The following is a 55093-nucleotide window of genomic DNA, read 5'->3' as shown; positions in this document are numbered from 1 at the left end:
GTTGTAGGTGCCGTCGACGGGATCGATGACCCACGTGCGGCCGGTCGTCCCCGCCCGGTCGGCACCCTCCTCCCCCAGCACGCCGTCGGTCGGGCGCTCGGTCGCCAGGGTGTCGACCACGAGCCGCTCCGCTGCGTGGTCCGCAGCCGTGACGACGTCGGAGATCGACGTCTTGCGCTCGGCGGCCAGCCCGCCCGCGCGCATCCGGTGGGCGAGCGCACCCGCCTCGCGCACCAGTCGTACGGCGAGGGCCGCGTCGTCGTGCAGCGTCACTGCCACGCCTCCGCGAGGAGCGCGCGGGTGTCGCCGAGCAGCTGCGGCAGGGTCTTGGTGCCGCCCAGGACGGTGATGAAGTTCGAGTCCCCCGACCAGCGCGGCACGACGTGCTGGTGCAGGTGCTGCGAGAGCGAGCCGCCCGCGATCCCGCCGAGGTTGAGACCGACGTTGAAGGCGTGCGGACCGCTGACCTCGCGCAGGGCCCGGACGGCCTCCTGCGTGGTCGTCATCAGCTCGGTGACCTCCTCGGTCGTCAGGTCCTCGAGCTGGGCCACGTGCCGGTGTGGGAGCACCATCATGTGCCCGGGGTTGTAGGGGTGCAGGTTGAGCACCGCGAAGCAGGTCTCGCCGCGGTGCACGACCAGGCTCTCCTCGAGCGGCTGCTCCCCCATCGCGCAGAAGGGACAGCCGCCGTCGGTCGGCCGGCCCGGCGCGACGTACGCCATCCGGTGCGGGGTCCAGAGCCGGTCGAAGCCCTCGAAGCCGTCACGCTGGTGCCCCGCCGGATCGCTCATGGCACCAACCCTAGGGTGAGTCCATGATCCGTCCCGCCCGACCCGACGACATGGCGGTCGTCGCCGACATCTGGCACCGCGCGTGGCACGTCGGGCACGCCGGACACGTGCCCGAGGGCCTCACCGCGGCCCGCACGCTGGAGGCCTTCCACGCACGCACGCCGGCCCGCGTCGCGGACACGACGGTGGCCGAGGTCGACGGCAAGATCGTCGGATTCACGATGGTCGCGGGCGACGAGGTGGAGCAGGTCTTCGTCGACCCGCGCAGCCACGGCACCGGCGTCGCCGCTCCGCTGCTGGCCGCGGCCGAGGACCGGCTCGCGGCCGCGGGGCACGACGTCGTCTGGCTGGCGGTCGTGGTCGGCAACGCCCGGGCGCGGGCGTTCTACGAGAAGCACGGGTGGCGCGACGCCGGTGACCTGCCCTACGAGGTCAGCGCCGGCGGGACGACGTACGTCTCGCCGTGCCGTCGCTACGAGAAGGCCGTCAGTATTGGCGGAACCAGCGCCCCAGGTCGGTGATCCCCGGGCAGGTGACGTCGAGGTCGCGCCGGCCCGCGACCCACTGCCCGAGCACGGCCGGCCCGCCCTGGATCTGCCAGTCGTCACCGCACCGGGAGAGCGCCTCCACCCGCGAGCTCTGCCCCGCCGCGCGCCACTCCGGCAGCTGCAGCGCGAGGTCGCCGACGACCGCCCGCCAGAGGTACGGCGTGGAGTAGACGCCGACCTCGTAGCCGGCATCGACGTAGCCGCGGGCCGCGCCCTGCACCACCGCGCCGTTGGACTCGAGGTCGCTGCTCCACTCGAAGTCGGGCACGTGCTCGACGTCCATCCAGACGATCGGGCTGCCGAGGCCGGCGCCGCGCATCGTGGCGACGTTGGCGAGCGCCTGCTGGTAGCCCGTGTTGGCGAGGGCGCCGAGGTCCGTCGTGCCGTCGAACGGTCCGCGGTCGCCGTGCTCCCGCAGGTCCTCCGCGTCCGGCTGGCTCACGACGGCGTACGCCGAGGCGAGCAGGTGGCGCTCCCGGATCCAGTCGACCTGCGAGGCGAGGCACGGGTTGGCCGTGAAGCCCGGCCCGTTGGTCAGTCCCACCACGACGTACGCCGCGTCCGGCAGCGGCATCGGCAGCCCCAGTGTCCGACGCTGCGGGATGCCCATCCCCTTCGGGCACTGCGGCCAGCTGATGTCGCCGCCGAGCACGGGCTGGTCGGCGCTGACGGTCGGCGCCGCCGATGCGCTGGGCAGCGCCGCTGCCTGGTCCTCGGCCAGCTGCGCCAGCGCCTGGAGCCGCGCGGTGTCGGCGTCCGCCGTCGGCGTCACGACCGCGGTCGGCCGGGGGCTCGCGGGTGACGAGGGTGACGAGGCCGGCGTCGACGGCACGACGGCCGATTCCGAGGACCCGCTACCTGAGGCGCAGCCCGTGAGCAGCGCGGCCGCGACCACCAGGGCCGCGCCGCGCCGCCTCACGATGCCGGGCTCAGACCTGCTCGCGCGACGCGACCGCGTCGACGACCCGCTGGATCGCCTCGGCGATCGGCACGCCGTTGTCCTGACGGCCGTCGCGGTAGCGGAAGGAGACCGCACCCGCGGCCACGTCGTCGGCGCCGGCGATCATCATGAACGGCACCTTCTGCAGCTGCGCGTTGCGGATCTTCTTCTGCATCCGGTCGTCGGAGTCGTCGACCTCGACCCGCAGGCCCTGCGCCTTCATCTGCTTCGCGACGTCGTACAGGTAGTCGGAGAAGGTGTCGGCGACCGGGATCGCCTGCACCTGCACCGGCGCCAGCCACGGGGGGAAGGCGCCGGCGTAGTGCTCGACGAGCACTCCGATGAACCGCTCGATCGAGCCGAACTTGGCCGAGTGGATCATCACCGGCTGCTGACGGGTGCCGTCGGAGGCGACGTACTCGAGGTTGAAGCGGTCGGCCGAGGGCTGGTTGAAGTCGTACTGGATCGTCGACATCTGCCAGGTGCGGCCGATGGCGTCGCGGGCCTGCACCGAGACCTTGGGCCCGTAGTACGCCGCCCCGCCCGGGTCGGGGACGAGCTCGAGTCCCGACTCGATGCAGACGTCCTCCAGCACCTTGGTCGCGATCTCCCAGTCCTCGTCGGACCCGATGAACTTGTCCGGCTTGGAGTCGTCACGGGTGGACAGCTCGAGGTAGAAGTCGTCGAGGCCGAAGTCGCGGAAGAGCCCGAGGCAGAACTCGAGGAGGTGCTTGATCTCCCCGGGTGCCTGCTCCTTGGTGACGTAGGAGTGCGAGTCGTCCTGCGCGAAGCCACGCACCCGGGTCAGGCCGTGGATGACGCCGGACTTCTCGTGCCGGTAGACCGACCCGAACTCGAAGAGCCGCAGCGGCAGCTCGCGGTAGGAGCGCTGGCGAGACCGGAAGATGAGGTTGTGCATCGGGCAGTTCATCGCCTTGAGGCGGTAGTCCATGCCGTCGACGTCCAGCGCCGGGAACATCCCCTCGCCGTAGTAGGGCAGGTGGCCGGAGGTGTAGAACAGCCCCTCCTTGGCGATGTGCGGGGTGCCGACGTACTCGAAGCCCTCCTCGATGTGCCGCCGGCGGACGTAGTCCTCCATCTCCCGCTTGATCACGCCACCCTTGGGATGGAAGACCGGCAGGCCCGAGCCGATCTCGTCGGGGAAGCTGAAGAGATCGAGGTCCCGCCCGAGCTTGCGGTGGTCGCGACGCTCGGCCTCCTCGATCCGGTGCAGGTGCTCCTCGAGCGCCTCCTTGGACTCCCACGCGGTGCCGTAGATGCGCTGGAGCTGCTTGTTCTTCTCGTCGCCACGCCAGTACGCCGCCGCGCTCCGCATCAGCTTGAAGGCCGGGATCCGCTTGGTGGTGGGCAGGTGCGGGCCGCGGCACAGGTCGCTCCACGCGGTCTCGCCCTTGCGGTTGACGTTGTCGTAGATGGTCAGCTCGCCGGCGCCGACCTCGACGCTCGCGCCCTCGGCCGCGTCGTCGGACTTCCCCGACCCCTTGAGGCCGATCAGCTCGATCTTGTACGGCTCGTCCTGGAGCTCGTGGATCGCGTCGTGGTCGCTGACGACCCGGCGCTCGAAGCGCTGACCCTCCTTGATGATCTTGCGCATCGCGGTCTCGATCTTCACGAGGTCGTCGGGCACGAAGGGGGTCTCGACGTCGAAGTCGTAGTAGAAGCCGTCCTGGATCGGCGGGCCGATGCCGAGCTTGGCGTCCGGGAAGAGCTGCTGCACGGCCTGGGCCATCACGTGCGCGGTCGAGTGCCGCAGGATGTTGTGGCCGTCGACGCTGTCGATCGCCACGCCCTCGACGACGTCGCCGTCCCGGAGCTCGTAGGCCAGGTCCTTGAGGTCGCCGTTGACACGCCCCGCGATCACGGAGGTGTCGTCGGCGAAGAGCTCCCAGGCCTTGTTGCCCGTCGTGACCGTCCGGTCCTCACGCGCGTCGGCGTGGGCGAGGACGATCTTGAGGTCGGACACGGGTGCTCCTAGGTGAGGTCGAGTGCCGGCGTGCGCCGGAAGGGTCGATCGTATCGAGGAGCCGGTGCTGTCCGCGCGGCAGTTCTGCCTCCGCGGGTCCGGAGGTCAGCTCTTCTGGAGCCGGACCTTGCCGATGCTGCCGATCGGCGACGCGCAGGCGTCCTCCCACGACGCCACCACGGAGCCGTTGCAGGCGCGGTAGCCGACCTCGTAGCCCTTGGGCGCACCGTTGATCCGCAGGTAGCAGTCGTCCTCGCACTCGATGCCGCGGATCACGAAGATCCCGGCCCGGTTGGTGTAGTCGGTCCCCTCGAGCTGCCAGCCGTCGTTCTTGCTTCGGGCGGCCACCTTGATGCCGCTGACCGGCTTCTTGGTCTTGGCGTTGACCACGACCCCGCGGATGTACGCCGGGTTGGCGCGGATCGTGCCGAGGGCGGCGTGCGGGGCGTACGTCACGGCGTACGCCGTCCCGGGCTGGACGTACTTCGGCGAGCCGCCGACGTACCCGCCCTGGAACCGCCCGGCGACCACCTGCACGTAGTACTCGTCGTCGGGCGACGCACCCGCGTCGAGGGAGAACGTGCCCTCCGAGCTGGTCAGGTCGGAGTCCACGATCGTGCCGGGGCCGTCGGAGGTGACCGTGCGGAGCCGCACCTTCACGCCGGTGGCCGGTCCGGACCCACCGGTCGCGAAGATCAGGCGTCCGGTGAGCGGGGTCGCGGCCTGCGCCGGGACCGGCACGAGGCCGACGGTGGTCATGATCACGGCCAGGAGCATGGTGAGGCAGGTGGTCCGACGCATGCCTCAGGCTAGGCCTAGGGTCGCGTCCGTGGACGTGCTTTTCGATGATCCCCGACGCGACGACGTCGTGGCGCTGCTGGCCGATCACCTCGCCGACATGCACGCGACCTCCCCACCGGAGAGCGTGCACGCGCTCGACGTCGACGCGCTCGCCGACCCGTCGGTCACCTTCCTCACCGCGCGCGACACCGGCGTCCTCCTCGGCTGCGGCGCCCTCAAGCGGCTCTCGGCCGACCACGGCGAGCTCAAGGCGATGCGGACGAGCGACGCCGCTCGCGGCCGCGGGGTCGCCAGCGCGATCCTCGTCCGGCTGCTCGCCGAGGCCAGGTCCCGCGGCGTACGACGGGTCAGCCTCGAGACCGGGACCCAGGACTTCTTCGCCGCCGCCCACCGGCTCTACCTGCGGCACGGCTTCGTCGACTGCGAGCCCTTCGGCGACTACGCGCTCGACCCGAACAGCCGCTACATGACGCTCGCCCTGGACTGACCGCGGGCAAGCAAAAGGGGCCGCACCCTGTGAGTGCGGCCCCTTTTCGGTGGGCGATACTGGGTTCGAACCAGTGACCTCTTCGGTGTCAACGGCAGAGCCGCGCTACCTCCGCGACAGCAAGCAAAAGGGGCCGCACCCTGTGGGTGCGGCCCCGTTTCGGTGGGCGATACTGGGTTCGAACCAGTGACCTCTTCGGTGTGAACGAAGCGCGCTACCACTGCGCCAATCGCCCGTCTGTTGCGGTCGCAGACTCTAGCCTACCGACGCGGACCGCTCACATTCGGGAGGGTCGGCGTCACGACCCGATGGCTCGCCCGTCTCCCCTACGTGCCCCACCAGCCCATGTCATCGACCCTCACGCAGCCCGTCGCGCTCCAGTGCCTCGACTCCCACGGCCGCAGCGTCGACCTGGCCGCGGTCCTCGGCTACGACCCCGCAGACCCGTGGGCGGTCGAGGTCTCCTTCGGCCAGGCCTCCGGGACGGTGCGCTGGCTGATCGGCCGCGACCTGCTGCTGCACGGCATGACCGACCCCGTCGGCGAGGGGGACGTGCAGCTCTCGCCGAGCATCGACGAGTACGGCCGGGCCGCGGTCGTCCTCGAGCTCCGCTCACCGAACGGGCGCCTGGTCACCCAGCTCCCGACGCGCGAGCTGGGTGCGTTCCTCGGTCGCACCCTCGCCGTCGTGCCGGAGGGCACCGAGTCGATCGACCTCGACCTGATGATCGAGGCACTCAGCCGCTCAGAGCGCTAGCAGCTCCGGCTCCCGCTTGTCCCACAGCGCCGCCACCTCGGTCGTGACCGGGCCCGGCGCCGGCAGCTCGCGCTCGTCCCAGCGGGCCACGGCCTGCACGTCGCGGGTCGTCGACGCCAAAAAGATCTCGCTGGCCCGCTGCACGACCTCGATCGGCTCGTCGACCTCGCGGCCGCCGTACCACTCCAGGATCAGCGCTCGGGTGACCCCGGCCAGGCAGCCGCTGGCGAGCGTGGGCGTGCGGAGCTCGCCGTCGACGACGTAGAAGACGTTGGAGCCGGTGCCCTCGCACAGGTGGCCCGCGAGGTTGGCGAAGATCGCCTCGCTCGCTCCGCGCCGGTGCGCCTCCGCCAGGGCGACGACGTTCTCGGCGTACGACGTGGTCTTGAGGCCGGCCAGGGCGCCGCGCTCGTTGCGCGGCCACGGCACCGTGGCGACCGCCGTGGACTGGGGCCACGGCTTCATCGCGTCGGCGACGACCACGACGGTGGGCGGCGCGTCGCCACGACCCGAGCCCATCGGCGCCGGTCCCCCGGTCACGGTGATCCGGATCCGTCCCAGCGGCAGGTCCGCACCGTCGAGCACGGCGGCGATCCCGCGGCGTACGACGGCCTCGTCGACACCCTCGAGGCCGAGCCCCGCGGCGGACCGCTGCAGCCGGGCGAGATGGAGGTCGAGAGCGAACGGCAGCCCCTCGACGACCTTGATCGCCTCGAAGACCCCGTCACCCACGGTGAGCCCGTGATCGGCGACGGAGACCGCCGGGGCGCTCGCGTCGGGCAGGAGGTCACCGTTGATCCACGCACGCATGGGGCCACCCTAGGCGTCGCGGCACACCCGTCCCGGGCACCCCACACGTCTCGCAACGCGCCCGGGGGGACCGGATTTTGCGTGCCCTGGGGCATCGGCTACTGTTCTCACGCACGCCAACCGGGAGACCGGAGCTGGTGCGCAGGCGGACATAGCTCAGTTGGTAGAGCGCAACCTTGCCAAGGTTGAGGTCGCGAGTTCGAGTCTCGTTGTCCGCTCGGAGAGGTTCCTCTCTGGTTTTGCCTCATGGTGGGTTGGCCGAGAGGCGAGGCAACGGACTGCAAATCCGTGTACACGGGTTCAAATCCCGTACCCACCTCCATGCAGTCCCACAATTCAAGACCTGGGCGATTGGCGCAGCGGTAGCGCGCTTCCCTGACACGGAAGAGGTCACTGGTTCAAACCCAGTATCGCCCACCAGCATTAATGCAGGTCAGAGGCCGGTTTCCAGCAATGGGACCGGCCTCGTGCCATGTATGTGCCACGTTGCCGGTTCCGGAACATGAAGCGGCCCCGCCAGGTGTAGGAGCACCCGACGAGGCCTAGGAACCAGTGCTGACAAGGAGCACCAGAACCATGGCCACATCATCGACCACCCAGCCAGCAAATGCATGCCCCGAGTGGTGCACGCTCCCCCGCGACCACGACCCACTCGAGGTGGCCACGGGATCACCTCGAGTGCACTTCTCGCCTGTAGGCGGCCAGGAGCTGCACTTGAGCCTCATCGACCGCGGCGGCTGGTACGCCGAGGTCAACCACACCGAGCCGTACGTCGGCAGTCGCGAGGAAGTAGCGGCCGAGCTCCGCTCACTGGCCAACGCGCTCGTCCAGGCCGCCGAGTGGCTGGAAGCGCAGCCGGCATAAACCAGCCTGTGTGGACCACGTGTGGGTGAAAGACAGAAATTTCGCTCACGATCTGAGCGCAAAGTAGGGGTTATCCACAGGGCCTGTGGATAACAGGCTATTGGTTTGTCGGCTCAGTGTGTTCCCCTCATTGGAGGGAACGACCACACAAGTCGGCCCCCGTCCGGAGGTGAGAGTCCGGCGGGGGCCTCGCCGGAGAAGGAACGACCGACTTATGCCCAATCTAGACACCCCCATCGGGCCACCACCAGCCGGGCCGACCTGCCCGCTGTGCGGCGGTCTGCCAGCCGACACCACCGTGCGCCTCAACGGTCCGCAGGCAACCGGCGAGTACCTCTGCGGCAACGACCACATCTGGTCGACCCGATGGCTCATCGACCCGCCACCGCTGTCACGGGCCGTCGCGAGCTGACCGGCGCGCCCTACAAGGACAACATGATCGACGCGGTACCGAACATCGCCGAGGTCTTCTACGGCGAGGTCGAATCGGCGTAACAGACCTCGGCAAGGTCCGTGCCTGCCGGGTGGCCCGGCAGGCCGTCGGCGCGTCTACCACTATCGGCCTGCCCGGTCCGTACGGTCGGCATGTATGAACTTCACACCGAACCCTCAGGGCATCAACAACCTCTTCGCTGGCATCGCGAGCAAGATCGAGGCCATCGACAAGGAGCTCCGAGCCAGATACACCGGCCAGCCCGCCGACACCATCGTCGAGCCGGCGCGGACCGCCTTCGCGAGGATCGGGGTCAACATGACCGGCGACCTCGACGACTACACGCGCTCCATCGAGGAGAACAAGCCATTCCAGATCGAGCTGCGCTGAGCAATGGCTGATCATGAACCAGACGACGCCCTGTTGACGGATGCCGAGCTCGCGCAGATCGAGTTCCTCGAGAGCATCCGCAAGCCGGGCCTGGACACCAAGATCGAAGCGATGGCGGTCGCGCTCGGGATGCAGTCCCAGCTGATCGTGCGGCTCGCTCGTGAGATTGACGCCCTGCGGGACGGCTGACGACTGACGTCGGCCGCGCTCAGTAGTAGAGCGGGGTGGTGGAGTCGAGGACGCCCCAGACGGGGTCGTCGAGGATGAACGCCTGGAAGAGGTCGGCCGGCGCGGTGTTGACCGTGACCGACCAGCCCCCGTCGATGTCGACCTTCTCGACCGTGCCCTCGACGAGCAGGTCGGCGGGGACGAAGGCCGAGGGCCGCTGGCTGGGGAGGTTCGCGATCGTCAGCCGGTCGCCGAGCTCGGAAGCGAAGACGGCGTACACCGTCGCCAGTGGCAGCGAGGTGAGGTCGATGGTGGCCGACGCGATCCGCGGCTTCACCTCGCTGTACTTGTAGACCTGCCACTGGATCCGGCTGAGCACCTCGGCGTCGGTGTTCACATGGAGGTTTGTGAGTTCCTCCGGGTACTGCTCGTGCCGGTCGATCGACGCCTGGTCGGACACGATCTGTGTGGCGCCCTGGTCCCGTGAGCCGGTGATGTAGTTCTGCAGGTACGTCTTGTCACCGCTGATGGTGAAGTCCCCAGGGTCGACGTCGCCCGAGTCGAGGGCGATCTGCGCCGTGCTGGTCGCGGTGATGACCCGGTGGTTACGGTTCTGCATCGTCAGCTTGCCGTCACCCGCGAAGAACAGCGTCCCACCCTCCGCGGTGATGACGTCGTCCATGGCTCCGCCGACAGTCGACCCGGAGATCGGGACCACCGGCATCGACTCGAGGACACCCGCCTCGAGGTTCAGGTCCGCGACGGTGAGCCCGGCGTACGACGCCAGGCGGGCGACCCTCGAGTCCGAAGACTCATCCTCGAAACCGGTCGACCCGGCCGCGTAGTGCTCGGCGACCCGCGCACCACTCAGCGCCTGGACGCAGTAGAAGGCATGGGCGATGACGCCGGTGACCGTGATCGCCCCGCTGAGCTCCGAGCCCCCGACAGTGATGTGGGAGGTCGTCGTCAACCCACCGCCCGACACAGAGGCGGCCAGGACCCCGTCCTGGTAGACCTTCAGCGACGTCGGGGTGCACGTCAGCACGGCGAAGTGCAGCTGGCCATCCGTCAGGTCGGTGCCGCCGGCGCCGTACGCCGTGCCGCGGCCGAAACCGTAGAGGTTGCCGGCCGAGTCCAGGCCCAGCTCCCAACCAGCGACACGGAGCAACGTGACGCTCGAAGTCGTCGACCGGAACCAGCACCCCAGGGTCACAGACTCCCCTGCCGTGAACGTCACCGAGCCACCCGCCAGGTACTTCCTGCCAGCGAAGCCGGGAGCCGGGAGCGGCTCGATACCGGGACCAGTGCCCGCACCGAACGCGACCGCGGTGCCCGTGCCGGCCTGGGTGAGCAGTGCGCCACCGCGCCCCGACGTCTCCCCAGCCGCAGTCGCCCCTGTGGGCTCACCGAGCGTGTAGTACGCGACCGGGGCGTCGAGAAGGATCTCCTGCTCGAGCGTCGACCGGAGCTTCCGTCGGTCGAACCGGGCACGCCGGTCGCGTGCCGTGACCTGACACATGGCCATCTGCCCCGTCGCGTCGGACCACTCGAGCGGCCAGTCGTCAACGTACCCGGTGAACCGGGCCCGGGTCAGCGGGGTCAGGATGTTGAAGTCGCCGGCGACGCTGCCCTCGTTGAGCATCACGGCGTCGACGTAAACCGTCTGCCCGGCGGTCGGCGCGGTCGCCGGCCAGACCTGCAGCGAGTGCGAGGTTGCGGTAGCGACGAAGGTGCGCGTCAGCCGGACCGTCGTGTCCTTGACGTTGGTAACCGAGCTGAACCCACCAACGGCGGACAGCAGGATCCCAGGGCTACCGGTCGGCACCCACACGTACGCGCTGTACGTGTAGGTCTTCCCGATCGTCAGGCCGGTCGCGACCGTCGAGACCAACGGCAGGGTGCCGGCGGTGCCCCATGTGACGAGCATCGACTGCACGCCGTCGACCGGGTGCAGCAGGGACACGGCACGCGTGGGTAGCACGGAGCCGCCCGACGACCAGCTGCCGACACCGGACTCGAACGAGGCCGCGGCCGCGCTGAGCAGGTTGGTGTTCGCGACCGTCGGGAACCGCTCGAGGACCCGGATCGCCTGGTCGGTGCGGCAGCCGTACGTCGGGTCGCCGAGGGTGAAGCGACCGTCCTTGTTCTCGAGCAGCAGCCGCAGCTGTGAGGGCTGGATCCCGTCGAACTCGTTGGGGCGGCCGCGGGTGACCTCGTAGTTGCGGGCGTACGCCGTGACGTCGTACGGGAAGGTGCCCGTCCCGTCGTCGAGGAGCACCTGGACGGTCGGCAGACCCGTCATGTCGTGGGTCCCTTCGTGAGGGTCGAGGGCCCGCCCGGCGCTGGATGACGACAGCGCCGGGCGGGTGGAGTGCCGGCCTAGGGATCGTCCGCTCCCCAGGCCGGCCGTTCATCAGGGCCGGACGCCCGTGGTGACGTCGAACGCCTTCGGGCGGGCGACCGCCATGTCACCGCGCCACCAGGCCACCAGTGCGTAGGCGCCCTCGGAGTCCATGAACCGCTCCTCCAGGAGGGTGATCTGGAGGCCAGTCCTCAAGCCGATCAAGAGCTGGTCGAAAGACCCCGTGAAGACGTCCGAGGTGTCGTTGCTGGTGCCGACGGTGAGGTTGACCGGGACCTGGTTGGTCGTCAGGCGGTCGATGCCATCGAGGTAGGTCGGCGGCGTGATGTACGCACCCGTACCGCTCTCCTTGGCCTTCGACAGCGACCGCAGCGTTCGGTCGGCCATGATCTGCGCGTTCGGCTCCTCGTTCTGGTCACGGAGCCGACCGACGGCATCGACGAGGTTGTCCCACGTCGGCGTCGCACCGTTCGTAGCCAGGCTCGTCTTGGTGACGTTGGCGTCGGTCTTGATGCCCTTCGGCTCGACGCTGGTGCCAGCACCGTACAGAGCGGCCAGGTCGATGCTGAGAGCGAGAGACGCGGCGAACGCCGACTCGAGCTGGGCCTCGATCTCGGTGTCCTCGACGAGCTCGCGGGACACCTTGGTGTATGCCGCCAGCGTCTTTGCGACGAGACTGATGACGTCCATCGTCGGGTCCGACGAGGCAATTGCCGCGTTCTCGGCACGCCACGACATCGTCGGGTCGGTCAACCACCGCGGTACGTCGAGCTTGCGGTTGGTCATGACGACCGTGGTCGCACCGGCCCGCATCACCCGGGTCTGCTTCCGGGCGAGCTCGACGATACGAGCGGCGAGGATGGTCGGGAGCATGACGCCACCGGCGCCGGCCGACGCACCCGAGAGGGTGTTCATCGGTGCGTCGATCGGTGCGCCCGTGGTTCGGGGCGCTCCGAGGCTCGCAAGACGCTCCGGCTCCGCACCGTCCCACTCGTTCTGGAAGACGCCACGCACGAATCGGGCCAGCGACAGCTCGCCACGGCCGGCGTCGTCGAGCGCATCACGGATCTCGGGCGGCTCGGTGTAGCCCATCGCACGGATGTAGCCGTCGAACGTCTGGCCCTTTGCGAGCGGCTTACCTTCGGCGTACGGCGCCTGGTCGCGGGAATCCGGCCCGGTCGCCCAGCCTTCCGACTTCGGCCGGATTGTGACGTTTGCGTCGTGGATGCCGGTGAGCTCGTCGTAGAGCTTCTCGGCCTTGTTGTAGGTCCGCAGCTCGGAGGCCATCAGGGTGCCGTTGGCACCGTGGGCGTTCTCGAGCGTGTGGTTCATGAAGTCCATGACTTGGGTCTTCAGCCGCGCCGCTTCGTCGGCGCGGACGGCACGCGGCTCGAGCTCGTTGCGGACACGCTCGAGGTCGGCAGCGGTGGGCAGGGATGCGGGTACAGATCGCGAGGTCGTCACGTCAGAGAGCCTTTCGGGGCAGGAACGGGGAGGGGTCTCGCCTCGCTGCGATTTAGACGGTGCGGAGCACTCACGTCCCACTGCGGGCTGATCGCCTTCCCTGTCCGACGTGCGGCGCACTGCCCGGAAGGGGCCATCACGGCCGGCGTGCGGTGCACTGCCCGGCGTTGATCTCGTGTGGCAATCAGCATGTTAGCAACCCCCACCATCGGCGAAGGGGTCGTCGTACGGCGGCCGCCGCAGCTCCTCGAGCGCATCCGCCACCGGGTCCGTGCCCTCCTCGACCAGGCCGCCGACGTTCTCAGCGTTGAGAACATCGCTGTCGAGCTCGACGAGCATCCGCTGACGCTCACGGAGGGCACCGACCAGCCCCGACGCCACCGCGCCTTGGAATCGCGCGTACCCCGGGTGAGTAGCCGGGTCGTCCGCGATGAGCTGCAGGAGAACCACCCAGTGCCGAACCTGGTTGTCCGACAGGCCGGCGATGTCCAGCTGATCAACCTGCACCGCCCACACCCCCAGACATCGGCGAATCCGGGCCAACACCCATGCCAGGCCCCCCCGATCGTGAAGCGGGTAACGCCATAGATTCCCGCAGGTCAGCCCCCGTTTCCGCCACTTCGGCTGAATCGGGTCGTCCCGTGACAGGAACCGCCTCAGAAGCCAGCGGGGGGCGAAAACGACCCCGGGGTCGTGTACGCCGGGGTGTGAAGTTCTGACCCTCCCTCCCCTGGGTTTCGAGGTCGGCGTGCTGGGCGAGGCGGAGGACGTCGAGGTAGAGGCTTTGGAGGGCTGGGCTGGTCGCGACGGCTGGTGCGATGGCTCGGAGCCAGGCGTGGGAGCCGGTGGTGAGGTCGGTGGTGTGTTGCTCGTCGGCGTGGGCTCGGTAGACCTTGGCGAGGACGTGGAGGGCGCCGGCTGTGTAGGCCTCGGGGTCTCGGTTGTAGAGCGGGTTGGTCGTCATGTGTGGGGGTCTCCTTGTCCGGTCAGGCCGGGCAGCGGGTGTTGCGCTGTTACGGCTGTAACGCTGGCCTGGAAGGTGGGGGCTGGTGTGCTCTCACTGGGTTGTGGGGGTGGGGGGGATTCCCAAGAGGCTCGTGTCTGGTCCGCTACATAGCGGGCCCACGGGTCGGCCAGGTCGGCTGCGTCGTAGCCCCGGAGCACCTGGTCGCCGATGCGTTGTACGCGTGGCTGGACGCCGTACTTGCCTAGGTGGCGTGAGAGCCAGCGGGCGTCGATGGGCTTGCCGCGTAGGTCGCGCCATGGTGACTCCGGTAGCTGCCACAGCCTGGCCAGCAGTACCTCTGTGGCGACGCGCTCCTCGTCCCCGAAGGCGGCACGGAGGTCGGTGAGCAGGAGCACGCCGATGCTGCCCCTCTCGTCCCGGGACTGCGTTACAAGCGTTACAGCGCAACGCCGGGCACGCTCGGGCCAGTCCCCCCCGGCGAGGTCGGCGACTGCGATGAGTGCTTCCCAGACGTCGGCGTTGCGGTCTTCGATGCCCTCAGGCATCTCGGGCCAGTCGATCTGGTGGCGGACCTGGGCGGACCAGAGCTCGAGCTGCAGTCGTAGCGGCTCGGCTTCGGCGTGTCCTCGCCGCTGCCGCCATGGCTCGATCCGCTCCCCTGGTCCGCGCCGGCGCATGCGTATGACGACGGATCTGGTCATGATCGTGTCGGGCAGATCGTCGAGGCCGGCGAGTGCGACGGCGCAGTAGGCGGGGAGCTCTTCGGTGACGACGGTTCGTCCCCGCATCGCGGCTCGGCCTGCCATGGCGCCTTTGCGGTGGCCTGCGTTGAGCATGCCGCGGACGTCCTCGTTGTCCTTGGCCTTGGGCCCGAAGACGGTGTCGATCTCGTCGTAGAGGATCGTCGGGGCGCCCGCTTCGTCGGACACCTTGCGGAACAGGTACGCCGGTGTGGCGTTGACGGCATGAATGGGGCGCGGCACCAGCGGCTCAGTGACCTCGAGTGCCCGCGACTTCCCCGAGCCCGGCTCCGGGGAAAGGAACGCGATCCGAGGCGTCGACTCCCACTCCTCCATGAACCAGGCGTGGACGATCCACAGGACGTGCGCGACGTGGGCGGCTTCGGAGGGGTAGGCGACGAACCGGCCGGTGAAGGCCTCGAGCTCGTCGAAGAGCCTGGCGCCGTCTACGGGCGGGCCCGTCACCACCGGGGCCGATCCTGCGTCGATCTGCTCGACCTTGGCGGTTGGGACGATTCGCACTCCGGCGTCGTGGTCCAGGTCGACGCTGCACGAGGTTCCGAATACGGACTTCACGACGCCTGGCCCGTACTCGCTGAGGACCCGTTCGCCGGCGACGATCTCAGCCACAGTCACGACGGCGGCGCCTCGATGTAGTACGTCCCGGACTTGTCCAGGTCGACGCAGTGCGAGATCCGCATCCCGGGGTCGGTGCGTTCCGCAGGCCAACCGTGCCGGTGCAGCTGCTGGCAGAAGACGCAGCGCACGATGACGAGGCGGTAGCGGCGCAGCGGGTTGCGGTGCTCGAGCCAGTCGACAACATCGACCGGCTGTATCCTCGGAGGTGTCTTGTCGGTGAGCGTCGAGACTCTGGCCGCCCGGCCTTCGCCAGCTGGGCGGCTTTTCTCGTCAGCTGGCATCGGCGCGCTCCCCGGTGGGGATGGGGCGCATCAGGGCGTCGAGCTCGTGGCGGTCGATGCGGATCAGTCGTGCGCCACGGATCTTGTACCCACGGAGCTCGCCGCGGCTGATGAGGCGGCGGACGGTGATCTCGGCGACGTCGAGGTAGATGGCGGCGTCGGCGATCGGAAGCCAACGACTTTCGGGCGATTTCGGCATGAGGAACTCCAAGACAATGGGGGAAACTGTCTTGGTCGTTGCCTAGGGCCCCTGTCGTTTTCCCGGGCCCGATGCCTTCTTTCCGACCACCAAATCAGGTCCAACGCGATGGACCCCGTTAACGCGTGAGCCGACGGCTCTTTCGATGTTTGGAATTGTATATCTCAGGTGGTCTCTTGCGTGCCTGTGAGTGCTGAGAGTCGGCGTGCGAGCTCCATGTCGCGGTCGGCCGCGGCGTGCTGGTAGATCAATGCCGCGCCGGGTGTGGAGTGCCCCAGCCGGCCCATGAGCTCGGCCAGCGTTGCGCCTGTCTGTGCGGCCAGGACGGCACCGGTGTGCCGCAGGTCGTGGAAACGAAGATCGGGACGTTCTGCAGCGGCACGAGCCCGGTAGAAGACCCGGTAGAGGCTCGACGGGGCCAGGTGGCCGCCCTGCTTGGCCGGGAATAGCAGCCCGTCCTTGCCGGGCTCCGTGTGCTCGAGGAGGTGCCCGCGGACCAGTGGGAGCAGGTGAGGCGGAATCGCGACGTTGCGGATCCCGGCGTCGCTCTTCGGCTTCTTCACGATCCGCTCGCCATTGGCCCGGACGACGCCGCGGCGGATCCTGAGGACGCCGGCCTTGGTGTCGACGTCCCCGCGGCGCAGCTCGGCGAGCTCACCGAACCGCAGCTGACACCAGGCCGCGAGCAGGACCATGAGCCGGTACCGCTCGGGCATCGTGGTCACGATCTTCTCGAGCTCGGGCAGCGTGGCCGGCTTGATCTTGTGCACCCGCTTCGAGTTCCCGGCGCCGCGGATGTGGCAGGGGTTCGACCGGATCGTCTCGTCGCGCTCGGCCTGGGCGAGGATCGTGCGCAGGAGCCCGTACGCGTGGCTGCGGAGCGTCGGGGTGTCGATCGCCGTGGTGGCGTACCAGTCGCGCACCAGGTCCGGGGTGATGTGGCGCAGCGGGACGCCCTTGAAGGTGGGGAGGATCTGCCGGTCGAGCAGGCTCCGGTAGTGCGCCCGGGTCCTCGCCTCGAGCCGGCGGCCCGACAGCCACCGCTCGGCGTACGTGCCGAAGGTCAGCGCTTGCCGAGTGCTGGTCACGCTGGCGGGCGACCAGGCCTCGCGCACGATGTCCGCGCGCACCGTGGCCAGCCAGGCCTCAGCGTCACCCTTTGTGTCGAACGTGGTGTGAGCGTTGTGGCTGAGCCCGTCGGGGCCGACGTAGCGGGCTTGGAAGCGACCCGATGGCAGCTTGCGGATGTTGCCGAACCTCGCGCGAGCGCCCTTGCGATTTGCCACTAATCTGCCCTCTCGTGCCATGAACGTGCCAGATTGCGAGCGTACTCAGGATCACTTGAGATCACTAGTGATAGGCGATACTGTGTCGCTTAGGCGCAGGTCAGCGGGTGTTTTCGCAGGTCGGAGCCAGTATCGCCGTAGAGACTGGAAACTGGTTCAAACCCAGTATCGCCCACCAGGCACTGCGGTCAGAGGCTCCTTCGGGGGCCTCTTCCCGATTTCCCCCCTGCCGGGCCTGCTGCTGCCATGATGCGCGGATGGCTGCAGCCGCACCGACCGGCGGTCCCGACCGCGCCATCCGGGTCTTCGTCTCGTCGACGTTCCGCGACATGCAGGCCGAGCGCGAGGAGCTCGTCAAGCGCGTCTTCCCCGTGGTGCGCCGCCTGTGCGAGGAGCGCGGCGTGGCCTGGTCGGAGGTCGACCTGCGGTGGGGCGTCACCGACGAGCAGAAGGCCGAGGGCGCGGTGCTGCCGATCTGCCTGGCCGAGATCGACCGGAGCCGGCCGTACTTCCTGGGACTCCTCGGGCAGCGCTACGGCTGGGTGCCCGAGGAGCTGCCGACCGGTCTGAGCGACCAGCTCCCCTGGCTCGGCTCGCTGCCCGGCACGTCCGTCACCGAGATGGAGGTCCTGCACGGCGTCCTCAACGACGTCGACGCCACCGGCCACGCGTTCTTCCACCTCCGTGACCCCGCGTGGGTCGACACCCGCCCGCCGGAGGAGCAGCTGGTCCTCGGCGAGCTGCCCTCGGCGGAGGAGACGGCTGCGCTCGGCGTCACCGGTGCCGAGGCCGCAGCAGGCGTGCGCCGCCAGCGCCTCGCCGAGCTCAAGCAGCGGGTGCAGGACTCGCCGCACCCGTGCGCGACGTACGCCGACCCCGCCGACCTGGGTCGCCAGGTGCTGGCCGAGCTCACCGCCCTCGTCGAGCGCCTCTTCCCCCTCGAGGAGGTCCCGGCCGAGGCCGGTCGCGACGACGCGGCTCACCGGGCGTTCGGCCGGGCCCGGGCCTCCGGCAGCCTCGAGCGCCCGGCGCTGCTCGCGCGCCTCGACGCCTTCGCGGCCGGCTCCGAGCCGCCACTGGTCGTGTCCGGCGCTGCGGGCGCCGACCTGACGCCCGTCGTCTCGACCTGGCTCGACGCGTGGCGTGCCGCCCATCGCGACCATCTCGTCATCGAGCACCACGTCGGCGCGACCTCGGACTCAGCGGACTGGAAGGACGTCGCAGCGCGCGTCCTCTCGGCGCTCGACGACCGACCGGCCGGGGACGACGCGCCCGCACTGCCGGTCGGCGCCGCTCCCCTGCGCTCGGCGCTCTTCGCCGCGCTCGCCCGCACCGAGCGCCCCGTGCTCGTGGTGGTCGGCGGCGCCGACCTGCTCAGCGACGTCGACGGCGCACCGGACCTGACCTGGCTGCCCGCCGAGCTGCCCGCGGCGGTGCGGGTCGTCGTGACCTCGGCGGGCCCGCGACCGGTGGACGCGGCGCTGCGGCGCGGGTGGCCGGTGACCGAGGTGCCGCCGCTGGATGCAGCCGAGCGCGCGGCGTACGTCGCGACGTTCCTCGCGCGGTGGTCGAAGGGCCTGGACCCGGTCCACGTGCGGACGCTCGCGGCGTCGCCCCACACCGGCAGCGTGCTCTACCTGCGGACCGTGCTCGACGAGCTGCGCCAGCACGGCGACCACTTCACCCTCGGGGAGGTGATCGCCGGCTACCTGCGCGCGGAGACCCTCGACGACCTGCTCGAGCTCGTGCTCGCTCGCTACGAGCGCGACTTCGAGGCCGACCGGCCCGGCCTGGTCGCCGATGCCTTCCGGGCCATCTGGGCCGCGCGGCGCGGACTGACCGAGCCGGAGCTGCTCGACCTCCTGGGCGGCGAGCAGCCGCTGTCCCACGCCGTCTGGTCACCCCTGGTGCTCGCCGCCGAGACCGGGCTGGTCACCCGATCCGGACTGCTGGGCTTCGCCACCGACGCGCACCGCCAGGCCGTGACGGACCGCTACCTGGGCACCCCCACCGCCCGTCGCGCCGCGCACGCCGCCGTGGCGGCGTACTTCTCCGGGCAGCCGCTCGGACCTCGCGTGGTCGAGGAGCTCCCTTGGCAGCAGCTCGGTGCCGACGACGTCGACGGGCTCGTCCGGACGATCTCCGACCTGGACTACCTCGCTCTCGCCTACCCGCAGGCCCCCGCGGACCTCCGGCGGCTGTGGGCCCGGGCCGAGGAGCGCGGCCACCCGACCGTCGAGGGCTACCGCCACGTCCTCGACGATCCCGGTGCGCACCCGGACCAGGCGTGGGCGGTGGCCCGGCTGGTGACGGACGCCGGGCACCCCACCGAGGCGCTGACGCTCCACCGTCACCTGGTCGCGACCTCTCGCGCCGGGTCACCGACGCGGCTGCGCGGAGCGCTGCTCAACCTGGGCGCCGCGCTCCAGGCCCAGGGCGAGCTCACGGAGGCGGCGACCGTGCTGGAGGAGGCGGTCACGCTGAGCCGGACGGCGCAGGACACGGTCGTGCTGCCGTACGCCCTGGGCAACCTGGCGCTGGTCCGGGCGGCGCTCGGCGACGTGGCGGGGGCCGTACCCCTCTTCGAGGAGGCCCTCGCCCTGGCCCGGGCGTCCGGGAACGCGTGGGACATCCAGGCCGCGCTGGGCAACCTGGCTGGTGCCCGGCGGACGACCGGCGACACCGCGGGCGCCCTCGCGCTCCTCGACGAGCAGGAGGAGCTGGGCCGCTCGGTCGGCGACACCACCGCGACCGGGCTGGCCCGCGCCGGCAAGGCCGCCGTGCACGCCGACCGGGGCGATCCGCTGGCCGCGCTCGCCGACCTGGAGGCATGGCGCGCCGGGGCCGAGGAGCGCGGTGACCTGTCGAGCCAGGCGGAGGCGCTGGTGAGCGAGTCGGGCACGCTGCGCCAGCTCGGCCGCCACCCCGAGGCCGCGCAGCGTGCCGAGGCCGCCGAGGCCATCGCCCGGCGACTGTCCGACGAGGGACTCCTCGCCCGGGTGCTGGACGTCCGCGCCCGCAGCGCGATCGACGAGGGCCGGTGGGAGGACGCCCGCCGGCTCGCGACGGAGGCGGTGCTGACGGCGCGGTCCGGGTCGGTGACCGCGCCACTCGCGCTGGCGCTGGGCTCGCTCGGGATGGCGCTGCGCGAGCTCGGTGACCTCGCGGGCGCACGCGGCGCCCACACCGAGGAGCTGGCCGTCGCCCGGCAGGCCGGTGACGACGCCGCCGCCGCGATGGCCCTGGTCAACCTTGCAGCGGTCGACATCGCGGGCGACGACCTGCCGGCCTCGCTGCTGAAGTACGCCGAGGCCGAGCCGGTGCTGCGCTCCCGGGGACTGGCCATGGCCCTGGTCCCGCTGCTCAACAACCGCTGGCAGGTCCACTCCATCCTCGGCGACCAGGCCGCGGCGATCGCGGACCTGGTGGACTGCGGCGCCCAGTGCGCCGTCTCGGGGGCCGAGCAGCAACGGGTCCAGGTGCTGACCAAGGCGATCGAGCTGATGTACCAGGCCGGGCGCCAGACGGAGACCGAGACGGTGTGGGCGGCGCTGGCCGACGCCTGCGCCCGGGTCCACGACGACGCCGGACTGCAACGGGCCGTCGGCGAGCAGGCGATGCTGGTGCTGGCGCGCGGTGACCGGGACGAGGCCGGTCGGCTGCTCGGCATGCAGGAGGAGGTCTGCCGGCGTACCGGCGACCGGGTCGGCCTGGCCGCCTGCGTGGGCAACCAGGCGATCCTGCTGCAGCAGCTGGGCGACCTCACCGGAGCGCTCGCTCGTCTCGACGAGCAGCTCGTCCTGGCCCGCGCCAGCAACAACGGTCAGGGCGTGCTCTTCGCCACCGCCAACCGCGGGGAGGTGCTCGGCGACCTCGGCCGGATCCAGGAGGGTCTCGACGCGCTCGCGGAGGCCCGAGCCATGGCCGCCCAGTGGGGCCTGGCCCCGATGGCCCAGCAGCTGGACCAGATGATCGCCGCGCTCCGGGCCCGACCGCGCTAGGCGGCCCGGGCGATCTCGAATCCGGCGCGGGCCAGCATCGGCTGGAGTGCTCGTGCGGCATCGAGGTTGCTCTGCCGCACCTCGGGCGCCAGGTCGGCCCACGGCACGAGCAGCGGGTTGGTCCGGGCGCTGTCGTCGCGGGCCGCGGCGTACGTCCAGCCGGACGCCGTGCGGTCGTCGTACCACCGCTGGTGCTCGCGCCCCGCCAGCAGGGCGGTCTCCTCGTCGGTCAGGTCGACCGTCGGCGCACCCCAGCGACGCAGCGGCGCCAGCTCGCACCCGAGCGCGGCCAGGTCGCCGACGATGCCGTCGACGCGGCGCCGGCTCAGGTCACGCTCGTCGTCCCCGAGGTCGCCCCACGGTCGCTGCAGCCCGGCGCCGGTGCCGCCGTCGGGCAGGCCGGCCAGGTAGTCCTCGTGCACCGACTCCGCGAGCTGCTCGCGGATGCCGCCGTCGACGGACTCGACGGTGCAGGTCCGGTCGAGGAAGGGGAAGACGGACACCCCGGGGAACGCCCGAGCGGCGCCACCACCCACGGACGCCAGCAGCGTGCCGAGACCGGCGGCCGACCCCATGCGCACGACGACGGGCACGCGGCGCGCGGGCAGCCGCTGCTGCAGGAAGACCGCGTTGGCCAGGGCCAGCGGCTCGTCGTCGACGACGACCGCGACCCAGGTCGGCGGTCGCTCGGCGAGCAGCGTCGAGAGGGCGTGGACGCCGTCGGCCGACGGCCAGCCGAGGTCGACGTCGATGAGCTCGGGGTCGAACACCTCGACGAGTGCCGGATGGCGCTGCGTCAGCTCCGCCCAGCGCCCGCTCGCGTGGGGGTCGACCAGCGTGATCGGCGTACGCCGACCCGGGTGCTGGTGCGCCCACTGCTGGCCGAGGGCGACGACGAGGCTCCGACCGAAGCGACCCAGCCCGATGACCAGTGCGTGGTCGTCCACGCCGGTGAAGGGCGGGTTCTCGGAGAGCAGGGACCGTGCCGCCCGCTCGTGGAGGCTGAAGTAGCTCAACCGCATGGCGCCGGCGGAGTCCAGGTCGGTGGCCCGCATCAGGCTCGCCAGCTCGGCGTCGGTCAGCTGCACCGCGCAGCGCAGGGCCGGGCGACCCCGACCCGGACCGACCGCCACGGTCGCGGCGGCGGAGGCGGCGCGCACGTTGCGGGCGTCCTCGGGTCCGGCCACGACCAGGCGACGCGCCCGGTCGACCCGGACCCGGGCCAGCGTGCCGGGGTCCGTGGGGTCGCCGACGAGACCCTGGAGGCGGCCGTCGGCGCTCGTGGTCGCGGCGACCAGGGACGCGTCGGCGTCCACGACCACGACCCGCTCCCCGGCGTCGGCGAAGGCGATGGCCAGCCGCTTGCCCACGTCACCGAGACCGGCGACGACCGTGTGCCCCGACGCCCGTCCGATCCGCAGCCGGTTGAGCTCGCCGGCGAAGACGACCGAGGCCGTGATGAGCACCGTGCTCGCGGCCATGATCGGCACCACGAAGCGGCCGACCTGCAGGCGCCAGTTCATGTCGCCGGAGCTGCCGCTGTAGTCGAGCGTCGCGAGCTGCAGGGTGAGGTAGAGCGTGTCGAGGAAGGACCGGGGCTCCCCGGACTCCCGGCCCTGCTCGATGAACCCGCCGATGCCCAGGATGATGACCACGACCCACAGCGCTGCCAGGACGTACCACCGGCCCCGGGGGCTGCGGAGGAAGGCGATCACGGGGCACGCTCCACCGTGACGACCTCCACGCGCCGACCGGTCAGCCGCGCCTCGGCCACCACCTCGGCGGTGCCCCCCCGACCGTGGGCGGGGGCGCCGTCCCACAGCGCCAGCAGGACGTCACACGTCTCCAGCACGGCGGAGCCCGCGCGGGCGTACGCCGCCTCGCGTGACGGGTCGCCCGGGTCCGGCGGGACCACGGTCACGGGGTCCGCGGCCGCGAGCAGGGCGGTGAACTCCTCACGCGACCCGGCATCCGCGAAGTCCGTCGCGTAGTCGTCGACCGGCAGCGGGAGGACGACCTCGAGCCCACCACCACGGGCGAGCACGCGCGCCGCGACGATCCGGTCGGCACCCTCGGCGAGGCTGGACACGGCGACCAGCGCCGACCCGCGACCGATCCGGTCGAGCGCCTGGTCGACCGACTCCGCCACCGCGCCGGCATCGGCCAGCAGCCGGTGCCCGGACACACCCACCCGCAGCTCGTCCACGCCCGGAGTCTGGCAGAGCGGCCGGTCCTGCGTGCGGCAATGCGGGGGCGTCCGGTCAGGACGACATGGAGATGGACGACGTAGCCGGCGGCGGCGACGAGGTCGCCGTCGACGCGGGTCGGCATCGTCGTCACGCTCGGACTGCAACACTCTGATGCACACATGCGGCCCCCGGTCACCGGGTAAGGACGGGCATGACCCGTTTCTCCGCAGGCACCCGCGCCGGCGCCGTCATCGACGCGCCCCGGGCCGAGGTGTGGGCCGCGTTGACCGATCCCGCCGTGGTCGCCGAGCTCACGCCCTTCGTCCGCAGCATCACCGTCGACGCGGATCACTGGCACTGGGAGCTGAGCGGGCTCAAGGTGCTCGGGGTCGGCGTCGCCCCGGTGTTCACCGAGCTGATGACGTACGACGAGCCGAGCCGGATCGAGTTCCGGCACGACCCGCCGGCGGGCGGCCCGGAGCGGGCCGGCGTGGAGGGCTGGTACGAGCTCACGGAGGTCGACGCGGGCACCCGGCTGCACACCTCGCTCGACATCACGATCGAGCTGCCGCTCCCCCGCGCCTCCGGCCGCGCGGTCAGGGCGGCCATGGGGAGGGTGATCGACCAGATGGGCGACCGGTTCTCAAAGAACCTGCTCGCGCGCCTGGGCGCGCAGGAGATCGCCTAGGCACCCTGGGCGGCGGCCTCGTCCCAGCGCCGGCGGGTGTCGATCTCGAAGTTCACCAGGTCGACGAACTCCCGGCCCTCGCGCTCCTGGCTCCGCTTGACCTTCACAGCGTACGGGTCGGTGACGTGGTGCGCGCCGTGGCCGGCGTCGGAGACCTGGACCTGGATCACCGGCTTGCCCTTGCCGGAGCGGACGAGCGTGGCCGCGCTGATGTCGCCCCAGTCGACGCTGTGGACGCGGCGTACGCCGCGCGACTCGGCCTCCGCCTTGGTGCGCCGGAAGGTGAGCCCGTCGAGCGTGAGCTCGATCCGACCGTTGGTGCCCACCAGGTGTCTGTCCGCCATGTGGCGAGTGGACCACATCAAGGTGAACGGCCCGCGCCCGCGGGCCGCTCCTCGGTCGGGATGGCTAGGGTCCGAAGCATGCTGCGCGACTTCCGGGAGTACATCGACCGCCTCCACATCGACGGTCACACCATCGGCGAGGACCACGACGACGACCCCGTGCTGATCGACCCCGACGGCCGGGCCGTCGACACGTGGCGCGAGGGCTACCCGTACGACGAGCGGATGCCGCGCGAGGAGTACGACGAGGCGAAGTACCGCCTCCAGGTCGAGCTGCTCAAGTTCCAGAACTGGGCGGCCGACACCGGCAGCAAGCACGTGCTGCTCTTCGAGGGCCGCGACGCCGCCGGCAAGGGCGGCACCATCAAGCGCTTCACCGAGCACCTCAACCCGCGCTACGCGCGCACCGTCGCGCTCACCAAGCCCAGCGACCGCGAGCAGAACCAGTGGTACTTCCAGCGCTACGTGCAGCACCTGCCGACCGCCGGCGAGATGGTCCTCTTCGACCGCTCCTGGTACAACCGCGCCGGCGTCGAGCGGGTGATGGGGTTCGCGAGCGCACCGGAGTACCAGCAGTTCATCGCCCAGGCGCCGCTCTTCGAGCGGATGCTGGTCGACAGCGGGATCTCGCTGACCAAGTTCTGGTTCTCCGTCACCCAGTCCGAACAGCGCACCCGCTTCATCATCCGCCAGGTCGACCCGGTGCGGCAGTGGAAGCTCTCGCCCATCGACCTCGAGTCGCTGGACAAGTGGGACGACTACACGGCCGCGAAGGAGGCGATGATCCGGCGCACCGACACCGAGTGGGCGCCGTGGACGACCATCCGCAGCAACGACAAGAAGCGCGCCCGGGTCAACGCGATGCGGCACTTCCTCTCCCGCTTCGACTACGACGGCAAGGACGACGCCGTCGTCGGCACGCCGGACCCGCTGATCGTGCAGCGCGGGATCGACGCCGTCGGCGACTGAGCGGCCGGCGACCGTCGGATGAACGTCCGGCGAACGAGCCGGCGCCGGCGTTTCGGCGGGCGCACCCCGGACACGGTGGGGTCGTGACAGCCGCAACCCTCATCCTCGTCCTCGTCATCGCGACCGCGCTGGCCTTTGACTTCACGAACGGCTTCCACGACACCGGCAACGCGATGGCCACCTCGATCGCCACCGGTGCCCTGCGACCCAAGATCGCGGTCGCCCTCTCCGCCGTCCTCAACCTGGTCGGGGCCTTCCTCTCCGTCGAGGTGGCCCTGACCGTCACCAACTCGGTGATCAAGATCCAGGACTCCTCCGGGGCTCCGCAGGCGGCCCTCACCGCCGACGACGGCTACGCCCTGCTGCTCATCATCCTCGCCGGGCTGGTGGGCGGCATCGTCTGGAACCTCTGCACCTGGGTGATCGGCCTGCCGTCCTCGTCCTCCCACGCCCTCTTCGGTGGCCTGATCGGCAGCACCATCGCCGGCCTGGGCCTGCGCGGGGTCAACTGGAACGGCGACGGCAGCAAGCTCGACGGCGTCATCGGCAAGGTGGTCCTCCCGGCGATCGCCTCGCCGGTGATCGCGGGAGTCGTGGCGGCGGTTGGCACCTGGCTGATCTTCCGGGTCGTCGCCGGCGTCGCCGAGCGCTTCACCGAGACCGGCTTCCGCTGGGGCCAGGTGGGCAGCGCGTCGCTGGTCTCGCTCGCCCACGGCACCAACGACGCCCAGAAGACCATGGGGGTCATCACGCTGGCGCTGATCGCCGGCGGGCAGTGGGACGACACCGGCTCCGTGCCGTTCTGGGTCAAGCTCAGCTGCGCGCTGGCGATCGCCAGTGGCACCTACGTCGGTGGGTGGCGGGTGATGCGCACCCTCGGCAAGGGCCTGGTCGAGCTCCGCTCCCCGCAGGGCATGGCCGCCGAGAGCTCGTCGGCCGCGGTCATCCTGGTCTCCAGCCACTTCGGCTTCGCGCTCTCGACGACCCAGGTGGTGACCGGCTCGATCATCGGCAGCGGCGTCGGCAGGCCCGGGGCCGAGGTGCGCTGGGGCGTCGCCGGACGGATGGCGGTCGCGTGGCTGCTCACGATGCCGGCGGCGGGTCTGGTCGGCGCCGCGATGTGGTGGGTCGGCGACCTCCTCGGTGGGTACGCCGGACCGCTGGCCGTCGTGGCGATCCTGCTCGCCACGTCCGGCTTCCTCTACGTCCGCTCGACGCTCCAGCCGGTGTCGGCGGACAACGTCAACGACGAGTGGACGGGCACGCCGAAGGCCGCCCGGGCCACGGAAGGAGCGGCGGCATGATCGAGAACCTGCAGTACGCCTTCGACGGCGCTTGGCGGGTCCTGCTCGGGGGCCTGGTCTTCGGGGCGGGCCTGCCCCTCGTCTACGCCCTCGGCATCAGGTCGCTGGCCTGGGGCTCCGGTGGAGCGGCAGAGGTGAGCGGAGCGGCCGGCAAGCCGATCGGCAAGGCGGTCGCCGGGCTGTGCCTGGCGGTCGTGCTCGCCGGGGTCGCCCTGGGGATCACGATCATCGCCGCCGCCGGCTTCGGCAAGGCGGTGTCCTTCGAGCACGGCTACCCGAGCATCGTGGCGAAGGAGGGGTGAGATGGGTTCCGACCGGCCTGCTCCGACGCCGGGACGCCTGCGGGGCATCCTCGACTGGCTGCGCGAGGGCTACCCCGCCGGCGTACCCCCCAAGGACTACATCCCCCTGCTGGCACTGCTGCGGCGGCGGCTGTCCGAGGAGGAGGTCCGGGAGGTCGCCGGCCAGATCGCCGCGACCGCGGGGGCGGACCCCACCGACATCGCCGTCCGCATCACCACGATCACCGACGCCCTGCCGAGCCCCGAGGACATCGCACGGGTCGAGGCCCGCCTGACCGAGCAGCACGGCTGGCCCGACGGGGCCTGACCCGCCGAGGATCAGAGCCAGTCGCGACGGCGGAAGACCACGTAGAGCGCGACGCAGATGCCCACCATCAGCGCCAGCGCGAAGGCGTACCCGTGCTGCCAGCCCAGCTCGGGCATGTGCTGGAAGTTCATGCCGTAGACGGCGGCGATCAGGGTGGGTGCGAAGAAGATCGCCGCCCACGCGGAGATCCGCTTCACCTCGTCGTTCTGGACGTTGCTGGCCAGGGCGAGGTTCTTCATCTCCTCGTTCTGCGCCTGCGCCACAAGGGTCGCGTTGACGGTCAGCAGCTCGCTGAGCAGCTGCCGGAAGCCGTCGACCTGCTCGATCACCTGGGTGACGTGGTCGGCGACGTCGCGCAGGTAGCGCTGGAGCTCCTCGTCGGTGCCGTACTTCTCGAAGCCGGCCGTCAGGCCGTGCAGCATGCCGACCAGCGGGCGGGTGGCGCGCTGGAACTCGATGACCTCGCGGGTCAGCTCGTAGATGCGCCGCGACACCCGGGGGTCGCCGGTGAAGATCTCGGTCTCGATCTCGTCGATGTCGTTCTCCAGGCCGGCCACGACCGGGCCGTAGCCGTCCACGACGCTGTCGAGGATGGCGTAGAGGATCGCCTCCGCCCCGAGCTCGAGCAGCTCCTTGTCGCTCTCGAGCCGACGGCGTACGGCGCCGAGACCGGGCGCCTCGCTGTGGCGCACGGTCACCACGAAGTCGCGGCCGACGAAGAGGTGGACCTCGCCGAACTCCACCGCCTCCTCGGAGTCGACGTAGCGCGCGGCGCGCAGCACGACGAAGAGCGTGTCGCCGTAGCGCTCCAGCTTGGGCCGCTGGTGCGCGAGGACGGCATCCTCGATCGCCAGGTCGTGCAGCCCGAACTCGTCGGCCAGCGAGGCGAGCTCGCGGCGGTCGGGCCGGTAGAGGCCGATCCAGGCGACCGCGCCGTCGTGGGCGGACAGTTCGGCGTACGTCTCGGCCAGGGTCTCCGGCTCGCCGACCCGCTCGCCGGCGACGTACACGGCGCTGTCGATCAGGCTACGGCGCTCGTGCTCGGCCTGCCTCGCGGGGTTGCGCGCGTCGATGGGGTCGCTCGGCAGCACCAGGAGGCCGGAGGCGTAGCGCCGGCGCCGACGCCCGGAGCCGTCACGGTCGTCACGTCCCAGAGGCGTCATGCAGCCAGTATCGGTCCGCCGAGGTGTCATCTGTCGACCCGAGGGGTAGGCGGGCGGTATGGAAGCCCAGCACCTCGGCTGCGAGGTCACCCGATGCCCCGCCTGCGGTCGACGCTCCATGGTCGTGACGTACGAGGGTCTCGCCGATCCCGCTCGTCCCGAGAAGGCGGCGGTGTGGCTGCCCACCCACGGGACGTGCGAGCACGGTTGCGACGTCCGCCATCACGTCCTGCCGGGGCTCGCGCACGACGCGGCCTGAGCCCATGACGGCGATCCGTCGGCCGCCCGGTGGCGGGCACTTCCTCGTCGGGCTGAGCCACGCGCAGACCTGGGTCCTGGTCATCGGGATCGTGCTGATCGTGCTGGCGATCTACTGGACTAGACGTCGTTGACCCTCACCGTCACCCCGTGGGGTGTGCCGCGTTGAGGCTGGCGTGGGATATCACAGAGGCAGACCCGAGAACTTCTCGCGATCCGCTGCACCTGGCGCCTCTGTACCCGGTCGTTCCACCGACAGACCGGACCCCAGCATGGACCTCTCGATCGACCTCACCCTCGATCCGCCGACGGGCACCGTAGCCGCCAGGGGCGACCTCGACATCTTCTCCGCGAACGACGTCGCCATCAGCCTGCGGGAGGCGGTGGCCCGCGGCTGCTCCCGCATCGTCATCGACGTCTCAGGCGTGTCGTTCGTCGACGCCTCGGCCCTCGGGGTCTTCGCCCGTGCCCACGCCTCCGTCGCCGCCGACGGCGGGACGATGGAGTTCGTGGAGGCCAGCCCGCAGTTCGTGCGGCTGTGCTCGATCATCCGCCTCGACCGGGTCTTCGGGCTGCCCGACGACGACCGGAGCATCACGGCAGGGTCCTGACGACGGCTCAGGGCACCGCTGATGTCACGGCTGGACACCCGGCGCCTCACCAGTCGGTCCCCGTCACCCCGAGCAACGAGACCCGACGTGTGAGCCGCCGGGGCCAGACCAGGATGCAACCGACGACCCGGCGGCGGCTCACCCCACCGGATGAGATCAGTCGTCGTCGGTCGCGAGCTCCTCGTTGTGGGTGCCGGGGCGCGGCGCCCACGGCAGCTCGCGCGCCGGTCGTACGACGATGAGCCGGTCGCCGCGGGCGAGCTGGGTGACCACCGGGTCGAAGTAGCGGTAGACCTTCTCGTCGCGGACGACGGAGATCACCTGGTCGGGCAGCTGCTGCGGCTGCTTGCCCACCTCGGACACGATCAGGTCCCGCTCGGCGACCTCGAGGCCCTCGCCGTACGTCAGCAGGTCCTCCATCACCTGCCCGAGGGTGGGCGACAGCGAGGAGAGCCCGAGCAGTCGGCCGACCGCGTCGGAGGACGTGATGACGGAGTTGGCACCGGACTGGCGCATCAGGGCGACGTTCTCCTGCTCGCGGCAGGCGGCGACGATCCAGACCTCGGGGTTGAGCTGGCGCACCGTGAGCGTGGCCAGCACGTTGGAGTCGTCGCGGTTGGTGGTGATGATGACCTGGTCGGCCTCCCCCACCCCGGCGCGCCGCAGCACGTCGCGTCGCGTCGCGTCGCCGGTGACGACCGCCAGCCCGTCGGCGTGCGCCTCCTGGAGAGCCTCGGCCCCCGGGTCGACCACGACGATCGACTCCCGGGTCAGCCCGTTGTTGACGATCGTGTCGACGGCGGCCCGGCCCTTGGTGCCGTAGCCGATCACCACCACGTGGGCTCCCATGCGCTTCCTCCAACGGGCGATGCGAAACATCCGGCGACCCTGCGAGGCGAGCACCTCGAGGGTGGTCCCGATCAACAGCACCAGGAAGGCGATGCGGAGCGGGGTGATCACGAACGCGTTGATCAGCCTGGCGTGCGGCGCGACCGGCGCGATGTCGCCGTAGCCGGTCGTGCTCAGGGTGACCGTCGTGTAGTAGATCGAGTCGACCAGGTTGACCCCGTAGCCCGGCGGGTCGTTGCCGTCGCGGTAGGCCCCGCGGTCGAGGTAGACGATCAGGACGGTGCCGAAGAGGATCGCCAGCGCCAGCAGCAGGCGCTTGCCCAGCTGCCACAGCGGGGACTGCACCGGGTCCGGGAGCGAGATCAGGCCGACGCTGCGGCCCGTGCCCTGCCCGATTTCGCTGGAGTCGTCCGCCACGGGGGTGAATCTAGTCGGTCTCCTGGCGCGAACCGATGCGACGTAGCCGCTGGACGAGCTCAGATCTGGCGATCATGGTCGAGGACTGCGGGAAGACCGTGTCGAAGGCGGCGTTGACCGCCGCGCCGATCAGCACCGCGATCGAGACCAGGTAGAGCCAGAGCAGGACCGCGATCGGTGCGGCGAGCGGGCCGTAGATGGAGCGCGAGTCCGCGGACGTGGCGGTGAGGAACCAGCGCAGCAGGTAGGAGCCGAGCACCCAGCCGGTGAGCGCGAACGTCGCGCCCGGGAGGTTGAAGCTCCAGTTGGTCCGCACCGGGACCGACACGTGGTAGAGCGTCGCGAGGAAGCAGATGCTGATCACCACCACGAACGGCCAGTAGAAGCCGTTGAGGAGGTCGAGGCGCTCGGGCAGCCAGTCCTGGACCAGTCCCGGTCCGGCGACCACCAGCGGGATCATGAAGACTCCCAGCACCATCGCCAGCACGTACAGCCCGAACGAGAGCGCCCGGGTCTTCACGATCCCGCGGTGGCCGCCGAGCCCGTGCATGATCGTGATGGTGTCGACGAAGACGTGCATGGCCCGCGAGCCGGACCACAGCGCCAGCACGAAGCCGAGCGAGATGATGTCGAACCGGCCGCCCGCGAGGACGTCGTCGATGGTCGGCTCGATGATCTTGTTGACCGCGCTCTGGGTCAGCGCCTGCTCGGAGAGGTCGATGACCGCCTGGCGGATGTCGGCCACCTGAGCCGGGCTGAACTGGTCGGTGACGAAGCCGATCGCGCCGGCCATCGCGAAGATCAGCGGCGGCACGGAGAGCACGGCGAAGAAGGCGGCCTCGGCCGCCAGGCCGGTGACCCGGTAGCGCATGCAGCTGCCGACGGTGGCGACGACCAGGCGCCAGACGAGGTCACGGGTGCGCCTCAGCCAGGCGGCGAGCGACGCTTGCGTCGTGGGGGTGGCGGGACTCTCCGCACCCTCCACCGCACCCATGGATCTACCGTAGACACATGAGTTCCGACATCCGGGTAGCCACGAACCAAGCCCCGCTCCTGGTTGGTCACAACATCGTCACGGGCGACGCCGCCCTGGTCGACGCGGTCACCCGGCACGCGGCCGCCGAGGTCGTCGACGACCTCGCCCCGATCGGCGCCCTCGCCGGCACCGCCGAGGCCCGCGAGCACGGGATGCTGGCCAACGAGCACCACCCGCAGTTGACGCCGTACGACCGCTACGGCAACCGGATCGACGAGGTGGCCTTCCACCCGTCGTGGCACTGGCTGATGGAGCGGGCGGTCGGTCACGGCCTGGCCGCGACGCCGTGGGAGTCGGACTCGCCGTACGCCCACGTCCGCCGCGCGGCCGGCTTCATGGCCTGGTCGCACACCGAGCCGGGCCACGGCTGCCCGATCTCCATGACGTACGCCGCGGTGCCCGCCCTGCGGGCCGACGACGCGCTCGCGAAGGAGTGGACGCCGCTGCTCGCCTCGACGTCCTACGACCCCGGCCTGCGGGCGGCGTCGACCAAGCGGGGCGCGCTCGCCGGGATGGGGATGACGGAGAAGCAGGGCGGCTCGGACGTCCGGGCCAACGTCACGGAGGCGCGCCCCACGGCGGTCGACGGCGAGTACACGCTGCACGGGCACAAGTGGTTCACCTCGGCGCCGATGAACGACGTCTTCCTGGTGCTCGCCCAGGCCGCCGGCGGGGTGACGTGCTTCGTCGTGCCGCGCGTGCTGCCGGACGGGACCCGCAACCGGCTGGACGTCGTACGCCTTAAGGACAAGCTGGGCAACCGGTCCAACGCGTCCTCGGAGCTGGAGCTCGAGGGCACCCTGGCGCAGCGTCTGGGCGACGAGGGCCGCGGGGTGCGCACGATCATCGAGATGGTCGCGGCGACGCGGCTCGACTGCGTGCTCGGCTCGACGTCGCTGATCCGGCGCGCGGTCAACGAGGCGGCGTGGCACGCGGCGCACCGCTCGGCCTTCGGCTCGCTGCTGATCGACAAGCCGCTGATGCAGAACGTGCTGGCCGATCTCGCGGTCGAGGCCGAGGCCGCGACGGCGCTGTCGATCCGGCTCGCGTCCGCCGTCGACGACCGCAACGACCCGCACGAGGCGGCGCTGCGCCGGATCGCGCTGCCGTTGTCGAAGTTCTGGGTCTGCAAGCGCACGCCGGCCGCGGTCGCCGAGGCGCTCGAGTGCCTGGGCGGCAACGGGTACGTCGAGGAGTCCGGCCTGCCGCTGCTCTACCGCGAGGCGCCGCTCAACTCCGTGTGGGAGGGCTCCGGCAACGTCAACGCGCTCGACGTGCTGCGCGCGCTGGGCCGCGAGCCGGAGGTGCTGGACGCCTGGATCACCGAGGTCGGCCGGGCGCGGGGCGGCGACGCTCGCCTCGACCGCGCGATCCAGGACACCCTCGCCCTGCTCGACTCCCTCATGGGCGACCCGGACTCGATGGAGGTCAACGCGCGGCGGCTGGCCGTACGGATGGCGCTCTGCCTGCAGGGCTCGCTCCTGGTGCGCTTCGCTCCCCCGGAGGTGGCCGACGTCTTCTGCGCCTCACGCCTCGGCTCGTCGTACGACGGCGTCTTCGGGACCCTCGACGGCGGCGACCTGCGCGCGATCGTGGAGCGCGCGACGCCGGTCGTCTGAGCTTCGCTCAGACCGACGCGGCAGTCGCCCGTTCCTCGGACTCCCGCTCGAGGTCGTCGTCGCCGTAGTCGACCATGGTCGCCTCGTCGAACGGCCGCTCGCCGGCCAGCACCTGGTCGAGGCGGTCCCGGTCGAGGCCGCCGGTCCAGTGCCCGATCAGCACGGTCGCGATGGCGTTGCCGGCGAAGTTGGTCAGTGCGCGGGCCTCGGACATGAAGCGGTCGATGCCCACGATCAGGCCGACGCCGTCGACGAGCTCGGGGCGGTGCGAGCTGAGCCCGCCGGCGAGGGTCGCCATGCCGGCGCCCGAGACACCGGCCGCACCCTTGGACGCGATGATCATGAAGGCCAGCAGCGAGATCTGCTCGCCGATCGAGAGCGGGTCGCCCATCGCCTCCGCGATGAAGAGCGTCGCCATCGTCAGGTAGATCGCGGTGCCATCGAGGTTGAAGGAGTAGCCCGTCGGCACGACGACGCCGACCGTCGTCTTGTCCACCCCGGCGTGCTCCATCTTCGCGATCAGCCGCGGCAGGGCGGTCTCCGAGGACGAGGTCGAGACGATCAGCAGGAACTCGCGGGCGAGGTACTTCAGCAGGCTGAAGACGCTGACCCCCGCGGCCAGCCTGAGCACCGTGCCGAGGACGAAGAAGACGAAGATCGCGCAGGTGATGTAGAACGCGACCATCAGCAGGGCGAGGCTCTTGAGGGCATCGACGCCGGTCGCGCCCACCACGGCCGCCATCGCACCGAACGCACCGACCGGGGCGGCCCACATGATCATCGCGAGGATCCGGAAGACGAGCCGCTGGAGGTGCTCGACGACGTGCAGGATCGGCTTGCCGGCGCGGCCCATGCCCTGCAGCGCGAAGCCGACCAGCAGCGCGACGAAGAGCGCCTGGAGCACATCGCCCGAGGTGAGCGCGGAGAAGAGCGAGGTCGGGATGATCCCGAGCGCGAACTCGGTGGTGCTGCCGTGCCCCGCTGCCGCCTGCTCCTGGCCCGCGGACGAGAGCGCCTCGGTCACTTGGAGGCCCGCACCCGGCTTGATCAGGTTGCCCACCACGAGCCCGATCGCGAGCGCGAAGGTCGACATGGTCAGGAAGTAGCCGAGCGCGAGACCGCCGACCTTCCCGACCCGTGCGGCGCTCGCGACCGATCCGACGCCGATCACGATCGTGCAGAAGATGACCGGCTGGATCATCATCTTCACCAGGGCGACGAACCCGGTCCCCAGCGGCGCCAGCTTGACCGCGAAGTCGGGGAAGAGGAAGCCCACCAGGATGCCGAGCGCCACGGCGACGATCACGGCCAGGTAGAGGTAGCGGGTCTTGTCCTTCTTGGGCGCCGTGGGCGGCGTCTGATCGGCCTCGATGTGTGGCATGCATCACGCGTACCCGACCCGTTGAACGGCAAACCGTCGTACGCTCCGGAGGCATGGGTGACCGGCGCCTGCTCGGTGCCGCGGACGTCTCCGACGAGGTGCTGCGGGCGATGGTGGCCGCGCTGCTCGGACTCGACGTGACGTCGTTGTCCGGCGTACGCGTCGACGAGGTCGACTACGACCTCGCGTCCATCACGACCGCGGGACGCCACCGGGTCCACGGGACGGCGCGCGCCGAGGGACAGGACCGGCCGTTCTCGCTCTTCGTCAAGCAGGTCCAGGAGTGGTCGCGCTCGCCCTTCTTCGCCGACGTCCCGCCCGCCCTGCGCGAGGAGGCGGCCCGCATGGTGCCGTGGCGCACCGAGGCCGAGGTCTACCGCTCCGACCTGGCCCGGCGCCTGCCCGACGGGCTCGGGATGCCCAGGGCGCTCGGCGTCTACGACCTCGACGAGAAGTCCGCGGCGGTCTGGCTCGAGGACCTCGAGGTGGTGCCCGCGACCTGGGACGCCGACCGGTACGAGCGGGCCGCCCACCTGATGGGCCGGCTCGCCGCGAGCCGCGCCGTGGCGCCGCTCGCCGCGGTCGGCGGCCTGGAGTGGGACATCGGGATGTACCTCCGAGGCCGGCTCGCCGTGCAGGTCGTGCCGATGCTCCACGACGACGGCCTGTGGCAGCACCCCCTGGTCGCGGCCGCCTTCGAGCCGGACCTGCGGCAGCGACTGTGCGCGGCCGCGGAGCGGCTGGAGCGGCTCGGCGCGGAGCTCATGGCCGCGCCGGTGCTGACCGGCCACGGCGACGCCTGCCCCAACAACCTGCTGGCCGTCGGGGGCCGCCCGGGCTTCGTGCTGATCGACTTCAACTTCTGGAACCCGCTGCCGATCGGCTTCGACCTGGCCCAGCTCCTGGTCGGCGACGTGCAGACCGGACGCCGACGCGCGGCCGACCTCGGCGGGCTCGGCGCGCTGGACGACCGGCTGCTGACGTCGTACGTCGCCGGGCTCCGCGCCGAGGGCTGTGACGTGCCGACCGCGGTCGTGCGCCGGGCTCACGCGGTGCAGCTGCTCCTCTTCACCGGGCTCTCGTCCGTCCCGTGGGAGCTGCTCGGCGCGCCGGTGACCGATGCGCTGCGAGACGTCGCCGACGACCGTGCCGCGCTGGCGCGCTACAGCCTCGACCTCCTCGCGGAGACCGGGTGACCGTCCCACCAGGGAGACCTCGACGCCTGCTGTTCATCCCGACCCGCCACAATCCGCCGATGTGACCGGGTCCCCCACGCTGCTGCCCGAGCTGCTCGCCTCCGGCCGCGCGCCCGAGCCGCGGACGCTCGCCGACGTCCTGGCCGCGACGATCGAGGAGCACCCCGACGCGGTCGCGCTCGACAGCGGCGTCGACCAGCTCACCTACCTCGAGCTCGAGGAGGCGGCCGGCGAGCTCGGCGGGCGGCTCCGGGAGGCGGGCGTACGCCGCGGCGACCGGGTCGGGATCCGGGTCAAGTCCGGCACCACTGACCTCTACGTCGCCATCGTCGCGACGCTCCTCACCGGCGCGGCGTACGTCCCCGTCGACGCCGACGACCCCGACGAGCGCGCGCGGACCGTCTTCGACGAGGCCGCCGTCGCGGCCGTCATCGGCAACGACCTGGCGATCGCGCGACGTCGTACGGCGTCCGCACCAGCCGCCGACGACCCGGCCGACTACCTGCCCGACCTCACCGACGACGCGTGGATCATCTTCACCTCCGGCTCGACCGGCACCCCGAAGGGCGTCGCCGTCACCCACCGCAACGCGGCCGCCTTCGTCGACGCCGAGTCCCGGTGGTACCTGCAGGACGCTCCCATCGGTCCGGGCGACCGTGTGATGGCCGGGCTGTCCGTGGCCTTCGACGCGAGCTGTGAGGAGATGTGGCTCGCCTGGGCGTACGGCGCCTGCCTGGTCCCGGCGCCGCGCTCCCTGGTGCGCTCGGGCGTCGACGTCGGCCCCTGGCTGGTCGCCAACGACATCACCGTGGTCTCGACGGTGCCGACCCTGGTCGCGCTGTGGCCGGCCGCCTCGCTGGCCACCGTGCGGCTGCTGATCATGGGCGGCGAGGCCTGCCCGGCCGAGCTCGCGGCCCGCCTGCAGGCGCCCGGGCGCGAGGTGTGGAACACCTACGGCCCGACCGAGGCCACGGTCGTCGCCTGCGGGACGATCCTCGACGGCACCGACCCGGTCCGGATCGGTCTCCCGCTGGACGGCTGGGACCTCGCGGTCGTCGACGCGGAGGGACGCCCGGTCGCCGCCGGGGAGACGGGCGAGCTGATCATCGGCGGCGTCGGGCTGGCCCGCTACCTCGACCCCGTCAAGGACGCCGAGAAGTACGCCCCGATGCCGACCCTCGGCTGGGATCGGGCCTACCGCTCCGGAGACGTGGTGCGCAACGACCCCGCCGGGCTCGTCTTCGGCGGCCGCGCCGACGACCAGATCAAGCTGGGCGGCCGGCGCATCGAGCTCGGCGAGATCGACGGCCAGCTGCTCCGGCTGCCGGGCGTCGTCTCCGCGGCCGCCGCCGTCCGCTCGACCAGGTCCGGCAACCAGCTGCTGGTCGGCTACCTCACCGTCGACGCGGCGTACGACGACGCCGCGGCCCTCGAGCTGCTGCGGGCGCGGATGCCGGCCGCCCTGGTCCCACGCCTCGCCGTGGTCGACAGCCTCCCGACGCGCACCTCGGGCAAGGTCGACCGTGACGCGCTGCCGTGGCCGCTGCCCGGAGCCGGCACGGCCGGCGCGACGAGCGGGCTCACCGACACCCAGGCCTGGATCGCCGAGATCTGGGCCGATGTCCTCGGCGCCGAGGTGACGTCGGTGCGCGACGACTTCTTCGACTTCGGGGGCGGCTCGCTGACCGCCGCGCAGGTCGTCGGGCGGCTCCGGGAGCGCTTCCCCGAGGTTGCCGTCGGTGACCTCTACGCCCATCCCCGGGTCGGTCCGCTCTCGGCGGCCCTGGAGGAGCTGGTCGCCACCTCCGCGCGCAACGACCGGTCGGTCTTCCCGATCCCGCGCAAGACGCAGGCGGGCCAGCTCGGCGCCCTGGTCGGCCTTCGGGCACTGGCCGCCGCGCGCTGGCTGAGCTGGCTCGCGCTGGGCTCGTCCGTCGCGGCGCACCGGATCGACTACCTGCCGTCGTACCCCGTCTGGGTGCTGGTCCTCACCACGGCGCTGCTCCTCACCCCGCCGGGACGGATGGCCCTCGCGGCCGGTCTCGCCCGGCTGACGCTGCGCGGCATCGAGCCCGGCGCCTACCCGCGCGGCGGCAAGGTGCACCTGCGGGTCTGGCTCGCGGGCCGCATCCAGGAGGAGCTCGCGGCGGCGGGCGTCGCCGGAGCACCGTTCTTCACGGCGTACGCGCGGCTGCTGGGCGCTCGCGTCGGTCGCGGCGCCGACCTGCACGCGCTGCCGCCGGTCACCGGCTTCCTGCGCGTGGGCGAGGGCGCCGCGATCGAGCCCGAGGTCGACCTGACCGGGCACTGGATCGACGGCGACGTCTTCCACCTCGGTGAGATCCGGGTCGGCCGCGGCGCGCGCGTCGGCGCCCGCAGCACGCTCGCGCCGGGGGCCGTCGTCCGGGCCAACGCCGAGATCGCCCCCGGCTCGCTCGTCGTCGGGGAGGTCCCGGCCGCCGAGTACTGGTCCGGCTCGCCCGCCGAGCGCCAGGCGACCCACGCCCGCGGACCGTGGCACGAGCAGGCGCCGCCGCCGGGACGTCCCTGGCTGGTGGGGTACGCCGCGATGGCGGTCACCATCGCCGCCCTCCCCGGCCTTGGCGTGCTGTCCGGGCTGCTGGTCGTCCTCGGCCCGGTCCGCGACGCGGACTCGATCGGCGGGGCCCTCGTCGCCGCGCTCCCCTGGCTGCCGCTGGCGGCCCTGGTCGGGTACGCCGTGCTCGCGCTGCTGATCCTCGCCCTGGTCCGGGCACTGTCCCTCGGGATGAGCGCCGGCGTCCATCCGGTGCGCTCCGGGGCGGGCATCTGCATCTGGGGCACCCTCCGGGTGCTCGACGACGCGCGCACCTGGCTCTTCCCGCTCTACTCCAGCACGCTGACGCCCACCTGGCTGCGTCTGCTCGGCGCGCGCATCGGCACCGGCGTCGAGGCCTCGACGGTGCTGCTGCTGCCCAAGTTCGCGAGCGTCAACGACTACGCGTTCCTGGCCGACGACACCCTCCTGGGCTGCTACGAGCTGGGTGGCGGCTGGGTGCGCGTCGAGGACGTCAAGATCGGCAAGCGTGCGTTCATCGGCAACTCCGGCATGGCCGCCGCGGGCCGCAAGGTGCCCAAGTCCTCGCTGGTCGCCGTGCTGTCCGCCGCGCCCCGCCGGTCCGTGGCGAAGCCGGGCACGTCGTGGCTGGGCAGCCCGCCCACCAGGCTGCGCCGGGCCGTCGGAACAGCGGACGACAGCCGCACCTACGCGCCGCCGCTACGCCTGCGCACCTACCGCGGACTGGTCGAGGCCGCGCGCGTCGTACCGGTCCTGCTGGCCGTGCTGCTCGGCGCCGGTGTCGCCGTCGCACTCCTCGCCCTGCTCGCCGCCGAGCCGTGGCTCGCGATCGTGCTCGGCGGGCCGGTGCTCCTCCTCGGCGGCGTCGTCGCCGCCCTGGTGACGGCCGCGGCCAAGTGGACGATCGTCGGACGGCACCGCCCGTCGGAGCACCCGCTGTGGAGCGGCTTCGTGTGGCGCAACGAGCTCGCGGACACCTTCACCGAGGTCCTGGCCGCGCCGTGGTTCGCCGCGGTCACCCAGGGCACCGTGGCGCTCAACGTCTGGCTGCGCCTGCTCGGCGCCACCATCGGCACCGGTGTCTGGTGCGACACCTACTGGCTGCCCGAGACCGACCTGGTCGAGCTGCGCGACGGCAGCACCGTCAACCACGGCTGCGTCGTGCAGACGCACCTCTTCCACGACCGCGTGCTCGCCATGGACGCGGTCGTGCTGAAGGCCGGCGCGACCCTGGGACCCAACAGCGTCATCCTCCCCGCCGCGACGATCGGGCGGCACGCCACCGTGGGGCCGGCCTCGCTCGTCATGCGGGGCGAGAGCGTCCCCAGCCGCACGCGGTGGATCGGGAACCCGGTCGGACCGTGGGAGGGCCCGGAGAGTTGAATGGAGCACGATGACAGGCACTGACCCGTACGTACCCGGCCACGGCGACGCGTCGTACGACGTCCAGCACTACGACCTCGCCCTCGGCTACCGCCCCGACGGCAACCGCCTCGACGGCGAGGCCACGCTGAGCTGCACGGCGGTCGACGACGTCGTCCGGCTGCGCCTGGACCTGCACCACCTGCGGGTCGCGCGGGTCACCGTCGACGGCCGACCGCCGGCCCGCTACACGCACCGCGACGGCGGCCTCGCCATCTGGCTGGACACCCCGATCGCCGCGGGGAGCGACTTCGAGGTCACGGTCAAGTACTCCGGACAGCCCGCGGTCATGAAGAGCAAGGCCCTCGGTGACGCCGGTTGGGAGGAGCTCACCGACGGCGTGATCGTCGCGGCCCAGCCGCACGGCGCCCCGACCTGGTACCCCTGCAACGACCGGCCCGACGACAAGGCGACGTACGCCTTCTCGGTCACGGCACCCACCGGCTACCAGGTCGCGATGAGCGGCGACCTGCTCGACTCGTCGCGCCGCAGCTCGGCGGTGACCTGGCGCTACGAGCAGCGCTCCCCCATGGCGACGTACCTCGCGACCTGCCAGATCGGGCGGTACGACGTCATCGAGCAGGACGGGCCGGTGCCGCTGCGGGTGCTCGCGCCGGCCGACGTCGCGGGCGACGGCTTCGACGCGTCCTTCGGCCGGCAGCCGGAGATGATGGCGCTCTTCGTCGACCGGTTCGGCGACTACCCGTTCGACGGGTACACGACCGTCGTCACCGACGACGACCTCGAGATCCCGCTGGAGTCGCAGTCCCTCTCGACCTTCGGCCGCAACTTCTGCGTCGACTCCTGGGACAGCATCCGGCTGGTCGCGCACGAGCTGGCGCACCAGTGGTTCGGCAACGCGGTGACGCTGCGCCGGTGGCAGGACATCTGGCTGCACGAGGGCTTCGCGTGCTACGCCGAGTGGCTCTGGTCGGAGGAGTCCGGGGGCGACACCGCCGACGCGTGGGCGCGCCACCACCACAAGAAGCTGGACGGCAAGGCCCAGGACCTGGTGCTCGCCGATCCGGGTCCGGAGCTGATGTTCGACGACCGCGTCTACAAGCGCGGCGCACTGACCCTGCACGCGCTGCGCGTCGAGCTCGGTGACGAGCCGTTCTTCGACCTGCTCCGCGGCTGGGTGGCCACGCACACCGGCGGCTCGGTCACGACCGAGGACTTCGTCGGCTTCTGCGAGAGCGAGTCGGGGCTCGACCTCACCGACCTCTTCGACGCGTGGCTCTTCCAGGTGGAGCTGCCGGCGCTGCCGGCTGCGGTCTGAGCACGGCGAGCGCCGCGACGTAGCCGGCCGGCGCCGCCACGTCGGCCCACGACTCCGCGGCCAGGTGCAGCGACGTCATCGGCCGGTCCAGCCCGACGCCGTACGCCTTGAGCACGGCCTCCTTGCGCGCCCAGACCCGGGCCTGCTCCAGGCCGTCGACCGCGACCTCACCCGGCGCCAGCACGAGCCCGGCCGGCCAGCGCGCGGCGACCTCCGCGACCGACTCCACGTCGACGCCGACCGCACCCTCGGTCGACACGGCCGTGACGAGGTGCGGGCCCGAGCGGGCCAGCGAGACCGGGACCGCGCGGCCGTCGTACGACGCCCACGGCCGTCCGTGGTCGGCCGACCCGCACCGCGCGCACAGCCGCCCGGTCACCGTCGTCCCGGGGCCGAGGTGCGCCGCGAGCGCGGCGTGAGCGCCCAGCGCGACGTCGTGCCAGACGACGTCGACGCTCATCTCAGGCCAGGTCAAGACCGGGGTAGAGCGGGTGCTTGTCGAGCATCTCGGCCGAGGCGTCCTTGACCTTGTCGGCCACGCCCTCACCGAGCTCGTACGACGCCTTGGACGGCCCACCCGCCTTGGTGGTGCCGGGCTGGGTGTTCTGCAGGACGTGGACGATCAGCTCGGCGACGTTGTCGAACTCGTCGTGGCCGAAGCCGCGGGTCGTCAGCGCCGGCGTGCCGAGCCGGATGCCGGAGGTGTACCAGGCGCCGTTGCGGTCGTTGGGCACCGAGTTGCGGTTGGTCACCACGCCGGCGTCGAGCAGCGCGGACTCCGCCTGGCGACCGGTGAGGCCGAAGGCCGAGACGTCGAGCAGCACGAGGTGGTTGTCCGTGCCCCCGGTGACCAGGTCGGCACCGCGGGAGAGGAAGCCCTCGGCCAGGGACTTCGCGTTGTCGGCGACCTGCTGGGCGTAGGTCTGGAACGCCGGCTGGCGGGCCTCGGCGAGCGCGACCGCCTTGGCCGCCATCACGTGCGACAGCGGCCCACCGAGCACCATCGGGCAGCCGCGGTCGACGCTCGGGGCGTACTCCTCGGTCGCCAGCACCATGCCACCGCGCGGCCCGCGCAGCGACTTGTGCGTCGTCGTCGTGACGACGTGGGCGTGCGGCACCGGGTCCTCGTCACCGACGAAGACCTTGCCGGCCACCAGGCCGGCGAAGTGCGCCATGTCGACCATCAGCGTGGCGCCGACCTCGTCGGCGATCTCGCGCATCTTGGCGAAGTTGACCCGGCGCGGGTACGCCGAGTAGCCGGCCACCAGGACCAGCGGCTTGAACTCCTTGGCCTTGGCGCGCACGACGTCGTAGTCGAGCAGGCCGGTCTCCGGGTCGGTGCCGTACTGCTGCTGGTGGAACATCTTGCCGCTGATGTTGGGGCGGAAGCCGTGGGTCAGGTGGCCACCGGAGTCCAGGGACATCCCGAGCAGCCGCTGGTTGCCGAGCTCGTGGCGCAGCTCCTCCCAGCCCTCGTCGGTCAGGTCGTTGACGTTCTTCTTCTCGAGGCGCTCGAGCCACGGGCCCTCGACGCGGTGCGCCAGGATCGACCAGAAGGCGACCAGGTTGGCGTCGATGCCGGAGTGCGGCTGCGCGTAGGCGTACTCCGCGCCGAACAGCTCGCGCGCGTGCTCGGCCGCGAGCGCCTCGACGGTGTCGACGTTCTGGCAGCCCGCGTAGAAGCGGTGCCCGACCGTGCCCTCGGCGTACTTGTCGCTGAACCAGGTGCCCATCGTGAGCAGCACCGCCGGCGAGGCGTAGTTCTCGCTCGCGATCAGCTTGAGCGAGCCGCGCTGGTCGGCCAGCTCCTTGCGGGTGGCCTCCGCGATCCGCGGCTCGACCGAGGCGATCACCTCCAGGGCCTGCTGGTAGGCGCTGCTCGTCAGGGCGGAGATGTGCGCGTCGCTCATACCGCCAGACTAGTGGTGGGGCACGGCGTCGAACGAGTCGCTCGCGTCGGGCCGACCGTGTGACGTGGGTCGCAGCGTCGCGCCTGTGTCGCGGGCCGATCCGGCCCGTGTCTCACATCATGGATCGCGGTCTCACATCATGGGATTCGAAGTTGTGGGAGCGACGTCCGGACCGTGAGACTGCTTGACATGACCGCTGCGACGCAGACGTACCTCGTGGTTCGACGCCACGTGGACCTCGGGCGTACCCGCAGCTCCATGTGTTGGCATTCCTGACCAGCCGCCCACCGCGCAGCTGACCCACCGGTCGCAGGCCCCGACGACGTGGCCCCTCCCGGTAGCGAGTCGCTGCAGACCGTCGTCAAGGAACGCTCACACTGATGTCTGACCCGCGCTACACCGCCAAGGCCGCCACCAAGACCGAGATCCCGCGCCCCAAGCGCGGCGAGGGTCAGTGGGCGCTCGGCTACACCGAGCCGCTGAACAAGAACGAGCAGTCCAAGAAGGACGACAGCCCGCTCAACGTCCGCGACCGGATCCTCTACACCTACTCCAAGCGCGGCTTCGCCTCGATCGACCCGGCCGACCTGCGCGGCCGGTTCCGCTGGATGGGCCTCTACACCCAGCGCGCCCCCGGCTTCGACGGCGGCAAGACCGCGATGCTCGAGGAGGAGGAGCTCGACGACGAGTTCTTCATGCTGCGGGTCCGCTCCGACGGTGCGCTCCTCTCCCACGACGCCGTGCGGGCGCTCGGCACGATCGGGGTCGACTTCGCCCGCGACACCGCCGACGTCACCGACCGGGAGAACATCCAGTACCACTGGATCCGGATCGAGGACGTGCCGGCGATCTGGGAGCGGCTCGAGGCCGCCGGCCTGGACAGCATGGAGGCGTGCGGCGACTCACCGCGGCCGTTCCTGGGCTCCCCCGTCGCCGGCGTCGCCAAGGACGAGATCATCGACGGCACCTCGGCGCTGGTCGAGATCAAGGAACGCTTCATCGGCAACCCGGACTTCGCCAACTTCCCCCGGAAGTTCAAGACCGCGCTGACCGGCCACCCCGGCCACGACGTCTCCCCCGAGACCAACGACGTCTCCTTCGTCGGCACCGTCCACCCCGAGCTGGGCCCGGGCTTCGACCTGTGGGTCGGCGGTGGCTTGTCCACGAACCCGATGCTGGCCCAGAAGATGGGGGTCTGGATCCCCGTCGACGAGGTCGCCGACGCCTGGGAGGGGGTCGCGTCGATCTTCCGTGACTACGGCTACCGCCGGCTCCGCTCGCGCGCCCGCCTGAAGTTCCTGGTGGCCGACTGGGGCATCGAGAAGTTCCGCGAGGTCCTCGAGAACGAGTACCTCGACCGGCAGCTGGTCTCGAACCCGTCGCCCGAGTCGCCCGTCGGTCACCGCGACCACATCGGCGTGCACGAGCAGCACGACGGCAGGTTCTACGTCGGCATCGCGCCGACGGCCGGCCGGATCAGCGGCACGATCCTGGTGCAGCTCGCCAACCTGATCGAGGAGTACGCCGTCGCCGGCGCCCGCCTGACGCCGTACCAGAAGATCGTCCTGGTCGGCGTCGAGCCCGCCGTCGTCGAGGACCTGGTCGCGCGGCTCGACGAGATCGGGCTCTCCGCCCGGCCGTCGAACTGGCGCCGCAACACGATGGCCTGCACCGGCATCGAGTTCTGCAAGCTCGCGATCGTCGACACCAAGGAGCGCGCGCGCACCCTGGTCGGCGAGCTGGAGAAGCGGTTCCCGACGCTCGACACCCCGATCACCGTCAACGTCAACGGCTGTCCCAACGCCTGTGCGCGCACCCAGGTCGCCGACATCGGCCTGAAGGGCCAGCTCGTCATGCACGAGGGCGAGCAGGTCGAGGGCTTCCAGGTGCACCTCGGTGGGGCCACCGGGCTGCAGGCCAACTTCGGTCGCAAGCTGCGCGCCCACAAGGTGACCAGCGCCGGCCTGGACGACTACATCACCACGGTGGTCACCAACTTCCTGGCCGACCGCGAGGCCGGCGAGCTCTTCGCGACCTGGGTGGCCCGCGCCGACGAGGACCTGCTGCGCGGCGACAAGCTGCTGGAGGGTGTGACCGCACCATGAGCGAGCGTGCCGTGCCCTTCCACTGCCCCTTCTGCGGGGAGCAGGACCTGCGCCCCCACGAGATCGTGTCGGAGACCGGTGAGATCTCGTCGCCGCACGGCACCTGGGAATGCCGCGGGTGCCTGCGCGCCTTCAGCCTGAAGATGCTCGGCTTGATCCGACCCTCAGGAGCTCAGTCATGAGTGCTGCCACCACCACGACGGCGCGCAACAAGCGCGGCGCCGACACCGCCGACCGCTCTCCGGAGGAGCTGCGCGAGATCGTGTCCCACTGGGGCGCCGAGCTCGAGCTCGCTCCGGCCGAGGTGATCGTGGAGTGGGCCGTCGCGACGTTCGGTGAGCGCTTCTGCGTGACGTCGTCGATGGGTGACGCGGTGCTGGCCGACATCGTCGGCAAGGTCGCTCCCGGCGTCGACGTGATCTTCCTCGACACCGGCTACCACTTCGTCGAGACCATCGGCACCCGCGACGCGGTCGAGGCCACCATGCCGGTCAACCTGCTGACGATCACGCCCGTGCAGTCGGTCGCCGAGCAGGACGCGGCGTACGGCAAGGACCTCTACAAGACCGACCCGGACCTGTGCTGCAAGCTGCGCAAGGTCCAGCCGCTGGCCGACACGCTCGACAGGTACGACGCCTGGGCGACCGGTCTGCGGCGGGCGGAGAACCACAACCGCGTCATCGCCCCGGTCATCGGCTGGGACGCGAAGAAGCAGAAGGTCAAGGTCTCCCCCATCGCCCGCTGGTCCGACGACCAGGTCGAGCGCTACATCGCCGAGCACGGCGTGCTGGTGAACCCGCTCGTGTACGACGGCTACCCCTCGATCGGCTGCTGGCCGTGCACCCGGCGCGTGGCGCCCGGCGACGACCCGCGCAGCGGTCGCTGGGCCGGCACCACCAAGACCGAGTGCGGGATCCACTCGTGAGCTCCACCAGGACCCGCACGCAGCAGACCGGCAGCGTGGCCGGTCGCCCACTCGCACGCCCCGACGCAACACGCACAGGTAAGGAGGCGGCGTGATGGCTGCTCCTGCTCTGGTGGCGCTGGCTCACGGAAGTCGTGACCCGCGGTCCGCCGCAACGATCAAGGCCCTGGTCGAGGAGGTCAAGGCGATGCGCCCCGACCTCAAGGTCGAGGCCGCGTTCCTCGAGCTGTCGAAGCCGTCCTTCCAGACGGTCGTCGACCGGCTGGTCAAGGCCGGCCACGACGAGATCGTCGTGGTGCCGCTCCTGCTGACCGAGGCCTACCACGCGAAGGTCGATGTGCCGAGCGCCGTCGCCGAGGCCACCTCGCGACACCCGGGGGTGCAGGTCCGCGCGACGTCGATCCTGGGGCTCGAGGCGCACTTCCTCGAGGTGCTCGACCTGCGGATGCGCGAGGCGCTCGCCGTCTCCCGGGTGCGCGAGCTCGACGCACTGGTGCTCGCCGCGGCCGGGTCCAGCGACCCGCTGGCCAACCAGGCCGTCGCCCGGCTGGCCCGGGTGTGGGGCGCGCGCCACAAGCTGCCCGTCACCGCCGCCTTCGCCTCGGCCTCGCCGCCGGCGACCGGGGAGGCCGTGCGCGCCTTCCGCGCCGAGGGTCGTCGTCACATCGCGGTCGCGTCGCTCTTCCTGGCTCCCGGCTTCCTGCCGGACCGGGCCGGCGAGCTGGCCGTCGAGGCCGGTGCCGTCGCCGTGTCGGCGCCGCTGGGCGCCCACCCGGAGCTCGCCCGCACGATCCTGGCCCGCTACGCCGTCGGCGCCGTCGAGCTGGTCCCCGTCTGAGGCGAGTCGGCGCCAGTGTGCGGGAGTGACGGCAAACTGGCGCCGACTCGGCACCTGGGGGCAGTCGGTCGGTACCTGAGGTGGAGGCGGTCGGGGGTCCGCGCTCCCTAGCGTCGGAGCATGACGATCCTGCTGTCCGACGAGCGTGTCCGGGCCGTGCCCGTGGCCGAGTCCGGTGAGCCGCTGGTGCTGCTGCCGCAAGCCCTGTCCCCCACCGGTGCGCTCGTGCGCGCCGGCCTCGCGGACCGGCTGGTGGCCGCCGACCACTCGCTGCCGCCGGGGCTCCGGCTGCGCGTGGTCGAGGGCCTGCGCCCGATCGACCAGCAGCGCGCGATCATCGCGGCGTACGCCGTCCAGGTGCGCGCCCACCACCCCGGGATCGACGAGGCGGAGCTGGCCCGGCTGACGAGCCGCTTCGTCTCGCCGGTCGACGTGGCGCCGCACGTCGCCGGCGCGGCCGTCGACCTGACGCTCGTCGACGTCTGCGGCGACGAGCTCGACCTCGGTACGCCGATCGACGCCACCCCGGAGGACAGCGACGGCCGGTGCTACTTCGCCGCGGCGGGCATCGGCGCCGACGCGCGGGCGCACCGCGACCTGCTCGCCGCGGTCCTCGGCGCCCACGGCCTGGTCAACTACCCGACCGAGTGGTGGCACTGGAGCTACGGCGACCGCTACTGGGCCCTGCTGACCGGAGCCGACCACGCCGTCTACGGCCCGGTGTCCGCGGCGGTGGCCGCGTGAGCGGGCTGGCGGTCGCGCCGCGGGGCAGCACCTGCAGCCGAGCGCGCCTCGACGTCGACCTCGACGCCGTCGCCCACAACACCCGTCTGCTGGCCGGACGCGCGGGCGGCGAGCTGATGGCCGTGGTCAAGGCCGACGGCTTCGGGCACGGCGCGGTCGACGTCGCGCGGACGGCACTGGCCAACGGCGCCACCCGGCTCGGTGTCACCACCCTCGACGAGGCCTGGCTGCTGCGCGACGCCGGCCTCGCCGTCCCCCTGCTCAGCTGGCTCAACCCGGCCGACGCCGACTTCGCCACGGCAGCCGTCCGTGACGTCGACGTCGCGGTCCCGAGCCTGCTGCACCTGGCGGCGGTCGCGGCGACGCCCGGGCGCAGCAGGATCCACCTCCACCTCGACACCGGCATGGCCCGCGACGGTGCCGACCCGGCGAGCTGGGCGGCCCTGTGCCGGGCGGCTCGGCGGGCCGAGCAGCAGGGCCAGGTCGAGGTCGTGGGCGTGATGGGGCACCTCGGCTGCGCCGACCAGCCGGCCGACGAGTGCAACGCGCTCGGGCGCACCCGCTTCGCGTGGGCCCTCGAGACCGCCCGGTCCGTCGGCCTGCGCCCGCGCGACCGGCACCTGGCCGCGACCGCCGCGACCCTCACCGACCCGCGCAGCCACCACACGATGAGCCGCGTGGGCGCGGGGCTGGTCGGCATCGACCCGTCCCGCTCGACGCGGCTCCAGCCCGCGATGACGCTCACCGCGCCGATCCTCCAGGTGCGGCGGGTCCGCGGCGGCACTCCCGTCGGCTATGGCCACACCCACCGGACCGCCGCCGCCACGCACCTGGGGCTGGTGCCGCTCGGGTACGCCGACGGGCTGCCGCGGCTGGCCTCAGGGCACGCCGAGGTGCAGGTCCGCGGCGTACGTCGTCCCGTCGTCGGCCGGATCTCGATGGACCAGCTGGTCGTCGACCTCGGCAGCCGCGGCGTCGACGCCGGCGAGACCGTGACCCTCTTCGGCCCGGGGGCGTACGGCGAGCCGACCGTCGCCGAGTGGGCCTCGTGGGCCGAGACGATCGAGCACGAGGTCGTCACCGGCATCGGCGCGCGGGTCGAGCGTCATCCCCGCTCGACCTCCCACCTGCGGAGCCTGTCGTGAGGACCCGCGTCGCGGTCGTCGGTGGTGGGCAGAGCTGCGAGCACGACGTCTCCCTGGCCTCCGCGGCCTCCGTGGCGGGCGCGCTCGACCCCACGTCGTACGACGTCGTGCCGCTCACCATCGACCGCGACGGCACCTGGCGCGACCGCGGCCTCCGGCCGATCGGGCTCTCCGGCGCCGCCCAGGTCCTGCGCGGGTGCGACGTGGTCTTCCCCGTCGTGCACGGCCCGCGCGGCGAGGACGGCGCGCTCGCCGCGCTCTGCGAGCTCGCCGGCCTGGCCTACGTCGGCTCGGGGCTGCGACCCGGGGCCCTCGCCATGGACAAGTGGGTCACCAAGCTCGTCGCGGCCGCGGTGGGTCTCGCCACCACGCCGGGGCACCTGGTGACCGCCGCGACCGCGGCCCACGAGCGGTGGACCCACCCGGTGGTGGTCAAGCCCGTCGCCGCCGGCTCCAGCCACGGCGTCAGCCTGGTGACCGAGCCGGCGGGCCTCGGGCCGGCGCTCGACGCCGCGCTCGCCCTCGACGACCGTGCGCTCGTCGAGGACCTCGTCACCGCCCGCGAGATCGACGTCGCGGTGCTGCGTCGCGTCGACGGGTCGCTCTTCGTCCCGCCGGCGCTGGAGATCGTGGCGGCCGGGCTCTTCGACTACGACGCCAAGTACGGCGGCCACGCCGACCTGCGGGTCCCCGCTCCGCTCGAGGACGTCGAGGCCAAGGCGCTCAAGGAGGCGGCGCTCACGGCGTACGACGCCCTCGGCTGCTCCGGCGTCGCGAGGATCGACTTCTTCCTGACCGAGCACGGACCGGTGCTCAACGAGGTCAACACCGTCCCCGGGATGACCGAGCACTCGCAGGTGCCGCGGATGTTCGCCGCCGCCGGGATGACGTACGCCGAGCTCCTCGACGAGCTCGTCCGCGGCGCGCATCGGTGACCGACGCGCAGGTCATGGTTCCATTGCGGGGTGGTGACGGCATGACCTCCTGGCGTCCGTGGGCTCCCGATGTCGCAGCCGGCGTCGTCGTGCTCCTGCTCGGCGTCCTCGAGGTGCTGCGCTTGCAGACCTCCTACTACGCGCCCGACCCGCGGCCGGCGGCCATCCTGGTCACGCTCGGGATCGCGACCTCCGTCGCGCTGGCCCGCCGGCTGCCCGCGGCCGCGCTGGCGCTGGTCTGGGTCGTCTGTGCCGTCCAGGTTGTCACCGAGACACAGCTGCTGATGATCGAGCTGGCCATCGGCGCCGTCGCCTTCGGCGCGGCGCGGTGGGGAAGCGCCACGACCGTCTGGGCGAGCGCGCTCTCGATCCCGGCCGCGGCAGCGGTCGCGGTGCTCTGGATCGACTCGAGCATCTTCTACCGCGCGATGGAGACTGCCGGCTTCCGGTCGCTGGTCGACACGACGGCGCGGTTCAGCGATCGCTGGCAGATCAGCGCTGCCGTCCTCGGCATGTCGGTCCTCGGGGTGCCGTGGCTGGCCGGCCTGGCGCTGCGGTTCTCGGCGCGCGCGAGCCAGTCCCGGGAGTCCCAGGTCACCGCCGAGGCGGAGCGCGACCAGGCCGAGGAGATCGCCCGGCTGCGCGAGAGCCAGGCCCGGCTCGCCCAGGACGTGCACGACGTCGTCGGCCACTCGCTGGCCGTGATCCTGGCCCAGGCCGAGTCGGCGCAGTACCTCGAGGACGTCGACACCCGCGCCCTGAAGCAGACGATGACCAACATCGCGACCACCGCACGCACCTCCCTCCACGACGTCCGGCAGGTGCTCAGCGCCAGCAACGGCAGCAGCACGGCGCCGCCCCGGGGCGGGGGCCTGGACAGCCTCGTCGACGGCGTTCGCGCGTCCGGGCACGAGGTCGCCTCGACCGAGGTCGGGACCCCGCAGCCGCTGCCGCCCGAGCTCGAGGTGGTGGCCTTCCGGGTGCTCCAGGAGATGCTGACCAACGCGATCAAGCACGGACGCCGGGGCCAGCCGGTGCTGGTGGAGCGGCACTGGGAGGGTGAGCTGCGCATCGAGGTGCGCAACGTGATCGACACCAGCGCGCCGGAGACGCAGCCGCTCGTCATGGCCGCGCCGATCCCCGAGCACGTCGGGCAGGGGCTGGAGGGCATGCGGCGACGGCTGGAGTCGGTCGGGGGGCGGCTCGACGTACGGCGTCGCGAGGAGGCCGGCGGTCCGACCTTCACGGCCACGGCGTGGGTCCCGGTGCGCTCGCGATGACGATCCAGGTCCTGCTGGTCGACGACCAGGAGCTCTTCCGCGAGGGGGTGCGCGTCATCGTGGACGCCCAGGAGGGGATGGAGGTCGTGGGCGCCGCCGCCGACGGCCTTGCCGCGGTCCGGCTGGTCGACGAGCTCTCCCCCGACGTCGTGCTGATGGACATCCGGATGCCGGAGATGGACGGCGTCGAGGCGACCCGGCAGATCTTCGTGCCCGATCGCGCGGCGCGGCGCGAGAAGCCGGTGCGCGTCATCGTGCTGACGACCTTCAACCTCGACGACCGGGCGGCGACCGCGATCCGGTACGGCGCCAGCGGCTTCCTGCTCAAGGGCACGACCCCGATCATGCTGCGCGACGCCATCCGCACGGTGCACGCCGGCAACGCGGTGCTCGCGCCGACCGACCTGTCGACGCTGCTGGAGGGTCAGTTCCGCACCCAGGCGCCGACCCCGCCGGCGTACCTCGCGCTGACGGAGAAGGAGCGCGAGGTGTTCGGAGCGGTCGCCAAGGGTCGCTCCAACACCGAGATCGCGGGCCAGATCTTCGCGAGCGAGTCGACGGTCAAGACCCACGTCGGCGCGATCCTGCGCAAGCTCGACCTGCGCGACCGCGTGCAGATCGTGGTCTTCGCCCACGAGCACGGGCTCGTGGGCTAGCGTGGCGCCATGACTTCTCAGCAGCACTAGGTCGTCTCCCGGCCGGCGTCTCCAGGCGCCCGCCCTCGAGACCCGTTCCTCGCCGCGCTCTGCGTCGCGGTGTGACCTAGATCCGGAGAACCCTCATGCTCGGCGTCACCCACGCCGGGAGCATCCGCCTGGTCCTGTCCGGCCCCGCCGTGCCGCGCACGTTCGCGCTCGCGCTCGTCGGCCGGCTTGCCTACGGACTGCTCCCGCTCTGCCTGCTCTTCACCATCCGCGACGCGAGCGGCTCGTTCGCGGTCGCCGCCTCCGCCGCGGCCGCGCTGGCCCTGGCCTCCCTGTCGATGCCGCTCCAGTCCCGTCTCGTGGACCGGCACGGCCAGCGCCGCGTGCTGCCGGTCTACGCCGCGGCGTACGTCGCCACGCTGGTCGCCGTCGCGCTCCTCGCCACCGGGTCCCACCCGGACTGGCTGTGGCTCCTCCTGGGCGTCGCGCTCGGCGTCAGCGGTCCCGCCCTCGGCCCCGCCATGCGGGCGCAGTGGCGCGAGATCGCCGAGGAGGGACCGGCCCGACGGGTGGCCTACTCCCTCGACTCGATCGCCGAGGAGTCGCTTCACCTGGTCGGCCCGGTCGCTGCCAGCGTGGTCCTGGCGACCGGCCCGGCGCGGACCGGGCTGCTCGTTGCCGCAGTCCTCATCACCCTCGGCACCACGGCGCTCGTGACCTCGCCGTACGTCCCTGCCGCCGGGGGTCACACCCGCCCGGCCGGGCTGGCGCCGGGCGGCGGGCCCGCGGGCGTCCTGCGGCGGGCGACGTTCCGGCGGCTGCTGGTCGTGATGCTCATGTTCGGCACCGCGTCCGCGGCCTGCTTCACGGGCGTCGCCGCGCTGGCCGACCGGGCGGGTCGCCCCAGCGTGCTCGGACTGATCGAGGCGGCGGCGGCCGTCGGCGCCATCGCCGCCGGGGTGGCCTGGACGCGGCTGCGTGGCGAGCCGTCGTGGGTGCCGACCCTGGGCGCGCTGCTCCTGGTCACCGCGACCGCGCACGTCGGAGTCCTGCTCGCCGCGCCCCACCTGGTGCTGGTCGGGGCCTGCCTCGTGCTGTCCGGCGCAGCGGCGGCCCCGATCTACGTGGTCTCTTACACCGCCGCGGACGAGCTGGTGCCGCCCGAGCAGCGGACCGAGGCGTCGACGTGGGTGACCACGGCGATCAACGCCGGCAGCGCCGCGGGCACGGCCGGCGCGGGGCTCCTCCTCACCGCCGGTGGCGACGCGCCGTTCGTGCTGGCCGCGGCGGTGTCGGCCACGGCGGCGACCGCGCTGCTCGTCGCCCGTCGTCGCTGCTAGCCGACGAGGCGCTCCAGGAGGTGCTCCAGCTGGCGCGCCGGGTCGGCCGTCATGCCGCCGTGCACCGGGCCGGGCTGGAGCACCGTGCTGCGCGGCGCCTTGAGGAAGCCGAAGCGCTGGCTGACCGGTGCGGCCGCCGCCGCTCCCCCGCGCTGGTCACCGGCGCAGACGCCGTCGATGAAGGTCAACGCGTCCCGGACCTGGTCGACGTCGATGCCGGGGTCGAGCGCGCGGAGCCGCCCGGCCTCCACGTGCCAGGCCATGGCCAGGAAGTCGGTGGCGTGGCAGTAGAGCACCACGCCGACGTTGACGAACTCCTCGCGGTCGACGCGCGGCACGCACCGGAGCACGACGTACTGGTAGGAGAGACCGCTCATGGCGCCGCGACCTCCGGCAGCCACTGCCGGGTGCCCAGCCGGGCGGTGAGGAACGCGACGTAGGCGGCCCGTACGGCGTCCGGCGTGTCCGCGCCGGGCACGGGCTCGAGCCAGACGTCCGGCACCTCGTCGAGGACCTCGGCGAAGACGTCCTTGGAGAGCAGGGCGCTGATCTCCCGGTCGGCTCGGGGCAGCTCGACCGTGTGGGACAGCAGCACGTGGTCGTCGGGCTTCCAGGGCTGGTCGGCGAACCTGGCGGCAGCACCGTCCCTCTCCAGGGACCCGCCCGGCCACCCGTGGTGGAAGTACAGGGAGGCACCGTGGTCGATCACCCACAGCCGCCCGTGCCAGACCAGCAGATTGGGGTTGCGCCAGGACCGGTCCACGTTGGCGGTGAACGCGTCGAGCCAGAGGATCTTGGCTGCCACACCGTCGTCGGACTGCCCGACCTCGCTCAAGCCGTCGTACCCGAACGAGCCGCCCAGGAAGTCGGCGCCCAGGTTGAGCCCGGCGCTCGCGTTGAGGAGGTCCTGGACCTCCTCGTCCGCCTCGTAGCGGGCGATCTCCGGATCGAGGTCGAGCGCGACCAGGCGAGGAGTGCGCAGCCCGATCCGTCGGGCGAGCTCGCCGACGACCACCTCGGCGACCAGCACCCGCGGTCCCTGCCCGGCGCCGCGGAACTTGCAGACGTAGGTCCCGAGGTCCGCCCCCTCGACGATCCCGGGCAGGCTGCCGCCCTCCCGCAGGGGGGTGACGTAGCGGGTCACGGCGACGGTCTCGATCACGGGCCAACCCTAGGGGTATGGACCTGTTCGCCTGTCCGGTTTGAGGACTACCACCGTCGGGTAGTCAGAGCCTGGCATCCGGTGGAGATGCCACTTCCGGGAGGACACCTTTTATGAACGTACGCCGAATCATCGGCTCTCTCGTTGCAACGACCCTCGCTGCAACGTCACTCACGCTGGTCGCCACGACCAGTCCGGCGGCCGCGGCCACCAAGGTCACGATCATCAGCGGCACGAGCAGCAAGCCGTGGCTCTACCCCAGCTACAAGTCGCAGCCCGGAGCGCCCACGTACGGGGACAGCCTCTCCGTCTCGATCAACGTCACCGCGCCCGGCACCCAGACGGTCTACGCGGGCACCGTGTCGGTCCAGCGTCGACTCGCCGGCCAGTCCTGGAAGACCATCCTCCGGTCGCAGGACGCCTACCTCTACAAGACCATCAAGGCTGCGGGCAACGCCAGCTACCGGGTGATCTACAGCGGCGGTTCCAACTACCAGGGGACCTTCGCCCCGGCCGTGTCCTCGATCAAGAGCCTGAAGACGCAGCGCAAGCTCACGACCACGACGCTCTCCGGCAGGCACGCCGGCTTCAAGGGCAAGGTGTCGCCCGCCAAGAAGGTCAAGATCGTCGTCTTCAAGAAGAAGCACGGGAAGTACAAGAAGTACAAGTCGTTGCGGGCCAACCGCAAGGGCAAGTTCACCGTGATCCTGCCGGCCCCGCGGAGCGGCCGGTACAACTGGAAGATCGTCTTCAAGGGCGACGCGAAGTTCGCCCCCAGCACCATCAAGGGCTGGACGCGTCGGACCTGAGTTCGTCACACCCAGAACGGGTCAGGTGCTCGCGTCCAGCGCGAGCAGCCTGGCCCGTTCTGCGTCCACGTCGAAGTCGGCCGGGGGCCAGCCGAGGTCCATGCCGCGCAGGGCGTCGAGGAGCAGCCTCCCCACCGCGAGGTTGCGGTACCACTTGTGGTCGCTGGGCACCACGTGCCACGGCGCGTGCTCGGTGTGCGTGCGCTCCAGCGCGATCCGGTACGCCGCGCGGTAGTCGTCCCACCGGGCACGGACGTCGACGTCGCCCGGCTCGTACTTCCAGTACTTCTCGGGGTTGTCCAGCCGGGCCAGCAGCCGCTCCCGCTGGGTGCTGCTGCTGATGTGCAGCAGGCACTTGAGGACGACCGTGCCGTCCTCGACCAGCTCCCGCTCGAACTCGTTGATCGCGTCGTAGCGGCGCTCGATCTCCTCGGGGCTCGCCAGCCCGTTGACC

56 protein-coding genes and 4 tRNA genes (2 of these 60 cut by a window edge) are annotated in these 55093 nt (G+C 71.6%); 34 read left to right on the top strand and 26 right to left on the bottom strand.

The window, feature by feature from the left end:
* Together N542_RS25615 and N542_RS0118820 are read right to left on the bottom strand one after the other, a co-directional pair.
* Positions 1-273, bottom strand: partial view of an inositol monophosphatase family protein gene (locus tag N542_RS25615; RefSeq protein ID WP_036508739.1) — the 5' end (the start) only. It extends 489 nt beyond the left edge of the window; 273 of the gene's 762 nt are visible here — the first part of the coding sequence; the start codon lies at positions 271-273; its stop codon lies off the left edge, out of view.
* Positions 270-791: an HIT family protein gene (locus N542_RS0118820; RefSeq protein WP_028645251.1), complete on the bottom strand. Its 522-nt coding sequence runs from the start codon at positions 789-791 to the stop codon at positions 270-272. The genes N542_RS25615 and N542_RS0118820 overlap by 4 nt, the downstream gene beginning before the upstream one ends.
* 23 nt (positions 792-814) lie before the next feature.
* Here N542_RS0118820 and N542_RS0118815 point away from each other — a divergent pair, with 23 nt between their 5' ends.
* Entirely contained in the window at positions 815-1312 is a 498-nt protein-coding gene (locus N542_RS0118815; RefSeq protein ID WP_028645250.1) for a GNAT family N-acetyltransferase, read from the top strand.
* On the opposite strand, the gene N542_RS0118810 is transcribed toward N542_RS0118815, so the two are convergent.
* The 3 genes from N542_RS0118810 to N542_RS0118800 form a co-directional block, all read right to left on the bottom strand.
* Positions 1278-2111 (bottom strand): hypothetical protein, encoded by an 834-nt coding sequence (locus N542_RS0118810; RefSeq protein WP_231482760.1) that lies wholly within the window; start codon positions 2109-2111, stop codon positions 1278-1280. The two genes, N542_RS0118815 and N542_RS0118810, sit on opposite strands and share 35 nt — an antisense overlap.
* Before the next feature lie 157 nt (positions 2112-2268).
* Positions 2269-4263 carry a threonine--tRNA ligase gene (thrS, locus tag N542_RS0118805; protein ID WP_028645248.1) on the bottom strand — a complete coding sequence of 665 codons (1995 nt, stop codon included), beginning with the start codon at positions 4261-4263 and terminating at the stop codon, positions 2269-2271.
* A gap of 105 nt (positions 4264-4368) precedes the next feature.
* Positions 4369-5064, bottom strand: a complete 696-nt coding sequence (locus N542_RS0118800) for a hypothetical protein (RefSeq protein WP_028645247.1) — start codon at positions 5062-5064, stop codon at positions 4369-4371.
* A gap of 28 nt (positions 5065-5092) precedes the next feature.
* On the opposite strand from N542_RS0118800, the gene N542_RS0118795 reads away from it, so the two are divergent.
* Complete coding sequence (locus N542_RS0118795; RefSeq protein ID WP_028645246.1) at positions 5093-5551, top strand: GNAT family N-acetyltransferase; 459 nt, start codon at positions 5093-5095, stop codon at positions 5549-5551.
* A gap of 163 nt (positions 5552-5714) precedes the next feature.
* Here N542_RS0118795 and N542_RS0118790 read toward each other — a convergent pair.
* Positions 5715-5786 (bottom strand) — tRNA-Val (locus N542_RS0118790).
* A gap of 110 nt (positions 5787-5896) precedes the next feature.
* Here N542_RS0118790 and N542_RS0118785 point away from each other — a divergent pair.
* Complete coding sequence (locus N542_RS0118785; RefSeq protein WP_036508736.1) at positions 5897-6307, top strand: SsgA family sporulation/cell division regulator; 411 nt, start codon at positions 5897-5899, stop codon at positions 6305-6307.
* Here N542_RS0118785 and N542_RS0118780 read toward each other — a convergent pair.
* On the bottom strand, positions 6296-7117 hold the full coding sequence (locus tag N542_RS0118780) for an aminotransferase class IV (protein ID WP_028645244.1): 822 nt from the start codon (positions 7115-7117) through the stop codon (positions 6296-6298). The two genes, N542_RS0118785 and N542_RS0118780, sit on opposite strands and share 12 nt — an antisense overlap.
* Before the next feature lie 145 nt (positions 7118-7262).
* Between N542_RS0118780 and N542_RS0118775 the strand changes: the two genes are divergently transcribed.
* From N542_RS0118775 to N542_RS0118745, 7 genes are all read left to right on the top strand, one after another.
* Positions 7263-7335 (top strand) — tRNA-Gly (locus N542_RS0118775).
* A gap of 30 nt (positions 7336-7365) precedes the next feature.
* A tRNA-Cys gene (locus tag N542_RS0118770) sits at positions 7366-7439 on the top strand.
* A 23-nt stretch (positions 7440-7462) separates the two neighbouring features.
* Positions 7463-7537: transfer RNA gene (locus N542_RS0118765), tRNA-Val, on the top strand.
* Between the two features lie 294 nt (positions 7538-7831).
* Positions 7832-7981, top strand: coding sequence for a hypothetical protein (locus tag N542_RS27665; RefSeq protein ID WP_155993217.1), 150 nt, complete (start codon positions 7832-7834; stop codon positions 7979-7981).
* A gap of 366 nt (positions 7982-8347) precedes the next feature.
* Positions 8348-8476 carry a hypothetical protein gene (locus N542_RS28335; RefSeq protein ID WP_269319784.1) on the top strand — a complete coding sequence of 43 codons (129 nt, stop codon included), beginning with the start codon at positions 8348-8350 and terminating at the stop codon, positions 8474-8476.
* Between the two features lie 94 nt (positions 8477-8570).
* Entirely contained in the window at positions 8571-8804 is a 234-nt protein-coding gene (locus tag N542_RS0118750; RefSeq protein ID WP_028645243.1) for a hypothetical protein, read from the top strand.
* Positions 8805-8837: 33 nt separating this feature from the next.
* On the top strand, positions 8838-8993 hold the full coding sequence (locus tag N542_RS0118745; RefSeq protein WP_155993215.1) for a hypothetical protein: 156 nt from the start codon (positions 8838-8840) through the stop codon (positions 8991-8993).
* A 19-nt stretch (positions 8994-9012) separates the two neighbouring features.
* On the opposite strand, the gene N542_RS0118740 is transcribed toward N542_RS0118745, so the two are convergent.
* From N542_RS0118740 to N542_RS0118710, 7 genes are all read right to left on the bottom strand, one after another.
* Complete coding sequence (locus N542_RS0118740; RefSeq protein WP_028645241.1) at positions 9013-11274, bottom strand: LamG-like jellyroll fold domain-containing protein; 2262 nt, start codon at positions 11272-11274, stop codon at positions 9013-9015.
* A gap of 111 nt (positions 11275-11385) precedes the next feature.
* Positions 11386-12798, bottom strand: a complete 1413-nt coding sequence (locus N542_RS0118735; RefSeq protein WP_028645240.1) for a phage major capsid protein — start codon at positions 12796-12798, stop codon at positions 11386-11388.
* A gap of 192 nt (positions 12799-12990) precedes the next feature.
* Positions 12991-13314, bottom strand: a complete 324-nt coding sequence (locus tag N542_RS0118730) for a hypothetical protein (RefSeq protein WP_028645239.1) — start codon at positions 13312-13314, stop codon at positions 12991-12993.
* A 444-nt stretch (positions 13315-13758) separates the two neighbouring features.
* Complete coding sequence (locus N542_RS25610; protein ID WP_081795336.1) at positions 13759-15141, bottom strand: DUF3631 domain-containing protein; 1383 nt, start codon at positions 15139-15141, stop codon at positions 13759-13761.
* A complete protein-coding gene (locus N542_RS0118720; RefSeq protein WP_028645238.1) occupies positions 15138-15425 on the bottom strand; it encodes a hypothetical protein in 288 nt (95 codons plus the stop codon). The genes N542_RS25610 and N542_RS0118720 overlap by 4 nt, the downstream gene beginning before the upstream one ends.
* Complete coding sequence (locus tag N542_RS0118715) at positions 15415-15624, bottom strand: helix-turn-helix domain-containing protein (protein WP_028645237.1); 210 nt, start codon at positions 15622-15624, stop codon at positions 15415-15417. Before N542_RS0118715 ends, N542_RS0118720 begins: the two co-directional genes overlap by 11 nt.
* 164 nt (positions 15625-15788) lie before the next feature.
* Positions 15789-16910 carry a tyrosine-type recombinase/integrase gene (locus N542_RS0118710; RefSeq protein WP_028645236.1) on the bottom strand — a complete coding sequence of 374 codons (1122 nt, stop codon included), beginning with the start codon at positions 16908-16910 and terminating at the stop codon, positions 15789-15791.
* Positions 16911-17167: 257 nt separating this feature from the next.
* On the opposite strand from N542_RS0118710, the gene N542_RS0118705 reads away from it, so the two are divergent.
* A complete protein-coding gene (locus N542_RS0118705; RefSeq protein ID WP_028645235.1) occupies positions 17168-20911 on the top strand; it encodes a tetratricopeptide repeat protein in 3744 nt (1247 codons plus the stop codon).
* Here N542_RS0118705 and N542_RS0118700 read toward each other — a convergent pair.
* Positions 20908-22626 carry an NAD-binding protein gene (locus tag N542_RS0118700; protein WP_028645234.1) on the bottom strand — a complete coding sequence of 573 codons (1719 nt, stop codon included), beginning with the start codon at positions 22624-22626 and terminating at the stop codon, positions 20908-20910. The two genes, N542_RS0118705 and N542_RS0118700, sit on opposite strands and share 4 nt — an antisense overlap.
* A complete protein-coding gene (locus N542_RS0118695) occupies positions 22623-23117 on the bottom strand; it encodes a hypothetical protein (RefSeq protein ID WP_051552046.1) in 495 nt (164 codons plus the stop codon). Before N542_RS0118695 ends, N542_RS0118700 begins: the two co-directional genes overlap by 4 nt.
* Before the next feature lie 194 nt (positions 23118-23311).
* Between N542_RS0118695 and N542_RS0118690 the strand changes: the two genes are divergently transcribed.
* Positions 23312-23788 carry an SRPBCC family protein gene (locus N542_RS0118690; RefSeq protein WP_028645232.1) on the top strand — a complete coding sequence of 159 codons (477 nt, stop codon included), beginning with the start codon at positions 23312-23314 and terminating at the stop codon, positions 23786-23788.
* Here the strand turns inward: N542_RS0118690 and N542_RS0118685 are convergent.
* Positions 23785-24132: a hypothetical protein gene (locus tag N542_RS0118685; RefSeq protein ID WP_028645231.1), complete on the bottom strand. Its 348-nt coding sequence runs from the start codon at positions 24130-24132 to the stop codon at positions 23785-23787. The genes N542_RS0118690 and N542_RS0118685 overlap by 4 nt on opposite strands.
* Positions 24133-24210: 78 nt before the next feature.
* Between N542_RS0118685 and ppk2 the strand changes: the two genes are divergently transcribed.
* From ppk2 to N542_RS0118665, 4 genes are all read left to right on the top strand, one after another.
* Positions 24211-25101 carry a polyphosphate kinase 2 gene (gene ppk2 / locus N542_RS0118680; RefSeq protein WP_028645230.1) on the top strand — a complete coding sequence of 297 codons (891 nt, stop codon included), beginning with the start codon at positions 24211-24213 and terminating at the stop codon, positions 25099-25101.
* Positions 25102-25184: 83 nt separating this feature from the next.
* Complete coding sequence (locus N542_RS25605; protein WP_036508730.1) at positions 25185-26405, top strand: inorganic phosphate transporter; 1221 nt, start codon at positions 25185-25187, stop codon at positions 26403-26405.
* Positions 26402-26707 carry a hypothetical protein gene (locus N542_RS0118670; protein WP_051552043.1) on the top strand — a complete coding sequence of 102 codons (306 nt, stop codon included), beginning with the start codon at positions 26402-26404 and terminating at the stop codon, positions 26705-26707. Before N542_RS25605 ends, N542_RS0118670 begins: the two co-directional genes overlap by 4 nt.
* A gap of 1 nt (position 26708) precedes the next feature.
* Positions 26709-27014, top strand: a complete 306-nt coding sequence (locus tag N542_RS0118665; RefSeq protein ID WP_036508727.1) for a DUF3349 domain-containing protein — start codon at positions 26709-26711, stop codon at positions 27012-27014.
* 11 nt (positions 27015-27025) lie between these two features.
* Here N542_RS0118665 and corA read toward each other — a convergent pair whose 3' ends face one another.
* Positions 27026-28177 carry a magnesium/cobalt transporter CorA gene (gene corA, locus N542_RS25600; protein WP_051552041.1) on the bottom strand — a complete coding sequence of 384 codons (1152 nt, stop codon included), beginning with the start codon at positions 28175-28177 and terminating at the stop codon, positions 27026-27028.
* Positions 28178-28235: 58 nt separating this feature from the next.
* Here corA and N542_RS27660 point away from each other — a divergent pair, with 58 nt between their 5' ends.
* The 3 genes from N542_RS27660 (at position 28236) to N542_RS0118645 (ending at position 29046) form a co-directional block, all read left to right on the top strand.
* Entirely contained in the window at positions 28236-28436 is a 201-nt protein-coding gene (locus tag N542_RS27660) for a hypothetical protein (RefSeq protein WP_155993213.1), read from the top strand.
* Positions 28437-28440: 4 nt separating this feature from the next.
* Positions 28441-28569, top strand: coding sequence for an LPXTG cell wall anchor domain-containing protein (locus tag N542_RS27655; protein ID WP_155993211.1), 129 nt, complete (start codon positions 28441-28443; stop codon positions 28567-28569).
* Between the two features lie 138 nt (positions 28570-28707).
* Complete coding sequence (locus tag N542_RS0118645) at positions 28708-29046, top strand: STAS domain-containing protein (RefSeq protein WP_028645227.1); 339 nt, start codon at positions 28708-28710, stop codon at positions 29044-29046.
* 156 nt (positions 29047-29202) lie between these two features.
* On the opposite strand, the gene N542_RS0118640 is transcribed toward N542_RS0118645, so the two are convergent.
* Both N542_RS0118640 and N542_RS0118635 read right to left on the bottom strand, forming a co-directional pair.
* Positions 29203-30312, bottom strand: a complete 1110-nt coding sequence (locus N542_RS0118640) for a potassium channel family protein (RefSeq protein ID WP_051552037.1) — start codon at positions 30310-30312, stop codon at positions 29203-29205.
* A 10-nt stretch (positions 30313-30322) separates the two neighbouring features.
* A complete protein-coding gene (locus N542_RS0118635) occupies positions 30323-31306 on the bottom strand; it encodes a YihY/virulence factor BrkB family protein (RefSeq protein WP_028645225.1) in 984 nt (327 codons plus the stop codon).
* 17 nt (positions 31307-31323) lie between these two features.
* Here N542_RS0118635 and N542_RS0118630 point away from each other — a divergent pair, with 17 nt between their 5' ends.
* Entirely contained in the window at positions 31324-32967 is a 1644-nt protein-coding gene (locus tag N542_RS0118630) for an acyl-CoA dehydrogenase family protein (RefSeq protein ID WP_028645224.1), read from the top strand.
* 7 nt (positions 32968-32974) lie between these two features.
* Here the strand turns inward: N542_RS0118630 and N542_RS0118625 are convergent, their stop codons facing one another.
* Positions 32975-34348 carry a cation:dicarboxylate symporter family transporter gene (locus tag N542_RS0118625; RefSeq protein ID WP_051552035.1) on the bottom strand — a complete coding sequence of 458 codons (1374 nt, stop codon included), beginning with the start codon at positions 34346-34348 and terminating at the stop codon, positions 32975-32977.
* 53 nt (positions 34349-34401) lie between these two features.
* Here N542_RS0118625 and N542_RS0118620 point away from each other — a divergent pair, with 53 nt between their 5' ends.
* The 3 genes from N542_RS0118620 (at position 34402) to N542_RS0118610 (ending at position 40802) form a co-directional block, all read left to right on the top strand.
* On the top strand, positions 34402-35544 hold the full coding sequence (locus N542_RS0118620) for a phosphotransferase (protein WP_028645222.1): 1143 nt from the start codon (positions 34402-34404) through the stop codon (positions 35542-35544).
* A 61-nt stretch (positions 35545-35605) separates the two neighbouring features.
* Positions 35606-39484, top strand: a complete 3879-nt coding sequence (locus N542_RS0118615; RefSeq protein ID WP_051552034.1) for a Pls/PosA family non-ribosomal peptide synthetase — start codon at positions 35606-35608, stop codon at positions 39482-39484.
* 10 nt (positions 39485-39494) lie between these two features.
* A complete protein-coding gene (locus tag N542_RS0118610; RefSeq protein ID WP_028645220.1) occupies positions 39495-40802 on the top strand; it encodes a M1 family metallopeptidase in 1308 nt (435 codons plus the stop codon).
* Here the strand turns inward: N542_RS0118610 and N542_RS26805 are convergent.
* Both N542_RS26805 and N542_RS0118600 read right to left on the bottom strand, forming a co-directional pair.
* Complete coding sequence (locus N542_RS26805) at positions 40738-41262, bottom strand: 4'-phosphopantetheinyl transferase family protein (protein ID WP_051552032.1); 525 nt, start codon at positions 41260-41262, stop codon at positions 40738-40740. The two genes, N542_RS0118610 and N542_RS26805, sit on opposite strands and share 65 nt — an antisense overlap.
* 1 nt (position 41263) lies before the next feature.
* The gene (locus N542_RS0118600) at positions 41264-42712 is read right to left on the bottom strand and encodes a glycine hydroxymethyltransferase (protein ID WP_028645219.1); all 1449 of its coding nucleotides are present in this window, start codon (positions 42710-42712) and stop codon (positions 41264-41266) included.
* 380 nt (positions 42713-43092) lie between these two features.
* Here N542_RS0118600 and N542_RS0118595 point away from each other — a divergent pair, with 380 nt between their 5' ends.
* The 10 genes from N542_RS0118595 (at position 43093) to N542_RS25590 (ending at position 52668) form a co-directional block, all read left to right on the top strand.
* Complete coding sequence (locus N542_RS0118595) at positions 43093-44817, top strand: nitrite/sulfite reductase (protein ID WP_028645218.1); 1725 nt, start codon at positions 43093-43095, stop codon at positions 44815-44817.
* Positions 44814-44999: a hypothetical protein gene (locus N542_RS0118590; protein WP_028645217.1), complete on the top strand. Its 186-nt coding sequence runs from the start codon at positions 44814-44816 to the stop codon at positions 44997-44999. The genes N542_RS0118595 and N542_RS0118590 overlap by 4 nt, the downstream gene beginning before the upstream one ends.
* Positions 44996-45742: a phosphoadenylyl-sulfate reductase gene (locus N542_RS0118585; protein ID WP_028645216.1), complete on the top strand. Its 747-nt coding sequence runs from the start codon at positions 44996-44998 to the stop codon at positions 45740-45742. The genes N542_RS0118590 and N542_RS0118585 overlap by 4 nt, the downstream gene beginning before the upstream one ends.
* Before the next feature lie 94 nt (positions 45743-45836).
* A complete protein-coding gene (locus N542_RS0118580) occupies positions 45837-46580 on the top strand; it encodes a sirohydrochlorin chelatase (protein WP_028645215.1) in 744 nt (247 codons plus the stop codon).
* Positions 46581-46700: 120 nt separating this feature from the next.
* On the top strand, positions 46701-47324 hold the full coding sequence (locus N542_RS0118575) for a M15 family metallopeptidase (protein ID WP_028645214.1): 624 nt from the start codon (positions 46701-46703) through the stop codon (positions 47322-47324).
* Positions 47321-48469 carry an alanine racemase gene (gene alr / locus N542_RS0118570; RefSeq protein ID WP_231482759.1) on the top strand — a complete coding sequence of 383 codons (1149 nt, stop codon included), beginning with the start codon at positions 47321-47323 and terminating at the stop codon, positions 48467-48469. The genes N542_RS0118575 and alr overlap by 4 nt, the downstream gene beginning before the upstream one ends.
* Positions 48466-49404, top strand: coding sequence for a D-alanine--D-alanine ligase family protein (locus N542_RS0118565; protein WP_028645212.1), 939 nt, complete (start codon positions 48466-48468; stop codon positions 49402-49404). The genes alr and N542_RS0118565 overlap by 4 nt, the downstream gene beginning before the upstream one ends.
* A 41-nt stretch (positions 49405-49445) precedes the next feature.
* Positions 49446-50684: a sensor histidine kinase gene (locus tag N542_RS0118560; protein ID WP_028645211.1), complete on the top strand. Its 1239-nt coding sequence runs from the start codon at positions 49446-49448 to the stop codon at positions 50682-50684.
* The gene (locus N542_RS0118555) at positions 50681-51340 is read left to right on the top strand and encodes a response regulator (RefSeq protein ID WP_028645210.1); all 660 of its coding nucleotides are present in this window, start codon (positions 50681-50683) and stop codon (positions 51338-51340) included. Before N542_RS0118560 ends, N542_RS0118555 begins: the two co-directional genes overlap by 4 nt.
* A gap of 125 nt (positions 51341-51465) precedes the next feature.
* On the top strand, positions 51466-52668 hold the full coding sequence (locus N542_RS25590; protein ID WP_051552031.1) for an MFS transporter: 1203 nt from the start codon (positions 51466-51468) through the stop codon (positions 52666-52668).
* Here the strand turns inward: N542_RS25590 and N542_RS0118545 are convergent.
* A complete protein-coding gene (locus N542_RS0118545) occupies positions 52665-53045 on the bottom strand; it encodes a DUF3037 domain-containing protein (protein WP_028645209.1) in 381 nt (126 codons plus the stop codon). The genes N542_RS25590 and N542_RS0118545 overlap by 4 nt on opposite strands.
* Positions 53042-53830, bottom strand: a complete 789-nt coding sequence (locus N542_RS0118540) for a HipA family kinase (protein ID WP_028645208.1) — start codon at positions 53828-53830, stop codon at positions 53042-53044. Before N542_RS0118540 ends, N542_RS0118545 begins: the two co-directional genes overlap by 4 nt.
* A gap of 113 nt (positions 53831-53943) precedes the next feature.
* Here N542_RS0118540 and N542_RS0118535 point away from each other — a divergent pair, with 113 nt between their 5' ends.
* The gene (locus N542_RS0118535; RefSeq protein ID WP_028645207.1) at positions 53944-54639 is read left to right on the top strand and encodes a hypothetical protein; all 696 of its coding nucleotides are present in this window, start codon (positions 53944-53946) and stop codon (positions 54637-54639) included.
* Between the two features lie 21 nt (positions 54640-54660).
* Here the strand turns inward: N542_RS0118535 and N542_RS0118530 are convergent, their stop codons facing one another.
* A protein-coding gene (locus N542_RS0118530) for a PPK2 family polyphosphate kinase (protein WP_081795330.1) crosses the window boundary here: on the bottom strand, positions 54661-55093 show its 3' end. It continues 443 nt past the right edge of the window; only the last 433 of its 876 coding nucleotides appear in the window; its start codon lies beyond the right edge, outside the window; its stop codon occupies positions 54661-54663.

Source organism: Nocardioides sp. URHA0020 (assembly GCF_000620705.1).
Lineage (GTDB): Bacteria > Actinomycetota > Actinomycetes > Propionibacteriales > Nocardioidaceae > Nocardioides.
Note: the sequence above shows the minus strand (reverse complement) of the source record. Positions and strands in the feature narration are given on the sequence as shown.

What these genes read in the sequence shown, in the direction of transcription:
- N542_RS0118820 (WP_028645251.1), bottom strand. Translation starts at nt 791, where the DNA reads ATGAGCGATCCGGCGGGGCACCAGCGTGACGGCTTCGAGGGCTTCGAC.
- N542_RS0118815 (WP_028645250.1), top strand. Translation starts at nt 815, where the DNA reads ATGATCCGTCCCGCCCGACCCGACGACATGGCGGTCGTCGCCGACATC.
- N542_RS0118800 (WP_028645247.1), bottom strand. Translation starts at nt 5,064, where the DNA reads ATGCGTCGGACCACCTGCCTCACCATGCTCCTGGCCGTGATCATGACC.
- N542_RS0118785 (WP_036508736.1), top strand. Translation starts at nt 5,897, where the DNA reads ATGTCATCGACCCTCACGCAGCCCGTCGCGCTCCAGTGCCTCGACTCC.
- N542_RS0118780 (WP_028645244.1), bottom strand. Translation starts at nt 7,117, where the DNA reads ATGCGTGCGTGGATCAACGGTGACCTCCTGCCCGACGCGAGCGCCCCG.
- N542_RS28335 (WP_269319784.1), top strand. Translation starts at nt 8,348, where the DNA reads ATGGCTCATCGACCCGCCACCGCTGTCACGGGCCGTCGCGAGCTGACC.
- N542_RS0118750 (WP_028645243.1), top strand. Translation starts at nt 8,571, where the DNA reads ATGAACTTCACACCGAACCCTCAGGGCATCAACAACCTCTTCGCTGGC.
- N542_RS0118740 (WP_028645241.1), bottom strand. Translation starts at nt 11,274, where the DNA reads ATGACGGGTCTGCCGACCGTCCAGGTGCTCCTCGACGACGGGACGGGC.
- N542_RS0118720 (WP_028645238.1), bottom strand. Translation starts at nt 15,425, where the DNA reads ATGCCAGCTGACGAGAAAAGCCGCCCAGCTGGCGAAGGCCGGGCGGCC.
- N542_RS0118715 (WP_028645237.1), bottom strand. Translation starts at nt 15,624, where the DNA reads ATGCCGAAATCGCCCGAAAGTCGTTGGCTTCCGATCGCCGACGCCGCC.
- N542_RS0118705 (WP_028645235.1), top strand. Translation starts at nt 17,168, where the DNA reads ATGGCTGCAGCCGCACCGACCGGCGGTCCCGACCGCGCCATCCGGGTC.
- N542_RS0118690 (WP_028645232.1), top strand. Translation starts at nt 23,312, where the DNA reads ATGACCCGTTTCTCCGCAGGCACCCGCGCCGGCGCCGTCATCGACGCG.
- N542_RS0118685 (WP_028645231.1), bottom strand. Translation starts at nt 24,132, where the DNA reads ATGGCGGACAGACACCTGGTGGGCACCAACGGTCGGATCGAGCTCACG.
- ppk2 (WP_028645230.1), top strand. Translation starts at nt 24,211, where the DNA reads ATGCTGCGCGACTTCCGGGAGTACATCGACCGCCTCCACATCGACGGT.
- N542_RS0118670 (WP_051552043.1), top strand. Translation starts at nt 26,402, where the DNA reads ATGATCGAGAACCTGCAGTACGCCTTCGACGGCGCTTGGCGGGTCCTG.
- N542_RS0118665 (WP_036508727.1), top strand. Translation starts at nt 26,709, where the DNA reads ATGGGTTCCGACCGGCCTGCTCCGACGCCGGGACGCCTGCGGGGCATC.
- corA (WP_051552041.1), bottom strand. Translation starts at nt 28,177, where the DNA reads ATGACGCCTCTGGGACGTGACGACCGTGACGGCTCCGGGCGTCGGCGC.
- N542_RS27660 (WP_155993213.1), top strand. Translation starts at nt 28,236, where the DNA reads ATGGAAGCCCAGCACCTCGGCTGCGAGGTCACCCGATGCCCCGCCTGC.
- N542_RS27655 (WP_155993211.1), top strand. Translation starts at nt 28,441, where the DNA reads ATGACGGCGATCCGTCGGCCGCCCGGTGGCGGGCACTTCCTCGTCGGG.
- N542_RS0118645 (WP_028645227.1), top strand. Translation starts at nt 28,708, where the DNA reads ATGGACCTCTCGATCGACCTCACCCTCGATCCGCCGACGGGCACCGTA.
- N542_RS0118635 (WP_028645225.1), bottom strand. Translation starts at nt 31,306, where the DNA reads ATGGGTGCGGTGGAGGGTGCGGAGAGTCCCGCCACCCCCACGACGCAA.
- N542_RS0118630 (WP_028645224.1), top strand. Translation starts at nt 31,324, where the DNA reads ATGAGTTCCGACATCCGGGTAGCCACGAACCAAGCCCCGCTCCTGGTT.
- N542_RS0118625 (WP_051552035.1), bottom strand. Translation starts at nt 34,348, where the DNA reads ATGCCACACATCGAGGCCGATCAGACGCCGCCCACGGCGCCCAAGAAG.
- N542_RS0118620 (WP_028645222.1), top strand. Translation starts at nt 34,402, where the DNA reads ATGGGTGACCGGCGCCTGCTCGGTGCCGCGGACGTCTCCGACGAGGTG.
- N542_RS0118610 (WP_028645220.1), top strand. Translation starts at nt 39,495, where the DNA reads ATGACAGGCACTGACCCGTACGTACCCGGCCACGGCGACGCGTCGTAC.
- N542_RS26805 (WP_051552032.1), bottom strand. Translation starts at nt 41,262, where the DNA reads ATGAGCGTCGACGTCGTCTGGCACGACGTCGCGCTGGGCGCTCACGCC.
- N542_RS0118600 (WP_028645219.1), bottom strand. Translation starts at nt 42,712, where the DNA reads ATGAGCGACGCGCACATCTCCGCCCTGACGAGCAGCGCCTACCAGCAG.
- N542_RS0118595 (WP_028645218.1), top strand. Translation starts at nt 43,093, where the DNA reads ATGTCTGACCCGCGCTACACCGCCAAGGCCGCCACCAAGACCGAGATC.
- N542_RS0118590 (WP_028645217.1), top strand. Translation starts at nt 44,814, where the DNA reads ATGAGCGAGCGTGCCGTGCCCTTCCACTGCCCCTTCTGCGGGGAGCAG.
- N542_RS0118585 (WP_028645216.1), top strand. Translation starts at nt 44,996, where the DNA reads ATGAGTGCTGCCACCACCACGACGGCGCGCAACAAGCGCGGCGCCGAC.
- N542_RS0118580 (WP_028645215.1), top strand. Translation starts at nt 45,837, where the DNA reads ATGGCTGCTCCTGCTCTGGTGGCGCTGGCTCACGGAAGTCGTGACCCG.
- N542_RS0118575 (WP_028645214.1), top strand. Translation starts at nt 46,701, where the DNA reads ATGACGATCCTGCTGTCCGACGAGCGTGTCCGGGCCGTGCCCGTGGCC.
- N542_RS0118560 (WP_028645211.1), top strand. Translation starts at nt 49,446, where the DNA reads ATGACCTCCTGGCGTCCGTGGGCTCCCGATGTCGCAGCCGGCGTCGTC.
- N542_RS0118555 (WP_028645210.1), top strand. Translation starts at nt 50,681, where the DNA reads ATGACGATCCAGGTCCTGCTGGTCGACGACCAGGAGCTCTTCCGCGAG.
- N542_RS25590 (WP_051552031.1), top strand. Translation starts at nt 51,466, where the DNA reads ATGCTCGGCGTCACCCACGCCGGGAGCATCCGCCTGGTCCTGTCCGGC.
- N542_RS0118545 (WP_028645209.1), bottom strand. Translation starts at nt 53,045, where the DNA reads ATGAGCGGTCTCTCCTACCAGTACGTCGTGCTCCGGTGCGTGCCGCGC.
- N542_RS0118535 (WP_028645207.1), top strand. Translation starts at nt 53,944, where the DNA reads ATGAACGTACGCCGAATCATCGGCTCTCTCGTTGCAACGACCCTCGCT.